The sequence below is a fragment of the Nocardioides sp. Soil796 genome (assembly GCF_001429525.1).
GTDB lineage: Bacteria > Actinomycetota > Actinomycetes > Propionibacteriales > Nocardioidaceae > Nocardioides.
In genome coordinates this window covers 60,705-115,924 of record NZ_LMSQ01000022.1, presented here as the reverse complement: position 1 = coordinate 115,924, position 55,220 = coordinate 60,705, and the positions used below count along the sequence as shown (strand labels likewise).

At 69.9% G+C, this 55,220-nt stretch carries 60 protein-coding genes and 1 pseudogene (2 of these 61 cut by a window edge); 41 read left to right on the top strand and 20 right to left on the bottom strand.

Translation table 11 applies throughout. From position 1 onward, the window contains the following. From ASH02_RS24425 to ASH02_RS24395, 7 genes are all read left to right on the top strand, one after another. Positions 1-80, top strand: partial view of an FAS1-like dehydratase domain-containing protein gene (locus tag ASH02_RS24425; RefSeq protein ID WP_056889733.1) — the 3' portion only. Its footprint begins 370 nt before the window's first position; the window shows 80 of its 450 coding nt (coding positions 371-450); its start codon lies off the left edge, out of view; its stop codon occupies positions 78-80. Continuing rightward, positions 77-499, top strand: a complete 423-nt coding sequence (locus tag ASH02_RS24420) for a MaoC/PaaZ C-terminal domain-containing protein (protein ID WP_200949816.1) — start codon at positions 77-79, stop codon at positions 497-499. Before ASH02_RS24425 ends, ASH02_RS24420 begins: the two co-directional genes overlap by 4 nt. Then, positions 496-1,110: a transferase hexapeptide repeat family protein gene (locus ASH02_RS24415; protein ID WP_056687069.1), complete on the top strand. Its 615-nt coding sequence runs from the start codon at positions 496-498 to the stop codon at positions 1,108-1,110. Before ASH02_RS24420 ends, ASH02_RS24415 begins: the two co-directional genes overlap by 4 nt. Positions 1,111-1,227: 117 nt before the next feature. Further along, a complete protein-coding gene (locus ASH02_RS24410; protein WP_057295643.1) occupies positions 1,228-2,880 on the top strand; it encodes a thiamine pyrophosphate-binding protein in 1,653 nt (550 codons plus the stop codon). Then, positions 2,877-4,283 carry an MFS transporter gene (locus ASH02_RS24405; RefSeq protein ID WP_057295642.1) on the top strand — a complete coding sequence of 469 codons (1,407 nt, stop codon included), beginning with the start codon at positions 2,877-2,879 and terminating at the stop codon, positions 4,281-4,283. Before ASH02_RS24410 ends, ASH02_RS24405 begins: the two co-directional genes overlap by 4 nt. Continuing rightward, positions 4,280-5,227 carry an alpha/beta hydrolase gene (locus ASH02_RS24400; RefSeq protein WP_057295641.1) on the top strand — a complete coding sequence of 316 codons (948 nt, stop codon included), beginning with the start codon at positions 4,280-4,282 and terminating at the stop codon, positions 5,225-5,227. The genes ASH02_RS24405 and ASH02_RS24400 overlap by 4 nt, the downstream gene beginning before the upstream one ends. Before the next feature lie 116 nt (positions 5,228-5,343). Further along, positions 5,344-5,937 (top strand): TetR/AcrR family transcriptional regulator, encoded by a 594-nt coding sequence (locus tag ASH02_RS24395; RefSeq protein WP_056687057.1) that lies wholly within the window; start codon positions 5,344-5,346, stop codon positions 5,935-5,937. Between the two features lies 1 nt (position 5,938). On the opposite strand, the gene ASH02_RS24390 is transcribed toward ASH02_RS24395, so the two are convergent. The 5 genes from ASH02_RS24390 to ASH02_RS27405 all read right to left on the bottom strand — a co-directional run bounded on the left by ASH02_RS24390 (position 5,939) and on the right by ASH02_RS27405 (position 9,243). Then, positions 5,939-7,129, bottom strand: a complete 1,191-nt coding sequence (locus ASH02_RS24390) for an alpha-hydroxy acid oxidase (protein ID WP_057295640.1) — start codon at positions 7,127-7,129, stop codon at positions 5,939-5,941. Further along, positions 7,126-8,106 (bottom strand): zinc-binding dehydrogenase, encoded by a 981-nt coding sequence (locus ASH02_RS24385; protein WP_200959238.1) that lies wholly within the window; start codon positions 8,104-8,106, stop codon positions 7,126-7,128. Before ASH02_RS24385 ends, ASH02_RS24390 begins: the two co-directional genes overlap by 4 nt. Beyond that, positions 8,106-8,438: a hypothetical protein gene (locus ASH02_RS24380; protein ID WP_200959237.1), complete on the bottom strand. Its 333-nt coding sequence runs from the start codon at positions 8,436-8,438 to the stop codon at positions 8,106-8,108. Before ASH02_RS24380 ends, ASH02_RS24385 begins: the two co-directional genes overlap by 1 nt. A 92-nt stretch (positions 8,439-8,530) precedes the next feature. Next, positions 8,531-8,848 carry a DUF202 domain-containing protein gene (locus tag ASH02_RS24375; RefSeq protein ID WP_056889728.1) on the bottom strand — a complete coding sequence of 106 codons (318 nt, stop codon included), beginning with the start codon at positions 8,846-8,848 and terminating at the stop codon, positions 8,531-8,533. After that, the gene (locus tag ASH02_RS27405) at positions 8,845-9,243 is read right to left on the bottom strand and encodes a YidH family protein (RefSeq protein ID WP_056687048.1); all 399 of its coding nucleotides are present in this window, start codon (positions 9,241-9,243) and stop codon (positions 8,845-8,847) included. The genes ASH02_RS24375 and ASH02_RS27405 overlap by 4 nt, the downstream gene beginning before the upstream one ends. A gap of 135 nt (positions 9,244-9,378) precedes the next feature. Between ASH02_RS27405 and ASH02_RS24365 the strand changes: the two genes are divergently transcribed. Then, positions 9,379-10,329: a formylglycine-generating enzyme family protein gene (locus ASH02_RS24365; RefSeq protein ID WP_235539114.1), complete on the top strand. Its 951-nt coding sequence runs from the start codon at positions 9,379-9,381 to the stop codon at positions 10,327-10,329. Between the two features lie 6 nt (positions 10,330-10,335). On the opposite strand, the gene ASH02_RS24360 is transcribed toward ASH02_RS24365, so the two are convergent. Then, positions 10,336-11,928 (bottom strand): FadD3 family acyl-CoA ligase, encoded by a 1,593-nt coding sequence (locus ASH02_RS24360; RefSeq protein ID WP_057295639.1) that lies wholly within the window; start codon positions 11,926-11,928, stop codon positions 10,336-10,338. 122 nt (positions 11,929-12,050) lie between these two features. Between ASH02_RS24360 and ASH02_RS24355 the strand changes: the two genes are divergently transcribed. Further along, a complete protein-coding gene (locus ASH02_RS24355; protein ID WP_056687041.1) occupies positions 12,051-12,677 on the top strand; it encodes a TetR/AcrR family transcriptional regulator in 627 nt (208 codons plus the stop codon). 38 nt (positions 12,678-12,715) lie between these two features. Here the strand turns inward: ASH02_RS24355 and ASH02_RS24350 are convergent, their stop codons facing one another. From ASH02_RS24350 to ASH02_RS24335, 4 genes are read right to left on the bottom strand one after another with little or no spacing between them, the layout of a single operon-like run. Beyond that, positions 12,716-13,813, bottom strand: a complete 1,098-nt coding sequence (locus ASH02_RS24350) for an acyl-CoA dehydrogenase family protein (protein WP_057295638.1) — start codon at positions 13,811-13,813, stop codon at positions 12,716-12,718. Between the two features lie 2 nt (positions 13,814-13,815). After that, on the bottom strand, positions 13,816-14,796 hold the full coding sequence (locus tag ASH02_RS24345) for an acyl-CoA dehydrogenase family protein (protein ID WP_057295637.1): 981 nt from the start codon (positions 14,794-14,796) through the stop codon (positions 13,816-13,818). A gap of 2 nt (positions 14,797-14,798) precedes the next feature. Then, positions 14,799-15,965 (bottom strand): acyl-CoA dehydrogenase family protein, encoded by a 1,167-nt coding sequence (locus ASH02_RS24340; RefSeq protein WP_057295636.1) that lies wholly within the window; start codon positions 15,963-15,965, stop codon positions 14,799-14,801. Beyond that, positions 15,962-16,843, bottom strand: coding sequence for an enoyl-CoA hydratase (locus tag ASH02_RS24335; protein WP_056687025.1), 882 nt, complete (start codon positions 16,841-16,843; stop codon positions 15,962-15,964). The genes ASH02_RS24340 and ASH02_RS24335 overlap by 4 nt, the downstream gene beginning before the upstream one ends. Positions 16,844-16,968: 125 nt before the next feature. Between ASH02_RS24335 and ASH02_RS24330 the strand changes: the two genes are divergently transcribed. From ASH02_RS24330 to ASH02_RS24290, 9 genes are all read left to right on the top strand, one after another. Continuing rightward, positions 16,969-18,150: an acyl-CoA dehydrogenase family protein gene (locus ASH02_RS24330; protein WP_056889723.1), complete on the top strand. Its 1,182-nt coding sequence runs from the start codon at positions 16,969-16,971 to the stop codon at positions 18,148-18,150. Then, complete coding sequence (locus tag ASH02_RS24325) at positions 18,147-18,944, top strand: SDR family oxidoreductase (RefSeq protein WP_056687017.1); 798 nt, start codon at positions 18,147-18,149, stop codon at positions 18,942-18,944. The genes ASH02_RS24330 and ASH02_RS24325 overlap by 4 nt, the downstream gene beginning before the upstream one ends. A gap of 42 nt (positions 18,945-18,986) precedes the next feature. Beyond that, positions 18,987-20,150, top strand: a complete 1,164-nt coding sequence (locus ASH02_RS24320; protein WP_057295635.1) for an acetyl-CoA C-acetyltransferase — start codon at positions 18,987-18,989, stop codon at positions 20,148-20,150. 204 nt (positions 20,151-20,354) lie between these two features. Continuing rightward, entirely contained in the window at positions 20,355-21,761 is a 1,407-nt protein-coding gene (locus ASH02_RS24315; protein ID WP_200959236.1) for an MFS transporter, read from the top strand. After that, positions 21,758-22,948 (top strand): CaiB/BaiF CoA transferase family protein, encoded by a 1,191-nt coding sequence (locus tag ASH02_RS24310; protein ID WP_057295634.1) that lies wholly within the window; start codon positions 21,758-21,760, stop codon positions 22,946-22,948. Before ASH02_RS24315 ends, ASH02_RS24310 begins: the two co-directional genes overlap by 4 nt. Before the next feature lie 23 nt (positions 22,949-22,971). Next, positions 22,972-24,165, top strand: coding sequence for an acyl-CoA dehydrogenase family protein (locus ASH02_RS24305; RefSeq protein ID WP_057295633.1), 1,194 nt, complete (start codon positions 22,972-22,974; stop codon positions 24,163-24,165). 50 nt (positions 24,166-24,215) lie between these two features. Then, positions 24,216-25,205, top strand: a complete 990-nt coding sequence (locus tag ASH02_RS24300; RefSeq protein ID WP_056889720.1) for a LysR family transcriptional regulator — start codon at positions 24,216-24,218, stop codon at positions 25,203-25,205. Next, positions 25,202-25,600: a YidH family protein gene (locus ASH02_RS24295; RefSeq protein WP_235539113.1), complete on the top strand. Its 399-nt coding sequence runs from the start codon at positions 25,202-25,204 to the stop codon at positions 25,598-25,600. Before ASH02_RS24300 ends, ASH02_RS24295 begins: the two co-directional genes overlap by 4 nt. Continuing rightward, positions 25,597-25,929, top strand: a complete 333-nt coding sequence (locus tag ASH02_RS24290; protein WP_056889718.1) for a DUF202 domain-containing protein — start codon at positions 25,597-25,599, stop codon at positions 25,927-25,929. Before ASH02_RS24295 ends, ASH02_RS24290 begins: the two co-directional genes overlap by 4 nt. Positions 25,930-25,938: 9 nt before the next feature. On the opposite strand, the gene ASH02_RS24285 is transcribed toward ASH02_RS24290, so the two are convergent. Next, positions 25,939-26,607 carry an HAD family hydrolase gene (locus ASH02_RS24285; RefSeq protein WP_056889717.1) on the bottom strand — a complete coding sequence of 223 codons (669 nt, stop codon included), beginning with the start codon at positions 26,605-26,607 and terminating at the stop codon, positions 25,939-25,941. A 70-nt stretch (positions 26,608-26,677) separates the two neighbouring features. On the opposite strand from ASH02_RS24285, the gene ASH02_RS24280 reads away from it, so the two are divergent. From ASH02_RS24280 to ASH02_RS24270, 3 genes are all read left to right on the top strand, one after another. Next, positions 26,678-27,343, top strand: coding sequence for a uridine kinase (locus ASH02_RS24280; RefSeq protein WP_235539112.1), 666 nt, complete (start codon positions 26,678-26,680; stop codon positions 27,341-27,343). Between the two features lie 65 nt (positions 27,344-27,408). Next, on the top strand, positions 27,409-27,876 hold the full coding sequence (locus ASH02_RS24275) for a Zn-ribbon domain-containing OB-fold protein (RefSeq protein WP_082564071.1): 468 nt from the start codon (positions 27,409-27,411) through the stop codon (positions 27,874-27,876). A gap of 187 nt (positions 27,877-28,063) precedes the next feature. Next, entirely contained in the window at positions 28,064-29,017 is a 954-nt protein-coding gene (locus ASH02_RS24270) for a lipid-transfer protein (RefSeq protein ID WP_235539121.1), read from the top strand. Positions 29,018-29,045: 28 nt separating this feature from the next. Here the strand turns inward: ASH02_RS24270 and ASH02_RS24265 are convergent, their stop codons facing one another. The 5 genes and pseudogenes from ASH02_RS24265 to ASH02_RS27180 form a co-directional block, all read right to left on the bottom strand. Continuing rightward, a complete protein-coding gene (locus ASH02_RS24265; protein ID WP_056687002.1) occupies positions 29,046-29,246 on the bottom strand; it encodes a hypothetical protein in 201 nt (66 codons plus the stop codon). A 92-nt stretch (positions 29,247-29,338) separates the two neighbouring features. Beyond that, complete coding sequence (locus ASH02_RS24260) at positions 29,339-29,719, bottom strand: RidA family protein (protein ID WP_056686999.1); 381 nt, start codon at positions 29,717-29,719, stop codon at positions 29,339-29,341. A gap of 228 nt (positions 29,720-29,947) precedes the next feature. Next, positions 29,948-30,640: an NADPH-dependent F420 reductase gene (locus ASH02_RS24255; RefSeq protein WP_057295631.1), complete on the bottom strand. Its 693-nt coding sequence runs from the start codon at positions 30,638-30,640 to the stop codon at positions 29,948-29,950. Between the two features lie 409 nt (positions 30,641-31,049). Continuing rightward, a partial coding sequence (locus tag ASH02_RS27625; RefSeq protein ID WP_442938430.1) for a DUF222 domain-containing protein occupies positions 31,050-31,773 on the bottom strand: 724 nt, incomplete at its 3' end. A 41-nt stretch (positions 31,774-31,814) separates the two neighbouring features. Then, a pseudogene (locus ASH02_RS27180) lies at positions 31,815-32,096 on the bottom strand (hypothetical protein); the annotation flags it as partial. Between the two features lie 352 nt (positions 32,097-32,448). On the opposite strand from ASH02_RS27180, the gene ASH02_RS24240 reads away from it, so the two are divergent. The 7 genes from ASH02_RS24240 (at position 32,449) to ASH02_RS24210 (ending at position 39,060) form a co-directional block, all read left to right on the top strand. Further along, complete coding sequence (locus ASH02_RS24240; protein ID WP_057295628.1) at positions 32,449-33,441, top strand: NADPH:quinone reductase; 993 nt, start codon at positions 32,449-32,451, stop codon at positions 33,439-33,441. A 121-nt stretch (positions 33,442-33,562) separates the two neighbouring features. Then, the gene (locus ASH02_RS24235) at positions 33,563-34,351 is read left to right on the top strand and encodes a TauD/TfdA dioxygenase family protein (protein ID WP_057295627.1); all 789 of its coding nucleotides are present in this window, start codon (positions 33,563-33,565) and stop codon (positions 34,349-34,351) included. Positions 34,352-34,385: 34 nt separating this feature from the next. Then, the gene (locus ASH02_RS24230) at positions 34,386-35,174 is read left to right on the top strand and encodes an ABC transporter ATP-binding protein (RefSeq protein WP_057295626.1); all 789 of its coding nucleotides are present in this window, start codon (positions 34,386-34,388) and stop codon (positions 35,172-35,174) included. Then, positions 35,171-36,046, top strand: a complete 876-nt coding sequence (locus ASH02_RS24225; protein WP_057295625.1) for an ABC transporter permease — start codon at positions 35,171-35,173, stop codon at positions 36,044-36,046. The genes ASH02_RS24230 and ASH02_RS24225 overlap by 4 nt, the downstream gene beginning before the upstream one ends. Beyond that, positions 36,046-37,053 (top strand): ABC transporter substrate-binding protein, encoded by a 1,008-nt coding sequence (locus ASH02_RS24220; RefSeq protein WP_057295624.1) that lies wholly within the window; start codon positions 36,046-36,048, stop codon positions 37,051-37,053. The genes ASH02_RS24225 and ASH02_RS24220 overlap by 1 nt, the downstream gene beginning before the upstream one ends. Before the next feature lie 59 nt (positions 37,054-37,112). After that, a complete protein-coding gene (locus ASH02_RS24215; protein ID WP_057295623.1) occupies positions 37,113-38,111 on the top strand; it encodes an ABC transporter substrate-binding protein in 999 nt (332 codons plus the stop codon). 160 nt (positions 38,112-38,271) lie between these two features. Continuing rightward, complete coding sequence (locus ASH02_RS24210; protein WP_057295741.1) at positions 38,272-39,060, top strand: GntR family transcriptional regulator; 789 nt, start codon at positions 38,272-38,274, stop codon at positions 39,058-39,060. Between the two features lie 78 nt (positions 39,061-39,138). On the opposite strand, the gene ASH02_RS24205 is transcribed toward ASH02_RS24210, so the two are convergent. The 4 genes from ASH02_RS24205 to ASH02_RS24190 are packed head-to-tail and all read right to left on the bottom strand — an operon-like array spanning position 39,139 to position 42,609. Continuing rightward, entirely contained in the window at positions 39,139-40,773 is a 1,635-nt protein-coding gene (locus tag ASH02_RS24205; RefSeq protein ID WP_057295622.1) for a long-chain-fatty-acid--CoA ligase, read from the bottom strand. Beyond that, positions 40,770-41,153, bottom strand: a complete 384-nt coding sequence (locus ASH02_RS24200; RefSeq protein WP_057295621.1) for a hypothetical protein — start codon at positions 41,151-41,153, stop codon at positions 40,770-40,772. Before ASH02_RS24200 ends, ASH02_RS24205 begins: the two co-directional genes overlap by 4 nt. Beyond that, positions 41,150-41,605: a hypothetical protein gene (locus ASH02_RS24195; RefSeq protein WP_057295620.1), complete on the bottom strand. Its 456-nt coding sequence runs from the start codon at positions 41,603-41,605 to the stop codon at positions 41,150-41,152. Before ASH02_RS24195 ends, ASH02_RS24200 begins: the two co-directional genes overlap by 4 nt. After that, positions 41,605-42,609 (bottom strand): zinc-binding dehydrogenase, encoded by a 1,005-nt coding sequence (locus ASH02_RS24190; RefSeq protein WP_057295619.1) that lies wholly within the window; start codon positions 42,607-42,609, stop codon positions 41,605-41,607. The genes ASH02_RS24195 and ASH02_RS24190 overlap by 1 nt, the downstream gene beginning before the upstream one ends. A 111-nt stretch (positions 42,610-42,720) precedes the next feature. On the opposite strand from ASH02_RS24190, the gene ASH02_RS24185 reads away from it, so the two are divergent. The 13 genes from ASH02_RS24185 to ASH02_RS24125 all read left to right on the top strand — a co-directional run. Continuing rightward, the gene (locus ASH02_RS24185; protein ID WP_082621008.1) at positions 42,721-43,656 is read left to right on the top strand and encodes an amidohydrolase family protein; all 936 of its coding nucleotides are present in this window, start codon (positions 42,721-42,723) and stop codon (positions 43,654-43,656) included. A 22-nt stretch (positions 43,657-43,678) separates the two neighbouring features. Further along, positions 43,679-44,686 (top strand): NADP-dependent oxidoreductase, encoded by a 1,008-nt coding sequence (locus ASH02_RS24180; protein ID WP_057295618.1) that lies wholly within the window; start codon positions 43,679-43,681, stop codon positions 44,684-44,686. 153 nt (positions 44,687-44,839) lie between these two features. Next, on the top strand, positions 44,840-46,057 hold the full coding sequence (locus ASH02_RS24175) for an acetyl-CoA C-acetyltransferase (protein WP_057295617.1): 1,218 nt from the start codon (positions 44,840-44,842) through the stop codon (positions 46,055-46,057). 15 nt (positions 46,058-46,072) lie between these two features. Next, complete coding sequence (locus ASH02_RS24170) at positions 46,073-46,828, top strand: SDR family oxidoreductase (protein WP_057295616.1); 756 nt, start codon at positions 46,073-46,075, stop codon at positions 46,826-46,828. An 8-nt stretch (positions 46,829-46,836) separates the two neighbouring features. Further along, positions 46,837-47,478 (top strand): HAD family hydrolase, encoded by a 642-nt coding sequence (locus tag ASH02_RS24165; RefSeq protein ID WP_200959235.1) that lies wholly within the window; start codon positions 46,837-46,839, stop codon positions 47,476-47,478. A gap of 27 nt (positions 47,479-47,505) precedes the next feature. Beyond that, entirely contained in the window at positions 47,506-48,261 is a 756-nt protein-coding gene (gene fabG / locus ASH02_RS24160; RefSeq protein WP_057295614.1) for a 3-oxoacyl-ACP reductase FabG, read from the top strand. Beyond that, complete coding sequence (locus ASH02_RS24155) at positions 48,258-48,734, top strand: MaoC family dehydratase (RefSeq protein ID WP_057295613.1); 477 nt, start codon at positions 48,258-48,260, stop codon at positions 48,732-48,734. The genes fabG and ASH02_RS24155 overlap by 4 nt, the downstream gene beginning before the upstream one ends. A 1-nt stretch (position 48,735) precedes the next feature. Next, on the top strand, positions 48,736-49,785 hold the full coding sequence (locus ASH02_RS24150; RefSeq protein ID WP_057295612.1) for a phosphotransferase family protein: 1,050 nt from the start codon (positions 48,736-48,738) through the stop codon (positions 49,783-49,785). Next, complete coding sequence (locus ASH02_RS24145) at positions 49,785-51,023, top strand: acyl-CoA dehydrogenase family protein (protein WP_057295611.1); 1,239 nt, start codon at positions 49,785-49,787, stop codon at positions 51,021-51,023. The genes ASH02_RS24150 and ASH02_RS24145 overlap by 1 nt, the downstream gene beginning before the upstream one ends. Then, positions 51,020-52,210: an acyl-CoA dehydrogenase family protein gene (locus ASH02_RS24140; protein WP_057295610.1), complete on the top strand. Its 1,191-nt coding sequence runs from the start codon at positions 51,020-51,022 to the stop codon at positions 52,208-52,210. Before ASH02_RS24145 ends, ASH02_RS24140 begins: the two co-directional genes overlap by 4 nt. Then, positions 52,210-53,310, top strand: coding sequence for an acyl-CoA dehydrogenase family protein (locus ASH02_RS24135; RefSeq protein WP_057295609.1), 1,101 nt, complete (start codon positions 52,210-52,212; stop codon positions 53,308-53,310). Before ASH02_RS24140 ends, ASH02_RS24135 begins: the two co-directional genes overlap by 1 nt. A 157-nt stretch (positions 53,311-53,467) precedes the next feature. After that, the gene (locus ASH02_RS24130; RefSeq protein WP_162262622.1) at positions 53,468-54,511 is read left to right on the top strand and encodes a YeiH family protein; all 1,044 of its coding nucleotides are present in this window, start codon (positions 53,468-53,470) and stop codon (positions 54,509-54,511) included. 45 nt (positions 54,512-54,556) lie between these two features. Beyond that, a protein-coding gene (locus ASH02_RS24125; protein ID WP_200959234.1) for a LysR family transcriptional regulator crosses the window boundary here: on the top strand, positions 54,557-55,220 show its 5' portion. 341 nt of this gene lie beyond the right edge of the window; 664 of the gene's 1,005 nt are visible here — the first part of the coding sequence; it begins with the start codon at positions 54,557-54,559; its stop codon lies off the right edge, out of view.

Here is a 55,220-nt window from a genome sequence, read left to right as displayed (position 1 = left end):
GCGACGAGTCCGGCGCGCTGGTCGCCCAGGCCAAGATGACCGGCGTCGAGACCGGTCGCGCACCCGAGGAGGACAAGTGAGTACGTCGATCGACAGCTCCACGCTGGTCGTGCCGGAGGCGCTGGTCTTCGGGCCGGTGACCCGCACCGACTTCGTGCGCTACCAGGGCGCCTCGGGCGACATGAACCCGATCCACCACGACGAGGAGTTCGCCAAGGCTGCCGGCTTCCCGGCCCCGTTCGCGGTCGGCATGTTCCAGGCCGGGTTGCTCGCCTCGTGGGCGACTGCCTGGCTGGGCGCGGAGAACGTGCGCTCCTACCGGGTGCGCTTCAAGGAGCAGGTCTGGCCCGGCGACGTGCTGACCTGCACCGGCGCCGTCACCAGGGAGTACGCCGAGGGCGACGAGCAGCGCGTCGACCTCGAGCTGACCTGCGCGCGTCAGACCGGTGGCGTCGCGATCACCGCGTGGGCCACGTTCGTCGTACCGGCCGCGTCATGACTGCCTACTCCATCGACGGGGTCAGCCCCGTGGTCCACGAGACCGCGTTCGTCCACCCGCAGGCCAGCCTGATCGGCGACGTCGTGATCGGGCCGGAGTGCTACATCGGCCCGTTCGCCAGCCTGCGTGGCGACTTCGGACGGATCGACGTGCGCGCCGGCTCCAACGTGCAGGACAGCTGCACGGTGCACGTCTTCCCCGGCCAGGACACGATCCTCGAGGAGGGCAGCCACATCGGGCACGGCGCCGTGCTGCACGGCTGCCACCTCGAGCCCGGCGTGCTGGTCGGCATGAACTCCGTGATCATGGACGGCACCCGGATCGGCCCCCGCTCCCTCGTCGCGGCGCACAGCTTCGTCCGCGCCGGTGGCGACTACGCCGCTGAGTCGCTGATCGCCGGCAGCCCGGCCAAGTTCATCCGGCGCCTCGACGAGGTGACCCTTGCCTGGAAGGCGAACGGCGCCGACGTCTATCGCGAGCTCGCCGCCCGCAGCCTGGCCAGCCTCCGGGAGGTCACCCCACTGCGTGAGGTCGAGCCGGACCGCAAGCGGGTCAGCACCGGCCGCGACACGTCGACCCCGCTGCACGAGATCCGCGCAGAAGGCGCCTAGGCACTGGGCATCGGCGCCGGTCCTGCTGGTCGGGACCGGAGGCCAACCGGAGCCCAGCTCGCAGCAGGCTGGGCACGGCGGCAGCCCGCCCGAATCCTGTGAGGACCGGTGAACCCAATGACCTGGAACGGAAGCGACGCGATCGCGGCCGCTCTCGACGCTCTCGACGTGGAGACCGTCTTCTTCGTGCCGAGTGCGCACAACCTGCCGATCCTCGACGCGATCGAGCGCCGCGGCATCCGAACCGTCGGCTGCCGTCACGAGCAGGGCGTCGCCCACGCGGCCGACGCCCATGCACGCACGACGGGCACCCTGGCCGTGGGTGTGGTCAGCGGTGGGCCAGGAACCGCCAACACCATGGGCGGGATGTATGAAGCGCACTTCGCGTCGTCGCCGGTGCTGCTGATCACCAGCCAGGTCGAGAGTGCCCACCTCGGCAGGGGACGCGGCTACGTCCACGAGGCCGAGAGCCAGGCGGAGATGCTGGCGACCGTCTGCCGCGAAGTGGTCACCGAGACCACCGCGGACGACCTTGCCGAGACGGTGCTGCGACTGGCCCGGCTGGCCTGCACCGGCCGCCCCCGGCCGGTCGCCCTCGAGGTGCCACTCGACCTCCAGACCGCCACCGTCACATCACTCGACGATGCCGCACTGATCGAGAGCGCACGTCGCCCGCTGCGGCGTACGGCGCCCGACGCCGCGAGCCTCGCAGCCGCCGCCCGACTGCTGGCCACCGCGGAGCGGCCGGTGATCTGGGCCGGCGGGGGAGTGATCCGCTCCGGTGCCGCCGACGAGCTGCTCGAGCTGGCCCGCCGCTGGCAGGCACCGGTGCTGACCAGTCGCGAGGGCCGCGGCGCGATCAGCGAGCTCGACGCGCTGAGCATCGGCTCCTACGCCACCCTGCCGTCGGTCAGGGACTTCCTCGCGGACTGCGACGTGATGCTTGCCGTGGGCACCCGGTTCCAGATGTATCCCACCGCGCAGTGGCAGCTGCCGATCCCACAGGCCCTGGTGCACCTCGACGTCGACCCCACGATCATCGGCCGCAGCTATCCCGCGGCGGTCAGCCTCGTCGCCGACGCGCGTCTCGGACTGACGGCCCTCACCGACCTGGTGGGCGAGCCCGACGAGGCCGTGGCCACCAGCCGCAGTGACCACCTCAAGGCCGGGCAGGAGGCCGCCGCCGTGGCACGCGACGTGGTGGTCGAGCAGGCCGGCCCCGACCACCTGCGGATCAGTGCCACGATCGCCCGGCACCGACCGACCGACGGCGTGCTGGTCTGCGACGCCACCGTGCCGGCCTACGTCTGGGGAGATCGGCTGGTGCCGATCGCCGCACCACGTACGTCGATCCGTTCCGCCGCGGCAGGCATCGGGCCCGGCATGGCGATGGCACTCGGCGCCGCCACGGCCTCCGACTCGCACACCGTGCTGCTCCAGGGCGACGGCGGCTTCATGCTCGGCATCGCGGAGCTGGCCAGTGCGGTGCAGGCGAAGTCACGCATCGTGGTGTGCCTCTTCGACGACGGCGGCTACGGAATGCTCCGCGACATCGACGCCCTCAGCGGTGGGGGATCCGGCAGCGGGTTCGACCTGGCGACACCCGACTTCTTCGCGGTCGCCACGGCCTTCGGCGCCAGGGCGGCGCGGGTGTCGAACCCGGACGAGTTCGAGGCGGAGTTCGTGGCCGCCCTCGACCACGACGGACCGACCCTGCTCCACGTCGACCTGCGCGCGCTGACACCCCTGCGTCGTACGTGGGGCACATGAGCGCCGCAGTCCCGACCGTGCGCGAGCGGGCCCTCGTGCCCACGCTCGTTCTCATCGCCTCCTCGACCGCCGTGGTGGCCAGTCTGGGTGCGCCTCTGGTGCCGATGATCGCCCGTGACGAAGGTGTCTCCCTCTCGAACGCGCAGTGGATCCTGACCGTCACCTTCCTCACCGGCGCGGTGACCTCGCCGATCATCGGGCGCCTCGGCGGCGGCCGCCACCGACGACCCGTGATCCTGGCCGGGCTGCTCGCCGTCTGTCTCGGCTCCGTGCTGGCCGCGCTGCCGCTGGGCTTCGGCGCCATGGTGTTCGGCCGGGTGCTCCAGGGAGTGGGACTGAGCCTGACCCCGTTGGCGATCGCGGTCGCCCGCGAGCTCGTCGCCGAGGAGAAGCAGCTGGCCACGCTGGCCACCCTGTCGATCACCACCGTGGCCGGCGCGGGCATGGGCTACCCGTTGGCCTCCTACATCGTCCAGGAGTACGGCGTCTCCGCGGCGTACTGGGTGGGAGCCGCCATGGCGGGCCTGACCCTGGCCGCGGCGGTGCTGGCGATCCCGGCCAATCGCGGCAGCGAGCCTCGCCCTCTCGACCTCGTCGGCGCGGTGCTGCTCGGCGGAGGCGCCGGAGGACTGCTGCTCGGTGTCAGCCAGGCCCACCACTGGTCCGGTCCGCTGACGATCGGCATCGCGCTCGCCTCCCTTGCCATGCTCGCCGCCTGGGTGCGCTGGACCCTCGCGCGCAGGGACCCGCTGGTCGACCTGCGCCTCGCCACCAGGCACGGTGTGCTCGGCGCCAACGTCACCGCGCTGCTGGCCGGATGCGGGATGTACATGCTGATCACGATGGTGGTCCTGATCGTGCAGGCGCCCACCGCGACCGGCTACGGCCTCGGACACTCGCTCACCGTCGCCGGCCTGATGCTGGTGCCGTTCTCCTTCGCAAACGTTCTGGGCAACCGCATCCTGCGCGCGCTGGACCGACGTGTCGCCCCCGACATGCTGCTGCCGATCGGCTCCTGCCTGTTCCTGGTGGCCACCCTCGTGCTGGCCGGATTCCGGGACACCCTGTGGGGCTGCGTGCTGGCCATGGTGATCGGCGGCCTGGGAGCCGGGGCGTCGTTCGCCGCCATGCCGCGACTGATCGTGCGCTTCACGCCTGCGGAGGAGACGGGCAGCGTGATGGCCTTCAACCAGATCCTGCGCTACCTCGGCTTCTCGGCCGGCAGCGCTCTGGTCCTGGCCGTCCTTCAGCTCTACGCCGGTCCCGACGGTGCACTGACCGCGACCGGCTTCACCGTGGCGGCACTCGCCGCCTCGGCGGTGTCGGGCGTGGCCGCGGTGCTCGGCTTCGTGCTGGCCCGGTCCGTGACCGACCCCGAACCCACCCTCCAGGAGGTGCGATGACCAACCCAGAGATCGACGACATGCTGGCCCTGCTCAACGCGGGCTTTCCCCGTGTCGAGGAGATGACCGGCGCACAGGCCCGCGCGGCCGTGGCGGCCAGGCGTCAACCCGTCACCAACCTCGACGACGTGGCCAGTGCCGACGACGTGTCCATCGAGGCCGCGCACGGCCAGATCCCGGCCCGCGTCTACCGGCCGCACGGCAACTCCGCCGACCGGCCGGTGGTGGTCTTCTTCCACGGTGGCGGCTTCGTGTTCTGTGACCTCGACACGCACGACGGTTTCTGTCGCGCGATGGCCAGGGGCACCGATGCCGTGGTCGTGTCCGTCGACTACCGGCTGGCGCCCGAGCATCGGGCCCCCGCGGCGGCCGAGGACGCGTTCGCCGCCACCCGGTGGGCGATCGAGCACGCAGCCGAGCTGGGCGGGGATCCGCACCGCGTGGTGGTGATGGGCGACAGTGCCGGCGGCAACCTCGCCGCAGCGGTCTGCCTGATGGCACGCGATGACGGCGGCCCGATGCCCGCCGCGCAGGTGCTGGTCTACCCGGTCATCGACCCGGCCTGCGACTCGGAGTCCGCGCAGCGCTACGCGACCGGATACTTCAACACCCTCGCCGCCACCCGTTGGTACTGGACCCAGTACCTGCCCGACGACGGTGTGCTTCCCGAGCCCACGGCGTACGTCGCACCGCTGACGGCCGCGACCCTGAGCGGGCTGCCGCCCGCGATCGTGGTGACCGCCGGCCTCGACCCGCTGTGCAGTGAGGGGGAGCAGTACGCCGCCGCACTGGCCGACGCCGGTGTCCCCGTCGTGCACCGCGGCTACGACGACCTCTTCCACGGGTTCCTCACCATCTTGTCGATGCGTGCCGCCGTAGGGCCGCGCGAACAGCTCTGGGGTGACCTGGCGGCGCTGCTGGACAGGACACGGGTCGCACCGTGACCGACGCCGGAGCCTGAGGCGTCGGCAAAGTCGTCCCTCGCCACGTCCCAAGAACACGCCGGATCGTGGGTACGCTACGACGCAGCCGAAATCACTAGCCAGACAAGGTCTCCCACGTGCCGCCCACTGATCGCAGGTCCAGGATCCTGGAATCGGCAGCCGCGCTGTTCGCCGACAAGGGCATCAACGCGAGCACCGTGCGCGACATCGCCGACGGCGTCGGCATCCTGTCCGGCAGCCTCTACCACCACTTCGACTCCAAGGACGCGATGGTCGAGGCCATCGTCGTCGAATACCTCGAGGCGCTCACCCAGCGCTATGCCGAGGTGGTGCTGCCGGAGCTGGACGCACGAGCCCGGCTGCACGCGCTGGTGCTGGCGTCGCTGCAGGTCGTCGACGAGCACGAGCACGCCAGCGAGATCTACCAGGCCAACCGCAAGTACTTCGAGACCAGCGACCGGTTCAAGTCCGTGCGCGACCTGGCCTCGGCCGTCCACCTGGCCTGGGCCGGGGTGATCGACTCGGGAGTGAAGAGCGGCGACTTCCGCTCCGACGTCAACCCGCGCGTCTTCCACCGCTTCCTGCGCGACGCCGTGTTCCTCGCTTCACGGTGGTACCACCGCAGCGAGGTCTACGGCATCGAGGAGCTCGCCGACGACACCGCGCGCATCTTCCTCGACGGCTTCACCGTCGCACCCACCGCTGGCTGAGTCAGACCACCATCGGCTGCACGTGTGAGCGGTCGAGGCTCGCCACGTCGGCCACCCCCATCAGGGTGAGCGTGCGCACGATCTCGTCCCGGAAGATCTCCAGCACGTGCTCCACGCCCTCCTGTCCGCGTGCGGCCAGGCCGTAGACGTAGGGCCGGCCGATCCCGACTGCAGTGGCACCCAGCGCGAGCGCCTTGACGACATCCGTTCCTCGTCGTACGCCGCCGTCCAGGAACACCGGCACGCGGCCGCCGACACGCTCCACCACGGCGGGCAGGGCGTCGAGGGCAGCAGGGGCGCCGTCGAGCTGGCGGCCGCCATGGTTGGAGACCAGCACGCCGTCGGCGCCGAGCTCGACGGCACGCTGGGCGTCGTCGGCCTCGAGGACTCCCTTGAGATAGACCGGCCCGTCCCACATGTCGCGGATGCGGGCGAAGTCGTCCCACACCAGGTCGGGTCGTAGCAGCGTCTGCTGCGCCCGGGCCGAGGCCACGGCCGCCTTGGTGCCGCGCTCGTCGACCAGCATCCGCGACGTGATGCGTTGGTGCCGCAGGAAGCCGTAGGCCCAGCGCGGGCGGACGGCGGCGCTGAGAGCGCGAGCCGGGGTCAGTGTGGGCGGAATCCCCATGCCACGCTTGCGTTCGGCCAGACGGTTGCCTGCCACGGGTACGTCGACGGTGACGAAGAGAGCGGCGTAGTCGGCATTGCGTGCCCGGTCGATGAACGCCTTCGAGAGCGGCTGGCCGGTGGTCTGGCTGGTCCAGGGGTAGAGCTGGAAGAAGTGGTTCTCGTCGGTCGCCTCGGCGACTTCTTCCACGGTCCAGCTCGACGCGGTGCTGATCACCGCCCGGGTGCCCGCCGCCTCTGCGGCCCGTGCGGCAGCGCGTTCGCCCTGCCAGTGCACGAGGCCGGTCATCCCGGTGGGGGAGAGGAACACCGGCAGCGAGAGGTCGGTGTCGCCGACCTTGGTCGCGAGGTTGGTGCCGGTGTGACCGGTCAGCACGCGCGAGCGCAGCGACCAACGGTCGAAGGCGTCCTGGTTGGCGCGCAGGGTCAGCCCGGACTCGGCGCCGCCGTCCACGAACGCCCACACCATGCCGGGCAGTGCCCGCCGGGCCCGCTCCCGGTAGTCCTCGACGGTGATCGGTCCGCCGCTGCGGGCGGACAGGGCGAAGCGGAGGCCGCCGCTCATGACGCCACCCTCAGGGTGACCTTGGCGGTCTCGGAGGTGGGGGCGGTGGCGAGCTCGAAGCCCTGCTGGACCCGGTCGACGTCGAACGTGTCGGTGACGAACATGTCCACGAGGGCGGGGTGCGCGGCCAGGTAGTCGCCGGCCTTCTCGAGCATGGCCCGACGTTGGAGGGTGGCCCCCGATCTCAGTGACAGGTTCTTGCGGAGCAACAACTGCATGTTGACGGGATAGTGGGCGTCATCGGGGATGCCGAAGTAGAAGATGTGGCCGCTCGGAGCTGCGGCCTCGAGGGCATGGTTCAGTGTGGACATGTTGTGCCCGATCGCCTCGATCACCACGTCTGGCCGGTCGGCGTCGCTCAGCTGACCGGCCCAACGGCTCGTGTGCAGGTGCGCCACCTCGTCCGCGCCCATGCGCAGGCCCAGGACGGTGCGGTCGAGGCGGTCCACGCCGACCACCGACCGAGCCCCCGCCGTACGCAACACGTGGTTGAACAGCAGGCCCATGGGTCCTTGCCCCAACACGGCGGCCCGGGAGCCTGCGACCTCCGGGAGCTGTTCGACGGCGAAGAGCACACAGGCCAGGGGCTGCAGCATCACGGCCCGCTCGGGGCTCAGCTGCGGGTCGAAGGAGAAGAGGTCGTCACCGAGGCTGATCGTGAACTCGGCAAGGGCATTGAGGCGAGATCCCCAGCCGACGACGTGGTCACCGACCCGGTGCCGCGGATCGCGAGTGGCGACCACCTCGCCCACCACTTCGTGCAGTGGCGAACCGGGCGGACTGCCGGCACCGGGCTCATCACGTTGCTTGAGGGTGAGCAGGCCGTTGAAGACGGGGAGGTCGCTGCCGCAGATCGCCCCGGCCAGGACTTTGAGGAGCACCTCGCCGCCGACCAGGTCGTCGGCCCCGGGGCGTGGCGTCTCCACCTCGACGAACTCCCTGGGGCGGACCAGCTGCTGGGCCCGCATCGTCGCCATCAGTGGCCGATGCCGTGGCCGGACGGACCACTGTCCGGGTCGGTGTTGACCGGCATCGGGTCGGAGGACTGGATCGGCAGGTCGCCGTTCGACACGGCCGCCCGGATCGAGTCGCCCAACCGCGCGCAGCCGCCGAAGAGCCGGCCGTCCTCGGTCCATCCCGTCGCGCTGCGTTCCTCGCAGACCCGCAGGCCGTCGGAGTGCCACTGGATGCTGGTCTGCTCCCAGCTGCTCTTGCGCACCTCGACGAGCGCGGAGCAGGATCGGCACGCCACCGGCCACATGGGGCCGTCCTCGAGTCTCACGTCGGGCCGGATCACTTGCTCGCTCATCGGGGCTCCTGTGTCGTGGGTGCGTGCCCCGCAAGTCTCTCCACGGCTGGTCGTGCTGCCGGGAATGTCCCGCTCAGCGAAACCGGGGCTCCTCACGACAGCAGGAGCACGGTCGTCTCGGTCAGGCACAGGAGGCAGGTCGCCACGGCAACGGTCAGCGGGGCCCGGCCCCCTCGGCGTCGACGGGCCGCCCGGGTGCCTCGGGTACGCCGGTAGCGGCCTCGGCTCTCGACGAACACCCACAGGCTGAGCAGGAAGGCCGGGCCGAGGACGGTGAAGGCGGCGCCCCCGAGATCGCCGTACGTCAGGCGGGCCAGGATCGCCGCGCACACCATGAGGCTCAGGGCGGTGCGTTGCCACGCCAGGGCGGTGCGTTCGTTGGCCAGCCCCGGGTCGGCCGCGACGCTCACGCGACCGACGCGATCACCACGACGGCCGCGCAGACCACCAGGCCGGTGAAGAGGGCGCCGAGCCCGAAGCCCGGCAGCGGCGCGGAACGGCGCATGGCCCGCTCCGCACGCGACCAGCGGATCCACGCGATCACGGCGCACAGTGCGCCGGTCACCGTCAGCAGGATCGCCAGCAGGTGCTGCGACTCTGCCCTCAGGGGCAGATCGACGGCGTCGATGGCGACGCCGGCGGCGAGCAGCGCCAGCGCCGTCCGGATCCAGGCCAGGAACGTGCGCTCGTTGGCGAAGCTGAACCGGTAGTCGGGTTCTGATCCTGCGCCGTACACGGACTCGGGCCAACGGCCGTCGGGACTCCGATTCCCTTGCGTGGTCTGCGCTACCGGGTCGCTGTCCATGGGTGCGGCCACTCCTGTGCTCGGTCGTCCGGGTCTCCGGCGAAGTCAACGCCGACGGCTCCCCGGCGCGTGGAAATGTCCCACTCAGCGAACCCGCTGCAGGGGCCGGTCGGTGCCGGGACCAGAATCGGCAGCGTGAACGAACCGTCACCCTGTTGCTCCCCGGGCCGTCCCGCCGACGGGCCCGCAGAGATCCGGCCCCCGGCGCACGCCGTCGCGCGACCGCGAAGCACGCGTGGCCAGGTGCGGATCCCGGCCGGTGACTTCGCGATGGGCGACCCCTTCGACGAGGGCTACGCCGGCGACGGCGAGACCCCCGTGCACCGGGTGCGCCTCGAGTCGTTCTGGATGGACGCGACCACGGTCACCAACGCCGCCTTCGCGGCCTTCTGCAAGGACACCGGCCACGTCACCGAGGCGGAGGAGCTGGGCGTCTCCGCGGTCTTCCACCTGGCCTTCCGGGGCGAGCGCTCCGACGTGCTCCAGCAGGTCGCCGAGGCGCCGTGGTGGCTGGCCGTCAAGGGTGCGTCGTGGCGGCAGCCGGGGGGACCCGGCTCGAGCATCCAGGACCGGCAGAACCACCCCGTCGTGCACGTGACGTGGAACGACGCGTCGGCGTACGCCGCCTGGGCAGGCAAGCGCCTCCCGACCGAGGCCGAGTGGGAGTACGCCGCACGAGGTGGACTCGACGGCGCCCGGTTCGCCTGGGGCGACGAGCTGACACCCAGAGGCCGCTGGCAGTGCAACATCTGGCAGGGCGACTTCCCGCGCAGCAACACCGAGGACGACGGCCACCTGGCCACCGCGCCGGTCAAGACCTACCGGCCCAACGGACACGGCCTGTGGCAGATGGCCGGCAACGTCTGGGAGTGGTGCGCCGACTGGTTCGACCCCGGCTACTACGAGGTCAGCCCGGCAGTGGACCCGCGAGGCCCCGACACCGGCGCGGCCAGGGTGATGCGCGGTGGCTCCTACCTGTGCCACGACTCCTACTGCCACCGCTACCGGGTCTCCGCCCGGTCGAGCAACACACCCGACTCGGCCAGCGGCAACATGGGCTTCCGCTGCGCCAACGACGACGCCTGACCAGGGTCAGGCGTCGTCGCGCAGGTCCCGCTTGAGGATCTTGCCGCTGGCGTTGCGCGGGAACTCCGCGACGGTGACGATCTCGCGGGGCACCTTGAAGTTGGCCAGGCGCGTCTTGCAGTACGCCGTCAGCGCGGCGACGTCGATCGTGGCGCCGGGCCGGGGCACGACGTACGCCCGGCCGACCGAGCCCATCCGCTCGTCGGGGATGCCGATGACGGCGCACTCCACGACATCGGGGTGGCTGGTCAGCACGCCCTCGATCTCGGCGGGATAGACGTTGAAGCCGCCGACGGTGAACATGTCCTTGATGCGGTCGGTGATCTTGAGGCAGCCGTGCTCGTCGAGGCGGCCCACGTCGCCGGTGTGCAACCAGCCGTCGGGGTCGATCGCCTCCGCCGTGGCTGCGTCGTCCTCGAAGTAGCCGAGCATGACGTTGTCGCCGCGCAGCAGGATCTCGCCGTCCGCGCCGACCGCCACGTCGTCACCCTCGGCGTCGACCGTGCGCACCTCGATGCCGGGGCAGGCCGGGCCGGTGGTCTCCGCGACGTGCAGGGGATCCTCGTTGGGCCGCGACTGGGTGGCGACCACGCACTCGGTCAGTCCGTAGGCCTGGGCCACCTGGTCGAAGCCGAGCACCTCGAGCATCTCCTTGAAGAGCGTCTCGGGCACCGAGGCGGCACCCGCGATGGAGAAGCGCAACGACGACAGGTCGAAGTCGGCCAGGCGTGGGTGGTTGATCAGGGTGAGGAAGATCGTCGGCGCACCGGGCAGCACGGTGATCCGCTCGCTCTCGATGAACGCCATCAGCTCCGGCGGGTCGAAGGTGCGCACCGGATAGATCGTCGTACCGGCGGTGAGGCAGGCCATGATGCCTGCCTTGTAGCCGAAGCTGTGGAAGAACGGGTTCACGATGGCATAGCGGTCGGCCTCCGTGAGGGAGGCGCCCGTGGCCCAGACGTCGGCCACCCCGATCGTCTGCCGGTGCGCGCTCATCACGCCCTTGGGCAGGCCGGTGGTGCCGGAGGTGTAGAGGATGTCGCAGACCGTCTCGGAGGTGACCGTGGCCTCGGCCTCGGCCAGTGCCTCGGGGGTGACGGACTCGGCACCGGCCAGGAACCGGTCCCAGCCGATGGTTCCCTCCTGACCGGTCGAGCCGAGGTCGACGACGGTGTGCAGGTGGGGGAGACCCGCGACGGGGCCCTCGCCCGACTCGGTGCCGTCCTCGACGGACTCGGTCAGCATCGTGAAGTAGTCGGCGCCGAGGAAGCCGTTGACCAGCACCAGGGCGCTGGCCCGGGCGCGCTCGAGCACCACCCGCGCCTCGCGGCCGCGGTAGCGGGTGTTGAGCGGCACCACCGAGGCGCCGATCACCTGCGCACCCAGCAGGGCGAGCACGAACTCGAGGCGGTTGGGCGCCCAGATCGCCACCCGGTCGCCCGGTCGTACGCCGGCCGCCAGGTAGGCCCGCGCCGTACGACGCGACTCGGCCGCGAGGTCGGCGTAGGTGAGCCGCTGGTCGCCGTCGACGACCGCAGGGGAGTCGCCGAAGCGCCGGGCGCTGTCGTCGATCAGTGCGGGCACGGTCAGATGAGACATGCCAACTCCTTACTGAACAAGTGCTTGTTAGGTATCCTAGTCACGGAACGTGGCCTCGAGGGCCGCAGGCAGGGCGCAGGAGCAGACTCCCGCACCGCCACCCCATGAGAAGGGATCTGTCGATGACGCCACGAGGCAACGAGAAGGCCGGCCGTGCCAACGGCAACGGCCAGGGCTCGGCCCGGCGTACGGAACTGCTCGCCCTGGCGGCCGAGCTCTTCGCCACACGCGGGTTCTCCCAGACGACCGTGCGCGACATCGCGGACGCTGCCGGCATCCTGTCCGGGAGCCTCTACCACCACTTCGACTCCAAGGAGTCGATGCTCAACGAGATCCTGCGCGAGTTCCTGACCGGCCTGCACGACACGTTCCGCACGATCGTCGACGAATCCGGCACCCCGCGCGAGACCCTGGACGAGCTGGTGCGGGCGAGCTTCGTCGCCATCGACGGGCAGCGCCACGCCGTCGCGCTCTACCAGAACGAGTCCAACCTGCTGATGACCCAGCCGGAGTTCGAGGTCGTCGCGAAGACGAGCCGCAAGATCGAGCGGGTCTGGCTGCAGGTGCTGGTGCAGGGGCGTGAGTCCGGAGACTTCCGTGCCGACCTCGAGAGCGGCGTCATCTACCGGTTCATCCGCGACGGAGTGTGGTCCGCGGTGAAGTGGTACAACCCCCGCGGCAAGCTGCGTCACGACAAGGTCGCCGAGCAGTACCTCGCGATGCTGCACGGCGGGCTGCTGGCCGGCTGAGCCCCGACCCGCCGGCTGCTCGACCGTGGACCGCATCGTCATGCCGGCAGCAGGCTGCGCCGGTGCTCGCGCGCGGAGCCGAAGAGCTCTCCGGTGGCGTGGGCGCGCTTGAAGAAGAGGTGCGCGTCGTGCTCCCAGGTGATCGCGATGCCACCGTGCAGCTGCACCATCTCGGCGGCGACTTCTGCGAACGCCTCGGAGCACCAGGCCTTGGCCAGGGCGGCCTGCCGCACGACGTCGGCGTCGCCCTGCGCAGCGGCCCACGCAGCCGACCAGGAGATCGACCGGGAGGTCTCCACGGCCACGAGCAGGTCGGCGACCCGGTGCTTGAGCGCCTGGAACGACCCGAGCGGCCGGCCGAACTGCTCGCGCTCCTTGAGGTGCGCGACGGTGCGGTCGAGGGCGCCCTGTGCGCCGCCCACCTGGAGCGCGGTCACGGCCACGGCCGCTTCCGCGCGCAGGGTGGCCAGCTCGTCGGTGAGCACGCCGCCGACCGGGGTCGCCGGTGCGCCGTCGAACGTGACGGTGTCGAGCTGCAGGGTCAGGTCGAGCGCGGGGGTGGCCGTGCGCTCGACTCCCGCTGAGAGGTCGGCCTCGAAGAGTCGCGGGCCGTCTTCGGTGGCTGCCACGACCAGGAGCAGGTCGGCTCCGTGCGCGTCGAGCACGAGGGTGGCCGCGCCGTCGAGGCGCCAGCTGTCGCCGTCCGCCGTCGCACGTACGTCGGAGCCGTCGGCACGCCACTGACCCGATGCGTCGGCCCAGGCGAGGGCGGCCACGTGGGTGCCCTCGGCGAGCGGCGGCAGCAGGCGCGCGCAGTCGTCGGGCGTGCCGGCCAGCAGCACGGCCCGGGTCGCCAGCACGCCCGACCCGAGCAGGGGAGTGGGCGTCAGCGTGCGGCCCAGCGTCTCGAGGACGACGTGGGTCTCGAAGGTGGAGAACCCGGCGCCGCCGTACTCCTCGGGGATCGCCAGCGCGGCCACGCCGATCTGGCCGCACAGGGTCTCCCAGAGTGCCTCGTCGAAGCCCCGGGCAGCCTGCGTCGCGGCGCGCAGGTCGACCTGGCCCGCGCGACGCTCCACGAGGGTGCGCACGGCACCGGCCAGCTCCTCCTGCTCCTCGCTCAGTCCGAAGTGCACGCTCAGCTCCTCATCAGGTGGTCGAGCACCCGGCCGCGGTGGTGGGACGTGCTGCCCCACGCGCCGGCCAGCGCACGGGCGCGCAGGATCCAGATGCTCAGGTCGTGTTCCATGGTGTAGCCGATCGCGCCGTGCACCTGCAGCGCCGTACGGGCCGCGAGGTGTGCGGCGTCTGTGGCGGCCACCTTCGCGGCCGACACGTCGCGCGTCGCGCCGTCGTCGCCGGACTCGAGGCCGCGGGCCGCGCCGTGCACCAGCGGGCGGGCGAAGTCGAGGGCCACGCGGACGTCGGCGAGGGCGTGCTTGATCGCCTGGTACTCACCGATGACGCGGCCGAACTGGCGGCGCTGACCGACGTACGTCACGGAGTCGCGCAGCAGCCTCTCGCCGGTGCCGACCAGGCTCGCCGAGCAGGCCAGGGTGGCCAGCTCGAGGCCACGCGCGACGGCGTCGACGGCCAGGATCTCGCGCGGACCGTCGGCCTCGACGGCGTGCAGCCGGCGCGACGGGTCCACCGAGGTGAGCTCGCGCGTCGACCGCGAGGGGGAGAGGGTGTCCGCGTCGAGGAGGAACGCGTGGGTGGCCGACCCGGCGTCGAGGGCGTACGGCGCCAACGGTGGCACGGCGATCGTGACCCGTGCCGAGCCCTCGGCCACGTCGGCCAGGACGTCGTGGTGCTTCGTGCCGGCCAGCAGCGAGGGGGCGAGGGCGACCGACTCGATCCAGGGACCGGGGACGCCGTGATGGCCCAGGCACTCGAAGGCGACCGCGAGGTCGAGGGGAGTGCCGTCGATGCCGCCGGCCTCCTCGGGCACGACGAGGGCAGTCACCCCGAGCTCGGCGAGCTTCTCCCACAGGCGCAGGCCGGCGGTGTCGTCGCCGGCGGCCCAGGCCCGGTTCGCGGCAGGGACGTCGGAGGCGGTGAGCAGGCCGGTCAGGGCATCGCCGAAGGAGCGCTGCTCCGCGGACATGGCGAATCGCATGGTCAGGACCTCTTCTCGCCCCGGGGCAGCCCGAGGATGCGTTCGGCAACGATGTTGCGCTGGATCTCGTTGGTGCCCGCGTAGATCGGACCGGAGAGGGAGAACAGGTAGTCGTCCATCCATCGTCCGCCGTTGGGGGCGGCCTCGCCGCGCAGCTCCTGGTCGGCGCCGAGCAGTGCGAGACCGGTCTCGTGGAGGTCGACGTCGAGGTCGGACCAGAACAGCTTGTTCACGCTGCCGGCCGCGCCCATGTCGCCACCGTCCTGGAGGCGGTCGACGGTGCCCCATGTGTAGAACTGGTAGGCCCGGGCGCCGATCCACGCGTCGACGACGTCGTCGCGCAGCGTGGGGGTCTCGTCGCCCCGCTCGCGCCACAGGTCGAGCAGTCGGTCGGCGGCGGCCATGAAGCGGCCCGGCGCGCGCAGGGAGAGCCCGCGCTCGTTGCCGGCGGTGCTCATCGCCACGCGCCAGCCGTCGCCGGCCCCGCCCAGCACGTCGGCGTCGGGCACGAACACGTCGTCGAAGAAGATCTCCGCGAAGCCCGGGTCGCCGTCCAGCTGGGGGATCGGCCGCACGGTGATGCCGTCGGCGGTCAGTGGGAAGAGGAAGTAGGTCAGGCCGCGGTGCCGCTCGGCGGCCGGGTCGCTGCGGAAGAGACCGAAGCCACGGTCGGCGTACGGCGCACGCGAGCTCCACGTCTTCTGTCCGTTGAGCACCCAGCCGCCACGGGCCTCGTCGCGGGTGGCGGTGCTGCGGATGCCGGCCAGGTCGCTGCCGGCCTCGGGCTCGGACCAGGCCTGGGCCCAGACATCGGAGCCGTCGGCCATCGCGGGCAGGAAGCGCTGCTGCTGCTCGGGGGTGCCGTGCTCGAAGATGATCGGGGCGAGGAGCGAGATGCCGTTCTGCGTGATGCGGGTCGGGGCTCCGGAGAGGTAGTACTCCTCCTCGAAGATCACCCACTCGGTCAGCGAGACCTCGCGGCCGCCGTACTGCTCGGGCCAGGCGACGACCGACCAGCGACCGGAGGCAAGCTTCTTCTCCCACTCGCGGTGTGCCGCGGCGCCGTCGGCGGTGTCCATCGAGGGCAGCCGGCCGGGCGAGTGCTCGGCCAGCCAGGCGCGGGCCTCGGCGCGGAAGGCCTCTTCGTGCTCGGTGAAGTCGAGGCTCATCGGGTGACCGCTCCGTTCTTGTTCGCGGTGGCCATCGCACGGCCGTCGAGGTCGGCCAGCGGGTCGCCGCCCACCTCGACGTTGTGCGCGTGGGCCGCGTGGTGGAGGCCGAAGACGGAGTCGATGCCGGCGCGCAGCCCCTGCAGGTCCTCGGCCTGGTTCACGGCCTTCTTGGTCAGCGCGAGTCCCAGACGGGGCATCGTGGCGATCCTCTCTGCAATCTCCATGACGGTGCGCTCGAGGTCGGCGCGGGGAACCACACGGTTGACCATGCCGAGCTCCTGGGCGCGCTGCGCGGGGAAGCGGTCGCCGGTGAAGAGGAGCTCCTTGGCGGCCCGCGGGTTCATCACCCACGGGTGCGCGAAGTACTCGACGCCGGGGATGCCCATGCGCACCACCGGGTCTGCGAACCAGGCGTCGTCGGAGGCGACGATGAAGTCGCACGACCAGGCCAGCATCAGGCCGCCGGCGATGCAGGCGCCCTGGACCATCGCGATCATCGGCTTGGGGATCTCGCGCCAGCGCCGGCACATGCCCAGGTAGACCTCGGACTCGCGGGCGAAGCGGGACTCGACGCCCTGCTTGTCGACGTGGTCCCAGTGGATGACCGCCTGGCGGGTGAAGCTCTGGTCGATGTCGCGGCCGGGTGTGCCGATGTCGTGACCGCCGCAGAAGTGCTTGCCGTTGCCGGCCAGCACGATCACCTTCACCTCGTCGTCGTCGACCGCGCGGACGAACGCCGCGTCGAGTGCGTAGGTCATCTCGGAGTTCTGCGCGTTGGCGTAGTCGGGGCGGTTCAGCGTCACCACGGCCACCGGTCCGCGCCGTTCGTAGGTGACCACCGAGGTGCTCGCGGCGGTCGGCTCGTCGTGGGGCATCTCTCTCCTCAGTGTCACCTCAGCGGTGGGGAACTGGGACGACACTACCAAACAAGTGCTTGGTTAGGTAAGGTGAGTCCCAGTGGTGGCCGGCCGCCATTCCTGCACCAAGAAGGAGACCTGACGTGGACCTGACCTACTCCGCCGCGGACGAAGAGTTCCGCGACGAGGTGCGCCAGTGGCTCGCCGACAACCTCGTCGGTGACTTCGCCGCGATCAAGGGCCGTGGTGGCTCGGGCCGCGAGCACGAGTCGTACGACGAGCGTGTGGCCTGGAACCAGCATCTCGCCAAGGCGGGCTGGACCTGCCTGGGTTGGCCGAAGGAACACGGCGGCCGCGACCTCAGCCTCTTCCAGCAGGTGATCTTCCACGAGGAGTACGCCCGCGCCGACGCGCCTGCCGGCGTGAACCACCTCGGCGAGGAGCTGCTCGGCCCGACCCTGATCGCCCTCGGCACGGACGAGCAGCGCGACCGCTTCCTGCCCGGCATCGTCAACGCCACCGAGCTGTGGTGCCAGGGCTACTCCGAGCCCGGCGCCGGCTCGGACCTGGCCGGCGTGCGCACCCGGGCCCGCCTCGAGGGCGACGAGTGGGTCATCGACGGCCAGAAGATCTGGACGTCGCTCGCGCACAACTCCGACTGGTGCTTCGTCATCGCCCGCACCGAGCCGGGATCCGAGCGCCACGCAGGGCTCTCCTACCTGCTGGTGCCCCTCGACCAGCCCGGCGTACGCGTCGAGCCGATCCTGCAGCTGACCGGCACCTCGGAGTTCAACGAGGTCTTCTTCGACGGCGCCCGCACCAGCGCCGACCTGGTCGTCGGCGCTCCCGGTGACGGGTGGCGGGTCGCGATGGCCACGCTCGGCTTCGAGCGCGGGGTCTCCACGATCGCGCAGCAGATCGGCTTCGCCCGCGAGCTCGAGGGCGTCGAGGAGGTCGCCCGGGCCAACGGCACGTGGGACGACCCGGTCATCGCCGACAAGATCGCCCGCGCCCGCCTTGGCCTCGAGGTGATCCGCACCCACGCACTGCGCACGCTCAGCTCCTACGACTCCGGCTCGCAGGGCCCGGAGGCCTCGGTCTCCAAGCTGCTGTGGGCCCGGTGGCACCGTGACCTCGGCGAGCTCGCCATGGAGGTGCACGGCGCCCGGGGGCTGACCGTCGCCGAGCCGCCGTACGAGCTCGACCAGCACCAGAGCCTCTACCTCTTCAGTCGTGCCGACACCATCTATGGCGGCTCCGACGAGATCCAGCGCAACATCATCGCCGAGCGTGTGCTCGGCCTACCTAAGGAGCCACGGGGATGACCCGTCCCGAACAGCCTGCCCCCACCTACGTCCCGGGCCACGACCTGCTCGCCGACCGCACCGTGGTCGTCACCGCGGCCGCGGGAGCCGGCATCGGTGCGGCCGTCGTCCGCAAGTGCCTCGAGGAGGGCGCCAAGGCCGTCGTGCTCGGCGACACCCACGAGCGCCGCCTCAAGGAAGCCGTCGACTCGCTGGGGGAGGAGTTCGGCGCCGACCGGGTCACCTCCGTGGTCTGCGACGTCACCAATGACGACGACGTCACCGCGCTGCTCGACGCGGCAGAGGCCTTCGGCGGCGTCGACGTGATGATCAACAACGCCGGCCTCGGCGGCACCGCCTCGATCCTCGAGATGACCGACGACCAGTGGAGCAAGGTCCTCGACGTGACCCTCACCGGCACGTTCCGCTGCGTTCGTGCGGCGTCCAACCGCATGGTCGCCGCCGGCAAGCGCGGCGTGATCATCAACAACGCCTCGGTGATCGGCTGGCGCGCCCAGGACGGCCAGGCGCACTACGCCGCGGCCAAGGCCGGCGTGATGGCACTGACCCGCTGCGCCGCCATCGACGTCGCCGAGCACGGCATCCGCATCAACGCGGTCTCGCCGAGCCTGGCCATGCACCCGTTCCTGGCCAAGGTCACCTCCGACGAGCTGCTCGCCGAGCTCAAGGGCAAGGAGGCCTTCGGTCGCGCCGCGGAGCCGTGGGAGATCGCCAACGTGATGGTCTTCCTGGCCAGCGACTACTCGTCGTACATGACCGGCGAGGTCGTCTCCGTCAGCAGCCAGCACGCCTGATCCGCTCCACCCACTCTGAGAAACCAACACCGGAGGAACACCGTGGCCGAGGCCTACATCATCGACGCCGTCCGCACACCGGTCGGCAAGCGCGGCGGCGCCCTGGCCGAGATGCACTCGGCCGACCTCGGCGCCCACTCCCTGGCCGCCCTCATGCGGCGTACCGGTGTCGACCCGGGTGCCGTCGACGACGTGATCATGGGCTGTTGCGACACGATCGGCTCGCAGGCCGGCGACGTCGCGCGCACGGCGTGGCTGGTGGCCGGGCTGCCCGACCACGTGCCGGGCGTGACCATCGACCGGCAGTGCGGCTCGTCGCAGCAGGCGGTGCACTTCGCCGCCCAGGGAGTCATGTCGGGCACCCAGGACCTCGTCGTGGCTGGTGGCCTGCAGAACATGAGCGCGATCCCGATCTCGGCGGCCATGATCGTGGCCGACCAATATGGCTTCACCACCCCCTTCGCCCAGTCGCCCGGCTGGCTCGCGCGGTACGGCGACGTCGAGGTCTCGCAGTTCAACTCGGCCGAGATGATCGCCGAGAAGTGGGACATCTCGCGGGAGCAGATGGAGGAGTTCGCCCTCTCGTCGCACGTGCGCGCGAAGGCGGCCATCTCCGAGGGGCGGTTCGTCAACGAGATCGAGCCCGTCACGCTGGCCGACGGTTCCTTCTTCGACACCGACCAGTGCCCCCGTGACACCTCGCTGGAGAAGATGGCCGGGCTGCAGCCGTTGCAGCCGGGTGGGCGCATCACGGCGGGCGTGGCCTCGCAGATCTGCGACGCGTCGTCGGCCCTGCTGATCGCCTCGGAACGGGCGGTCAAGGACCATGGGCTCACACCCCGGGCCCGCATCCACCACCTGTCCGTGCGTGGTGACGACCCGGTCTGGATGCTCACCGGTCCCATCACGGCGACCGAGCACGCGCTGAGGAAGGCCGGCATGTCGATCGACGACATCGACCTCTTCGAGTGCAACGAGGCGTTCGCGTCTGTCGTCCTCGCCTGGTCCAAGGAGACCGGTGCGCCGCTGGAGAAGGTGAACGTCAACGGCGGCGGCATCGCCCTCGGCCACCCGATCGGCGCCACCGGCACCCGCCTGATGAGCACGCTGCTCAACGAGCTCGAGCGCACCGGCGGCCGCTACGGCCTGCAGGTGATGTGCGAGGGCGGCGGCCAGGCCAACGTCACCATCATCGAGCGCCTCTGACACACGCCTCGAACCTGCCCCGCGGAGGAGTCCTGGACTCTTCCGCGGGGCATTCCTGCGTGGGATCGTCGATCAGGTCGCCGTACGACGGCCGCGCCGCAGGCCTCTGACCTGCACCTATAGGCGCAGCCGAACGGAGTGACCTCGAAGATCCCGTTGATCGCCCTGCCCGTCCGCAGGTCTCATGTGAGGACACCGCTTGTGATGCCAGTCACCCACCGACTGCGCATCGCGACATCCCACATCGAGAAGGTCGTCATGGTGACAGTCGAAGCAATCCGCTCCACGTCGGAGCGCAAGCCCCCGCTCGACAAGCGAGCCTGGGGAATCGTGATCTTCATGTTCCTCTTCTTCACGTTGAACTTCGCCGACAAGGCCGCCGTCGGCCTGGCCAGCACGCAGATCCGTGAAGACCTCGGGCTCTCCGCCGGCCAGTACGGCCTGCTCTCCAGTGCGTTCTTCTGGATGTTCGCCCTCGGCGCCGTCGTGCTCTCCGCGGCGCTGCGCAAGATCTCCTACACCTGGGGCGCCGGCCTGCTGATGGCCTCCTGGGTGCTGTGCATGCTCCCGCTGACCGTGCAGACCTCGTTCGGCGTGCTGCTCGCGGCCCGCGTCGCCCTCGGCTTCTTCGAAGGCCCGGCCCACGCGCTGTGCCAGTCGATCGTCGCCGACCGCTTCGCCCCCGAGAAGCGCGCGACAGCCGGCGCCATCGTCAACGCCGGCTCCTCGGTCGGTCCGCTGGTCGCCGCCCCGACGCTCACCTGGGTGATCCTGACCTGGCACTGGCACGGCGCGTTCGTCGTCCTGGTCGCGGTCGGCACGCTGTGGATCATCGGCTGGGCGTGGTTCTCCGAGCGCCTCCCGTTCCGCAAGGGCGCCGAGGCGACCAGCACCGTCGCCAAGGCAGAGAAGAAGATCGACCCCAACGGCCACATCGTGGTCCCGTTCCACCGCCTGCTCACCCTGCGCAGCTTCTGGGGCCTGGTGATGCTCTCGTTCGCCGGCTACCTGATCTCCTCGCTCAAGGTCGCGTGGCTGCCGGCGTACATGCACGAGGGCCTGGGCTACTCCTCGAGCTCGGTCGGCACCCTGGTCACCATTCCCTACGCCGTCGCGGTCGTCTTCCTGCTCTCGGCGGGCATGCTGTCGGGCCGCCTGCTGCGACGCGGCTACTCCTCCCGGGTGGCCCGCGGCTACCTGACCACCGCCTACCTCGTCTTCGGCGGCCTGTCGATGGTCGTCTTCACCCAGCTCGAGCGTGGACCGATCCAGCTGGTGCTGGTGATCTGCGGCTTCGCCGTGAACAGCGTCGCCTTCTCGGTCGCCTTCGCCGGCGCCTCCGACTTCCTGCCGGCCCACCAGCGCGTCGGGTTCTTCGGCTGCATCATCGCCGCCTACAGCGTCGCCGGCATCGTCGCGCCGTACGTGCTCGGCGTCATCGTCGACCACGCCGCGACGCCCGCCGAGGGCTACGCCACCGGCTTCATGTACGTCGGGATCGCGGTCTGCGTCTTCGGCATCATCGGCGGCCTCATGCTCAACCCCGAGCGCGCCCGCCGCACGCTCGAGAAGCTCACCCTGGAGTACGCCGCCAAGGAGGACGCGCGATGACCACCCACGGCCCCCTCACCGGAATCCGGGTGCTCGACCTCGGCCAGTACATCGCCGGCCCCAGCGCGGGACAGACCCTGTCCGACCTCGGTGCCGACGTGATCAAGATCGAGAGCGTCGCCGGCGACCAGGTCCGCGGCATCGGTGACTTCGGCGAATCCATGCTCCGCGCGTTCAACCGCGACAAGCGCAGCGTCTCGCTCGACCTCACCACCGAGGCCGGCAAGCAGATCCTGCACCGGCTGCTGGCGCACACCGACGTGCTGGTGCAGAACTTCCGGGTCGGCTCCGCCGAGCGCCTCGGGCTGGGCGCGACCGAGCTGATGGAGCTCTACCGGGGCCTCATCTACGCCAGTGTCAGCGGCTACGGCACCCGTGGTCCGTCGAAGTCGCGACCCGGCCTCGACATCGCGGCCCAGGCCGAGTTCGGCATGATGCACACGACCGGCGAGGCCGACGGAGAGCCGCAGCGCATGGGCTTCCACGCCGTCGACACGGCCGCCGCCAACGCGTTGGTCACCGGCATCCTCGCCGCTCTCTTCACACGTACGTCGACCGGCCGCGGCACCCACGTCGAGACCTCGCTGCTCGAGGCGGCGCTGTCGGTCCAGGCAGCCAGCTGGGGGCAGTACACGGTGACCGGCGAAGCCCCCGAGCGCTGCGGCAACGGCCAGGCGCTGGCCGCTCCGGCGGCGGACGCGGTCTCCACCGCCGACGGCACGATCGTGCTCTCTGCCTACACGGCGTCGAAGTTCGTCGCTCTGTGCAACGTGATCGGCCGCCCCGAGATGGCCCAGGACCCCCGCTTCGCCGACAACCCGGCCCGGGTTGCCAACCGGCCGGCGCTGATGGCTGCGCTGGCCGAGGCGCTCTCGACCAAGACCCGTGAAGAGGCCGTCGAGCTGCTGATGTCGGTCGGCATCGTGGCCGGCGCCGTCCGCTCCTACGACGAGATCGCCGAGGACAAGGACGTCATCGAGTCCGAGGTGCTGGTGCACGTCTCCGCGCGTGACGGCGCGTCCTACACCAGCCCCGGCCTGCCGTTCACGCTCGACGGCAAGCGCCGTACCGCCTCCGAGGCTGCGCCCGAGCTGGGCCAGCACACTGCCGAGGTGCTCGCCGGCCTCGGCTACTCCGACCACGAGATCGACGTGTTCACCGCATCGCGCGTCGTCACCACCCACTGATCCACGAGTTAGGAACATCGACCATGATCGCCCCCGAAATCCACGACCTCGACTTCGACGGCTACCGCAAGCTGATCGCCGAGTTCACCCAGGACGAGCTGATCCCGGCCGAGAACGAGATGGTCGCCGCCGGTGCCGTGCCGGAGCGCCTCATCCAGCGGATGGGCGAGCTCGGACTCTTCGGCATCACCATCCCGAGGGAGTACGGCGGGCTCGGCTGGAGCATGGAGCAGCAGGTGCTGCTGACCTTCGAGTTCACCCGGGCGTCGTGCGTCTATCGGTCGAGGTTCTCGACCGTCATCGGCCTGTGCTCACAGGGGATCCTCGACCACGCAACCGACGAGCAACGCCAAGAGCTGCTGCCGAGGATGGCCGCCGGCGAGCTGGTCACCGCCTTCGCACTGACCGAGGAGGGCGCCGGCTCCGACGCCGCCAACCTGACCACCACCGCGGAGCGCCGAGGCGACGTCTACGTGCTCAACGGCAGCAAGCGGTACATCACCAACGCCGCCTGGGCCGACGCGTTCGTCGTCTTCGCCCGCACCGACCCGAACCAGCCCGGGGCGAACGGCGTCTCCGCGTTCATCGTCGACGCCGCGACGCCCGGCGTCACCACCGCACTCCCCGAGATCATGAACGGCCACGCGGAGGCTCCGGTCGGCGAGATCCACTTCGAGGACGTCGAGGTGCCGGCCGCCAACCTGCTCGGCGGTGTCGAGGGCACCGGCCTGACCATGGCGCTCCGCGGCATCAACCACGCACGCATGCACGTCGCCGCAACCTGCGTAGGCCAGGCGACCCGGATCCTCGAGGAGACCACCGCCCACGTCAACGGTCGTGAGCAGTTCGGCTCGGCGCTGTCCGAGCTGGGTGCCGTCCAGGCCACCCTCGGGGAGAGCTTCGCCGAGATGGAGGCCGGCCGGGCGCTCGTGATCGAGAGTGCGCGCAGCTTCGACACCGGCGTCATCCCTCGGCACCGAATCGCGGCCGCCAAGCTCTACGGCTCCGAGATGGCCAGCCGAGTGGCCGACCGCTGCGTCCAGTTGCTGGGCGGCGAGGGCATCGTGGGTCCCCACCCGGTGCCGCGGATGTGGCGCGACGTGCGGGCCCTGCGCATCTACGAAGGCTCCTCGCCGATCCACGAGCGCAACCTCGGCCGCGCGATGGTCAAGCAGGTGTCAGCTGACGGGACGCTTCCCAACACGTTCCGCGCGTGACCTGAGACGATCAGGTTGCCAGCGATGAGGCCCACGGTGAGGACGTGAAGATGGACATCCGTCAGCTCGAGTACTTCCTCGCCGTGGTCGAGTGCGACGGGGTCAACAAGGCTGCGACGCACCTCAACGTCGCCCAGGCCTCGATCTCGCAGAGCATCCGGCAGCTTGAGCGCGAGCTGAAGCTGACCCTCTTCCACCGCACTGGTCGGAACCTCGTGCTCAACTCGGCGGGGCAGCTGCTGGTGGAGCCGGCCCGCCGGGTGCTCGCCGATCTCCTGGCCGCGCAGGACATCATGCGTGAGGCGCGTGAGCTGCAGGTCGGGTCGATCTCGATCGGCACGATGCCCGAGATGTCGAGTGAGGCGGTCGCGGCCTGGAGTGCGTCGTTCACCAGGCTGCACCCCGAGATCCGCATCGAGCTCTCCGAGTTCGACAGTGCCGCCGAGCTCTGCGACGAGGTGCTGGTCGGGCACTGCGAGATCGGGTTCACCACGTTCCCCGTGCCGACCGACACCCTCGAGCGCATCGACCTCGGCGTGCAGCGACTGCTGCTGGTGATGCCGCCCGGCACACAGCCGGCTCGCACACCGATCCCGATCCGCGACCTCGCCAAGGTGCCGCTCGTGGCCAGCAGCGCCGCCGCCCGGGAGAACGACATCGTCGCCACCATCCTGCGCAACGAGTCGATCTCACCGCGCATCACGGCCCACGTGCCCAACCGGCACGCCCAGATGACGCTGGTCCTCAACGGCGCGGCCAGCGCGTTCCTGCCCCTGCGCATGGCGACCGCCGCGCACCGACTCGGTGCGGCGGTCTTCGAGACCGAGCCGGCAATCACCACCGCGTTCGGCATCGTGCACCGCAGCAGCGCCCTCAATCCGGCGGCGCAGAGCTTCATCGTGCAGAGCCATGCCGACCTCGTGCAGTGGCGCGCGGGCATTGCCGCTCACCAGCGCGACGGGCTCTCCCTCCTCGATGCATCGCTGCTCGCCGACGACGAACTGCGCCAGGCACGCATGAAAGAACAGGTACCTGAATGACCGCCTCCTCCGTCCATGACGACATGCTCGACGTCCCCGACACGCGCCGGCCGGCCGCGGTGTACGCCGAGGGTCGTGAGCCAGACCCGCGGTTCTCCCTGGCCAATGAGCGCACGTTCCTGGCCTGGATCCGGACGACGCTCGCGCTGCTGGCGGGTGCTGCCGCCGTACATGCCCTCGACCTGGGTGTGCCTGAGGCGGTCGCGCGGACGACGGCCGCCCTGTTGGCGTTGGCTGGTTTCGGGTGTGCCGTGCATGCCTGGCTCGGCTGGGCCCGCACCGAGAAGGCGCTGCGGCGCGGTCACCCGTTGCCGTCGAACTCGATGGGCATCGTCCTCGCGATCGCCGTGGCGGCGGTGTCGATCGTGATGGTCGTCGTGGGCCTGGTCGGGTGAGCACCCGTGCGCCCGGGCTCCAGCAGGAGCGCACCCTGCTGGCCTGGCGCCGGAGTGGACTCTCGTTGTTCGTCGCTGCGCTGGTGATCAGCAGGATCGCGCTGGTCGAGTCGGCGCCGGTGCTGTTCGTCGGGGGAGCGGCCGGTGCGGTGCTGGCCCTGTGGGTCGCGGCCTCTGCGCTGCGCCGGGGCCGGTGGAGCGTGCGCTCGAAGGCCGAGCCGGAGTTCGTCCTGCTGTTGCGCGACGGGATGCTTCCGTTGGCGGTCTCGGTGGTGGCCGGGGGACTGTGCCTTGTCGTGCTCGCGCTCTGTGCCGGCGTCGCCCCCTGACCCACGACACTAGGCGTCTGGCGTTGCGGCTCGACGCAATGCCTGCACCAGGGCGGCCATGTCGTCGATCACGACGTCGGCCTCGGCCAGCAGGCGCGCGGGCGTGAGCCCGGCGTACCCCACGACGGGCATGCCGGCGGCGCGAGCTGCGGCGACTCCCGACGGGCTGTCCTCCACCACTACGCATTCGCGAGGCGCCGCACCCATTTCGCGTGCGGCCAGCAGGAACAGGTCGGGAGCCGGCTTGCCGTGCGTGACGTCCTGGCTGCTGAAGATGCGGCCGGCAAAGGTGTCGAGCAGCCCCGTGCGGCCGAGGCTGAACCGGATCGCGTCATGGGTGCCCGACGAGGCGATGCAGGTCGGATGGCCGGCGGCGGTGATCCGGCCGAGCGCATCCACGAAACCTGGCACCGGCTGGAGGCGCTCGGCGAAGGCCTCTCGGTAGGTTCGGCGGCGCGCGTCGAGCCACCCGCCGGGCAGTGGGCGGCCGATGTGGCGCGCCACGTTCGCGGCCACGTCCGCGGTTGATCGACCCAGGTGCTGCTCGTGGATCTCGGCCAGCGTGATCGGCCAGCCGAGGTCGGAGATCATCGCCAGGTCGACCTCCTGCACGAGGCGTTCGGTGTCGACGACCACGCCGTCGCAGTCGAGGATCACCAGGGCGGGAGCATCGGTCACACGGGCGAAACTATCGAATGCCCCGCAATGCCTCCGGCATCCGTCACGGCCGGTTCGGCATGCTGTGGGGGTGACTGATCGTGACGCCGTCCTTGACCGGCTCGCCGACCGGCTGGCTTCCGCCCGCACCGACCACCCGCTCCGTGTGGGCATCGACGGACGCTGTGGCTCGGGCAAGACGACTCTCGCCCACGAGCTGACCGACCGGTTGACGGCCCGAGGTGTGCCGGCGGTGCACCTCGACTCCGACGGCTTCCACCACGTGCGCGCCGTACGCCGACGCCCGTCCGACGACCAGGCGCGGGTCTACTACGAGAGCGCCTACGACTTCGACTCGTTGGCACAGCGGGTGCTGCGTCCACTCGGTCCCGGCGGCTCGCTGACCTACGCCACCAAGGTGCACGACCTCGAGACGGACGAGGTGTTCGACGACCGGGTCGCCACCGCTGAACCGGACGCAGTGCTGGTCGCAGCGTGCACCTTCCTCCAGCGTGGTGAGCTCCGTGAGCTCTGGGACGAGGTGATCTACCTCGACACGACGCGGGAGGCGGCCATGCTGCGTGGCGTCGGGCGCGACTCGTCGGCCCTCGGGGGCGAGGAACAGGCCAGGGCGGCGTACGACGCCCGCTACATGGCGGCCTGCGACATCTACGTGGCCGAGGAGCGTCCGGTCGAGCGCGCCAGCATCGTCGTTGCGTACGACGATCCGGCCGCTCCCGTCGTCACGCGGATGTAGGCTGCGCGCTACCGATCAGCGGGACTCCCCTCGCCCCGAGCGGCATGGTGCACCAAGGTGGTGCCATGACCGCCACCCCCGTGATCGACGGCTGGTTCACCACTGGTGAGGCAGCCGCCCTGCTCGGCACGCGTTGTACGTCGTGCGCCACCGTCTACTTCCCTCGCGAGACCGGCTTCTGCCGCAACCCCGCGTGCTCGGGCGAGGAGTTCGAGACCTACGAGTTCTCGCGCACGGGAACGGTGTGGTCCTACACCGATGCGCAGTACCAGCCGCCGCCGCCGTACATCCCGGCCAGTGAGTCGCACGAGCCGTTCGCGATCGCCGCTGTCCAGCTCCCCGAGGGCCTGGTCGTGCTGGGCCAGGTCGCCACCGGCTTCGGTGTCACCGACCTGCAGGTCGGAGCTCAGGTCGAGCTCGTCGTCGAGACGTTGTACGTCGACGAGTCCGGAGAGCGCACCATCTGGCGCTGGCGTCCCGCCTCGTCGGTCGAGTCCACAGGGACCGTAGAGAACATGGGAGCCCGGGCATGAAGCGCGATGTCGTGGTGGCCGGTGTCGGCATGCACCCGTGGGGGAAGTGGGGTCGTTCGTTCGTGTCGTACGGCGTCCACGCTGCCCGTGTTGCGTTGGCCGATGCGGGAGTCGACTGGAGTGACGTCGGCCTGATCGTCGGCNGGGTGCGACGTTCGCGCAGGCGTTGGGCTGGAACGGTGCGAAGGTGGCCACCTCCTACGCCGCGTGCGCGACCGGTGCGCAGGCGTTGGACACGGCCCGCGCGCAGATCCTGGCCGGCCAGGTCGAGGTGGCGCTCGTGGTGGGTGCCGACACGACGCCGAAGGGGTTCCTGGCACCGAATGCGGGGGAGCGGTGGGACGACCCGGACTGGTTGCGGTTCCGGTTGCTGGGGATGACGAACCCGGCGTACTTCGCGCTCTACGCCCGACGCCGGATGGACCTGTACGGCGCCACGGCGGCCGACTTCGCGGCCGTCAAGGTCAAGAACTCGCGACACGGGCTGGCCAACCCGAATGCCCGCTATCGCAAGGAGGTCAGTGCCGACGACGTCCTCAACTCGGCCGTGGTCTGCGATCCCTTGCACCTGCTCGACATCTGCGCCACCAGCGACGGTGGCGCGGCCGTCGTACTGACCTCGGTGGAGTACGCCCGCAAGCACGGGCTCACCGACCCGGTCACGGTCAAGGCGATCTCGACGGTGACGCCGAGGTTCCCGCAGACCACGATCGACATGCCCCTGATGTCCACAGACGCCGGGTCCAGTGACGAGCGGACCTTCAAGGAGTCGATCGCCGACGCGGCGTACGCCGAAGCCGACCTTGGCCCGGAGGACGTCGATGTGGCGGAGGTCTACGACCTGTCGACCGCTCTCGAGCTGGACTGGATGGAGGACCTCGGCCTGTGCAAGCGCGGTGAGGCCGAGCACCTGTTGCGGGCCGGGGACACCACGATCGGTGGCCGCATCCCGGTGAACCCCTCGGGTGGGTTGGCCTGCTTCGGTGAGGCGGTGCCGGCGCAGGCGTTGGCCCAGGTCTGTGAGCTCACCTGGCAGCTGCGTGGGCAGGCCGAGGGTCGTCAGGTGGAGGGTGCCCGGGTCGGGATCACCGCCAACCAGGGCCTGTTCGGCCACGGGTCCTCGGTCATCCTCGCGCGCTGACCCGTTTGGGCGGCGGACGGCCAGTTGCTCAGCGGTCCTCGGGCGTCTCGGCGTCGGCGATCGAGTCGTCGGTCTGGTCCGGCCGATTGACCTGCTCCTCAGGGTCGAGGTCGACGCGCTCGGAGATGTCTGCCGTCTCCATGTGTTCCTCGGCCGGCACGTCTTCCGGCTCGATGTGCCGGTTCTTGTCGGACGGTGCAGGCCCGGGTTCGTTCGGTGAGTTGGTCATGACCAGCGGTACCCAACTCGACCGGCGCCATGAGAGCGACTGGACCGTTGTCGAGAACCGGGAAAGATTGGACTTGGACCGCCAGCGCGCGCTCAGGCCAGGAATGCGGTCATTCGGATCGAGACGAGCAGGCCCGGTATCTCTGCCCCTAGCTTGGCCGCGTAGCGGGCAGGTGGCTCAGACGGGAACCACCGGGCGTACTCCTCGTTCATGCCGGCGAAGTCGCTCGGGTCGGCGAGGAGGACGCCTATCTCGACGACGTCATCGAGCGTCGCACCGGCTTGTCGCAGAATGGCTTCGCAGTTCGCCAATGCCTGCCTGGTCTGGGCCTGGATGTCGTCGCCCGCCATGCGGCCGGTGCTCACATCGATGCCGGTGGTTCCTGAGATGAACACCTGGGATCCGGCCCGGACTCCTTGGCTGAAAAGTGGTGAGCTGGGCGCGTTCGACGTCGTGACGATCTGTCGGGGCATCTCGGACCTCCGGCCCGATCGTCCCACCGTCAGGAGTTGAGGGGAAGGCCCCCCGCGCCTCGGTACGCCAGACATCGACTTGAACCACGTGTCGACCGTTCCGGCTCAGAAGGTCCACCACACGCACGGCATCCTGGTCGCCAGCACCGAGATCGTGCCCTCGTGCTGCGCACGCAGTGAAGCTCCCGGGCCATTCGGGGTTCGATCAGTCCAACCAACGTCGCCCGATCACATGTCGCGGTACCGCCGCGCCGCGCCGAGGGCGGTCTGCAGCACATCGGCCGGGGTGGGACGGGCAGACCAGTCGGGGTAGGTCGTTCCCGGCTCGACGTACGGCATCACGTAGGCCGCGGTGTCGCGCTGGTAGCGCCATCCCTCGGCGAGCGACCCGACGTCGAGCGCGTCGTACCCGACTGCGTCGAGGAACTGCCGAACCGCCTGCTTGGCCGTGTCGTCATCGCCCGCGATCGTGAGGGTCGATCGTTCGGGATTGCCCGCGGGTCGCGGGAGTGCAGCGAGGTGGTCAACGTAGATGTTGTTGAAGCCCTTGACCACGTGGGAGCCGGCCAAGTGCGCCTGCAGCAGTTCGCTCGTCGTCGTCGACTCGGCATCGAGCACCGCGATGTGCCCGTCCCGGTCGGGGTAGTAGTTGTTGGTGTCGATCACGACCTTGCCGCGCAGGGACTCTGCAGGAACCTGTCTGTAGTTCTTCAGCGGCACCGACACCACCGCGATGTCTGCCGCCTCGGCCGCATCTGCAGCGGTTGCGGCTCGCGCCCGAGGACCGAGCGAGTCGACAAGGTCAGTCAACGTCTCCGGTCCGCGGCTGTTGCTCAGCACGACGTCGTATCCCGCGGCCACCGCCAATCTCGCCACGGTGCTACCGATGTTTCCACTGCCGATGAGTCCGATCGTTGTCATGCTGACTCAAGCGAGGTGGCGGCCCCGGCATTCCGCGTCGTCCGGATTCTCGGCATGACCGCGCGGTCCGAAGGCGCTGATCATGAGGCGGCCAGGGTCTCGAGACACGAGCCATTCCGTAGCCAACTTCTCGCGTCACAGGCCCATCAGCCCGTCATGACCTCAAGAGATTGTCCATGGCGACGATCCGAGAATCTTCGCTGCATCTCGACAACCGTTCAGGCGGCGTCGTCGATGAGCTCGTACTCGGAGAGGAGGTCGCTCGGGTCTTGTGGTTCGACCACGGCCAGGTGGCGTGGCGGGTCGGCCCAGCCGGGCAGTGGTGGTGCGGTGGAGACGTAGGTGTGACCGGTCGGTGCGGTGGTGGTGACCTGATGTCGCCCGTCGGGTGGATGGGCACCGGACGCGNCCGTCTGCCCGCCGTTGGCGATGCCGGTGGCGTGGTCGATGTGGCGGATGGGTGCGTCGCAGAACAGGGTGCGGCAGATGCCGCCGTCCCGGGTCCGGATGAGGCGCGCGAGTCCGTGGGGGACGATCCGGGCACGCGAGTCCATCGCGGTGAGACCGCCGTGGGGTGAGGCGTAGACCTTGCGCAACCAGGTCTGGATTTCGTGTTCGAGTGCGGTGGCGACCAGGTGGCGGGCCAGGTCGGCGGGGATGGTGCCGTGCCCGTCGAGGTGCGCGGGGTCGTGACTGGTGCCGAGGAGCGTCTGGTCGGAGACGACGAGGTTGATCATCACCGGCACCGCCGGGGCCTCGGTCTTGCCGGTGACACGTTCGACGAGGGTGTCGGCCATGATCTGTGCCCGGGAGCGTTCGTCGCCACCGGCGATCAGGGTGTCGGCGGCCTTCTTCAACGCCGCGTACACCTGCACGCCTTGTCCGACCGGGAGGTGGCCGGTGAGGTAGGTCATCGTGTCCGGTGCCGGGCGGATGGTGAACCGGCGGTCCTTCTCCGCCTTCGCCCGCCGGTGCGCGACCGAGGCGGGGTCGAGCTTCGCGGCGAGCTTGCGGGCCTGGTCACCGACCTGTTTCTCCGACAACTTCGCGACGGCCTCGAGGTCACCGGCGATCTCCTTGTCGACCTTCGCGCGGTCGTCGACCTCCAGGCAGGCGGTTTCCTTGGCCAGCAGGGTGGCGGCCCATTCGGTGATCCGTCCGGCCCGGAACGCCNCCGGGTGTGCGGCAACTCTGCCCGAAGGAGCTTGGCGAGGCCGAGGTGTCGTTTCCCGCGGTACGGCGACTCCCGGCGAGCGAGGGCGAGCTGCTCGGGGATGCCGCGACCCTGGCGGCGCTTCCCGACCCCGGAGGCGGCGGCCTTGGCGCGCATCGACTCGTCGAAGTCGACCGACAGCTCGGCCTGGGCTGCGGCGATGGCCGACTTGAGGGTTTCCAGGGCCCCGATCACGTCGATGCGGGCGTCGTCGTCGCCCACCGCCTCCGAGATGCTCTGCAAGGCTGAGGTCCACGCAGTCACTGTCGAGGCGTCCAGCACCACTCCAGGGGCCGTGGTGGGCTCCTGGGGCGGGGTGACTTCGGACGNCATGTGTTCGAGTCTATCGAGTTTCGTCAACCCTGGCAAGGGATTCTCGACATCTGTGGACAACGAAGGCGGCGTCGCCTCGCGTGAGCGTGTCACCATGTGATCGCGCTGATCCGATTCGCGCGCCGTACGCCCCGACGGTCATCTCGGACTGCCGATTGCCACCACGCGCTCGACATCTATTCTTGTCGACACAATGGATGGCGGGTCCTCGGCCACGACATGTGCACGCCGGATGCGCCACTGACAGAACGGTGGTGTGGCCATGCGGGCTGCTTGGTATTCCCGAGGCGGCTCGGCCGCCGACGTGTTCAGGCTGGGGGAGCGGCCGGCCCCGGAGCCCGGTCCCGGCGAGGTGCGGGTGCGGTTGGCCGCGTCCGGCGTCAATCCCTCCGACGTGAAGACCCGTGCGCGCTGGCAACCGCCCGAGGGCGGCGGGCTCGTCGTGCCGCACGGCGACGGGGCCGGCGTCATCGACCGGGTCGGCGACGGAGTCTCCGCGGAACGCATCGGCGAACGCGTCTGGATCTGGAACGGCGCGTGGCGGCGCACCAGTGGCACTGCCGCCGAGTTCATCGCCCTCCCCGAGGCGCAGGCGCCGAGGCTGCCCGACGCCATCCCGTTCGAGGCCGGGGCCTGTCTGGGCGTCCCTGCGCTGACCGCCGCTCACGCGGTCACGCTGCTCGGTGATCCGGTGGGCAGGACCGTGCTCGTCACCGGAGCGGCCTCGTCGGTCGGCTTCTATGCCGCCCAGTTCGCACATCGCGCCGGGGCGCGGGTGATCGGCACCGTCGGCTCGCGGCGCAAGGCCGAGCTCCTGGCCCGCTCCGGCATCACCCATGCCATCGACTACAAGCAGGCCGACGTCGCCGCGCGCGTCCTGGAGCTCACCGACGGCCGTGGGGTCGACGCGGTCATCGACCTGGACTTCTCGAGTACGGCGGCACTGGTCAGTCGTGGCGCGCTGGCCCGGCACGGCACCTTCGTCTGTTACGGATCCAACCCGGGCCAGCCCACCGCCTTTGACTTCCGGGCCTTCCTCCAAGGCTCCGTCGACGTTCGCTTCTTCCTCGTCTACGACCTGCTCCCCGAGCAACGGGCTCGCGCACTCGCCCTGGTCGGGGAGGCGCTCGAGGTTGGTTCCCTGCGCCACGACGTCGGCAGCACCTTCCCGCTGGCAGACATCGTGGCGGCCCATGAGCTGGTCGAAAGTGGCACGGCCAGCGGACAGGTCGTGGTCCTTCTGCCCGGGTTCTGAGATCTCCGAAATTTGTTCAGATTCTTGTCGACATCAATCGGTGGAGTTGTTATCGTGATGCGCAACACACAGTCAGTCGTGCACCTCCGACTGGCCCGAACGTCACCAAGGAGCAGAAGCCGTGGACCTGAAAATCACCCCCCTCACCGGATCGGTCGGCGCACGCGTCGAGGGCGTATCGCTCGATTCGCTGAGTGATGAGGAGTTCGCCGCGATCCGCGAGGGCTTCCTGAAGCACCAGATGCTGGTCTTCCGCGGACAGCACGCGAAGCCGGCCACCCAGATCGAGTTCGGCCGTCGTTTCGGCAAGCCGGTCGTCACCGCGATGCTCGACCCGCTCGAGGGACACCCCGAGCTCGTGCAGATCACCAAGGTCGACAAGGAGACCACCGCGACCGAGGCGTGGCACTACGACGCCCCGTTCGTCGAGGTGCCTGCAAAGATCTCGATCCTCTCGGCGGTCACCGTCCCCAACGGCGGCGACACGATGTGGTCGAACCAGTACGCCGCCTACGAGCGTCTCTCCGACGGTCTCCGCGCCACGCTCGACACGTTGAAGGTCCGGTTCCGTGGCATCCGCCTGGCCCGCATGATGAAGCACACCGGCGAGATCCCCATGGCCGTGCACCCGCTCGTGCGCACCCACCCCGAGACCGGCCGCAAGGCGCTCTACCTGGGCCACCGGGAGAACGCCTGCATCGACGGCTGGACCCAGGAGGAGAGCAACCAGCTCCTCGAGTGGCTCTACGCCCAGTCGGTGGTGCCGGACAACATCTACCGCCACCAGTGGGCAGTCGGCGACCTCGTGATGTGGGACAACCGCTGCACCATGCACTACGCCGTCCACGACTACGACGAGCAGCCCCGTGCCCTGAACCGCATGACTCTCGAGGGCGAAGTTCCGGCCTGACCTCCCGGTCAGCCGGTCACGAAAGGACTCTGAGATGACCAGCCAGATCAACTTCAGCGGTGTGTCACACCGCTACGGCAAGGGCGTGCTCGCCACCGAGGACGTCAATCTCGACATCGCGGCGGGGGAGTTCGTTGCCCTCATCGGCCCGTCAGGGTGCGGCAAGACCACACTGCTCAACATGGTGGCGGGACTCGTCTCGCCGTCCGACGGTGCGGTCAGCCTCAACGGCGAGATCGTCTCCAAGGTGCCGGAGAACCTCGGCTACATGATGGCCCGCGACGCGTTGCTCCCGTGGCGTACGGCGCTCGGCAACGTCGAGTTCTCCCTGGAGGGCACCTCGATTTCCCGCAAGGAGCACGCCGACCGGGCGCGCACCGTGCTGGGCCAGGTCGGTCTCGGCGGCTTCGAGGGCCACTACCCGGCGCAGCTCTCCCAGGGCATGCGCCAGCGCGTGGCCATCGCCCGGACACTGGTCACCTCTCCGTCCCTGATCCTCATGGATGAGCCGTTCGCGGCGCTCGACGCCCAGACTCGCGTGCTCATCCATGAGGAGTTCCTCAACCTGTGGGAGCAGGCCCAGGCCACGGTCATCATGGTCACCCACGACCTGACCGAGGCGATCCTGCTCGCCGACCGGGTGGTCATCATGAGCGCGCGTCCCGGCCGCATCAAGGACGACATCCGCGTCCCGCTGTCCCGTCCTCGCGACGTCGAGGCCATGCAGACGTCTCCGGAGTTCCAGGAGATCTACAGCCAGTTGTGGGGTTCGCTCCGCGAGGAGTTCCACGCCGGCGCCCTCATTCCGGAAGGTGCGAAATGAGCACCATGGAGAAGGAACGCACCGTGACCACTGCAGGAACCACTGCCGTCCGCCAGGCGCAGCTGCGCAGGAGCACCCGCAAGGGCGGCCTCAAGAACCGGCGCGGCTGGAACCCCTGGGCCCTGCTCGCCACGCGCACCGCCTTCGGCCTACTCCTGCTCGGGATCTGGGAGTACGTCGTCAAGGCCGAGATGGTCGACCCGGCCTTCCTGCCGCCGCCGACCGAGGTCTACAAGTGGATCGTCCAGGCAGCCCAGGACGGCATCATCTACACGAACCTCGTCGCCACCGCGATCGCCATGGTCCTGTCGTTCGTGATCGGCTCGTCCGCCGGCATCCTGGCCGGCACGTTCTTCGGCCGCTTCGAGCGGGTGGCCGCGGTCGTCTCGCCGTTCCTGCTCTTCCTCAACGCCCTGCCGCGCGTGGCGCTGGCGCCGCTGTTCATCCTCTACCTCGGCATCACCGTGTGGTCCAAGGTCGCGGTGGGCGCCAGCATCGTCTTCTTCGTGCTGCTGCTCAACACCCTGGCCGGCATGCGCTCCGTCGACGCCGACCACACCAAGCTGGCCCGGTTGAACCGCATGTCGGGCAGCAAGATCTTCTGGAAGATCACCCTGCCCAGCGCCGTACCCGCGATCTTCGCCGGCCTCAAGCTGGCCGCGGTCTACTCCCTGCTCGGTGTCGTGGTGAGCGAGATGGTCGCCTCGACCGACGGTCTCGGCCAGCTGATCATCTACAACACCAACACGTTCCAGCTGCCGGGCGTCTACGGCACGCTGTTCATCCTCGCCACCCTCGCAATGGCACTCACCTCCCTGATGAACGTCATCGAGTCTCGGCTGTTGTCCTGGCAGCAGCACGGGGAGCGATGATGGGTGCCGGCCTCAGGAAAAGAGTTGTCGCACTCGCGGCGGCCGTCCTCCTCGTTCCCGCCCTGGCGTCGTGCTCGGGCGACGACGACTCGGTGAAGATCGGCTACATCGCCGGCGCGACGGTGCCCATCATGGACGTCGTCGCCGAGGAGAAGGGCTTCTTCGAGGCGCGCGACGTCGACGTGGAGAAGGTCACCGCGGCCAACGGGCCGAGCCTGGTGAACCTCGCGGTGGCCGGCGGCCTGGACGTCACGTGGGCACCGACCAGCAACGTGCTGGCCGCGAGCTCGCAGGTCGAGGTGGTCAGCGGCGCCCTGCGCAGCTACGCCTTCGAGATGATCCAGCGCAACGGCTACGACGACGCGGCGTTCGACAAGGCGTACCCGGAGAACCTCAAGGAGCTCTCCGGTGCCCGGATCGGTGTCTCGGCAACGGGCAGCTACGGCCAGGTCATTGCGGAGCAGATGCTCCGTGAGGCCGGGGTCGATCCGGGCGACGTCACGTTCGTCGGCGTGGGGGTCGAGGGCACCTCGCTCGGTGCGCTGAAGTCGAAGCAGATCGACCTTCTGATGGCCGGACCCGTCACCACGGCGAAGGCCGAGGTCGATGACATCGCGACGTCGCTGGTCGGCACCCGCGACATCCCGCGGCTGGCGCAGCTTCCCGAGGACATGTACGTCGTCAAGAAGGGCGCCGACGACAAGACGCGGGACAAGGCGTCGCGTTACCTGGCTGCCATCCAGGACGCCATCACGTGGTCCAACGATCCCGCGAACGCGAAGGAGCTGGGCGAGATCCTGGCCAAGCACTTCGAGCTCGAGGGCGACCTGGCGGCGCTGGTCGCCGAGCAGTGGGCGCCCACCGGGGGAGACCTGATCAACGAGTTCCGGCTCTCGATCGACCCCAAGGGCTACGAGGCCATCAACAAGATGCTGGTCGACAACGGCCTGCTGAAGGCGCCTGTCGCCTACGACGACCTGGTCCGCCAGATCGAACCCAAGGTGTGAACAGCCCGCAAACCCCTCCACGGTCGCTACCCGAGCGACCGCTGACAAAGGACACCACCATGAAGCAGAAGTTGATCGCCGCCTGTGCGGCAGTCCTGACCGTTGCCACACTGTCGGCATGTTCAGGGTCGGGCGGTGAGGACACGGTGCGCATCGGATACATCGCGGGGGCCACGGCATCGATTCCCGACATCATCGCCGAAGAGAAGGGCTTCTTCGCTGACCACGATGTCGAGGTCAAGATGGTCAACACGAACAACGGCCCCAGCCTGGTGACGCTCTTGCTCTCGGGTGGCGTCGACGTCACGTGGGCGCCCACCAGCGTCGCCCTCGCGGCGACCGACAAGGTGTCCGTGGCGGCGGGCAACGTGCGCAACTACGGCTTCGAGTTCCTGCAGCGCAAGGGGTACGACGACGAGTCCGCGGCCAAGGGCTACCCGGAGAACGTGGCCAGCCTGAAGGGCGCCAAGATCGGCGTCTCCGCGACGGGCAGCTACGCCCAGGAGATCGCCACGCACATCCTCAAGGAAGCCGGCGTGGACGAGGACGACGTGACGTTCATCGGTGTCGGTGTCGAGGGCACGGCCCTGGGTGCGCTGAAGTCCAAGCAGATCGACGTGCTGATGGCGGGCACCATCACCTCAGCCAAGGGTGAGACAGAGGGCATCGGGACCACGCTGGTCTCCACGCTCGACGTCCCCGAGCTGGCGGGGTTGCCGGAGTCGATCTACGCCGTGAAGCGCGACGCCGACGACAAGACGCTGGACAAGGCCGGGCGCTACCTGGCGGCGATCAAGGACGCGATGGACTGGGCCCACGACCCGGCCAACGCCGACGAGCTCGGCGACATCCTGGTGAAGTCCTTCAAGCTCGAGGGCGACGCGGCCGACCTGGTCCGCAAGGAGTGGCCGGCCACCGGAGACGACCTGATCGGGGAGTACCGCCTCGACTTCGACGAGAAGGGCTACGACACGTTGGTCGACATCCTCGTCGACGGCGGGCTGCTCAAGAAGCCCGTGTCGTACGACGACGCGGTCAACCTCATCGCAGCGAAGTAGGTTCGAAAGGCCGGCTCGAAGGAGCAGGCACGTGCGACACGGGCAATGGGCATCACGGAGCGATCCGTGGTGCCCATACTCGTTGGTGAGGTAGGATGTAGTCGACAAGAAACATTAATTCAGGGCGACCGTCGGTCTGCCTCGATCAGGAGTGATCATCATGGCTCGTCACCGGACACAGGACCTGCCCGACCTGTCGACCCTGTTGATGCCGCGCAACGCCTGGACCATCGCGGTCGAGCAGGCCGTGCTGCGTCGCCAGCGTGAGGCCCAGGTCGCCGCGCCCCTCCCCGAACAGATCGCCGCGAAGCTCGCCGGACTGATCGTGCTCGACCACGTGCACACCGGCCAGCGGCTCCTCGAGCAGGACATCAGCACCGCCCTCAAGGTGAGCCGCGCGCCCGTCCGTGAGGCGTTGCGCATCCTCGAGCGCGACCGCCTGGTCGAGTTCCAGGCCAGGCGCGGCGCGACGGTCCCGGTGCCGACGCCCAAGGACCTCTCCGACGTCTTCGAGGTGCGCTCCACGCTCTACGGCATGATCCTGCGCCACGAGATGGAGGAGCAGCCCGAGGCCCTGCGCGCCCTCTTCGACCTGCACATCCCGAAGATCATCGCGGCCGCCGACGAGAGCATCGACGCCTATGCCGTGGCGTCGTTCGTGCTCAACAGCGAAGTCGCTGCGATCTCCGACAACCAGATCCTGGCCGACCTGCTCCAGTCGGTCTCCCTGCAGACGTTGCGCTACGTGCGCCTGGGCCTGGGCAGCAAGCCCAACTACATCAAGGACAACCTCAAGGGCTGGCGCCAGCTCCACAAGGCGATCATCGCCGGCGACGTGGAGAAGGCCGTGGTCCTGGCCCAGAAGCGCATCTCCACCGTGCACGCTTCCGCCGCCACCGCGGTCAAGGAGCTGGCCGCGTCCGAGGGTGACGAGGAGAAGGCCAGCTGAGCCCTCGAGTCATCGCCACACACGAGGAAGGACCGCACCCCCGTGGGGATGCGGTCCTTCTTCGTTGCGGAGGGTGGGTCAGGCTCCCGCGGCGACCAGCAGGTCGGCATACTCCTCACGCAGCGAGGTCTTCACGATCTTGCCGGTGGCGCCGATCGGAATCTCGTCGACGAACACGATCCGGTCCGGCATCCACCACGAGGGAATCTCCCCGACCAGGTGCTTGCGCAGCCCGTCCTCGTCCAGCGAGACACCCGGGGCGCGGGTCACCACGAGCACGGGACGCTCGTCCCACTTCGGGTGGGGGACGCCGATGCAGGCCGCGAGGTCGATGTCGGGGTGGCTCATCGCCAGGCCCTCGATCTGCACGCTGCTGATCCACTCGCCGCCGGACTTGATGACGTCCTTGCTGCGGTCGGTGATCATCATGAATCCGTCGGCGTCGATCGAGGCGATGTCGCCGGTGGGGAACCAGCCGTCGACCAGGGGCTCCAGATCGCGGCGGTTGTAGTACTCCGCCAGCACCCAGTGGCCGCGCGCCATCAGGTGACCCGACGTGACGCCGTCCCAGGGCTGCTCGACACCCTCGTCGTCGACGATCTTGAGGTCGATGCCGAAGACGACCCGGCCCTGGCGCAGCTGCACGGCTTCGCGGTCGGCGGGGTCGAGGTCGGCGTGGTGCGCCTTGAGCACGCCGGCGGTGCCGAACGGGCTGGTCTCGGTCATGCCCCAGCCGTGGACGACCTCGAGGCCGTGGACGTCGCGCAGCTCCCGCAGCATCGCCGGGGGACAGGCGGCACCGCCGACGACTGCGCGACGCAGCGTAGAGGGGCTGGTGCCGAGCTTGCGCAGGTGCTCGAGCTGGCCGGCCCACACGGTCGGCACGCTCGCCGAGAACGTGACGCCCTCGGCCTCCTGCAGCTCGTGCAGGGCCGGTCCGCTCAGGTCGGGGCCGGGGAGGACGAGCTTGGCGCCGACGATCGCGGCGGCGTACGGCATGCCCCACGCGTTGACGTGGAACATCGGCACGATCGGCAGCACGACCTCCCGGGCCGAGAAGCCCATCGCGTCGGGCATCGCGACCGCGTAGCAGTGCAGCAGCGTCGAGCGGTGGCTGTAGAGCGCGCCCTTGGGGTTGCCGGTGGTGCCCGACGTGTAGCAGAGGGCGGCGGCCCGGTGCTCGTCGAAGTCGGGCCAGTCGTACGTCGAGGAGGCGGCGGCGACCAACGGCTCGTAGGCGACCAGGCCGGGGATCGCGGCGGCCTCGGGGGAGTCCGGCACGCTGTCGGCCAGCAGCACGAAGTGGCGCACGGTCGTGAGCGAGGAGGCAATCTGCGCGACCAGCGGCAGGAACGACGCCTCGAAGAACAGTGCGCCGTCGGCGGCGTCGTCGATGATCCAGGCGATCTGGTCGGGGTGCAGGCGCGGGTTCACCGTGTGCAGCACCCGGCCGGAGCCGGAGGCCGCGAAGTAGAGCTCGAGGTGCCGGTAGCCGTTCCAGGCAAGGGTGGCGACGCGGGCACCCGCGTCGAGGTCGAGGTCGTCGAGCGTGTTCGCCAGCTGGCGGGCGCGGACGGCCATGTCGGCGTACGTGTAGCGGTGGATGTCGCCCTCGACGCGCGCCGAGACGATCTCCTGGCGGGCGTGGTGGCGCTCCGCATGGCGCAGGATCGACGAGACGAGGAGCTGCTGCTCCATCATGAGTCCGTTCACGGTGCATCTCCAAGGTGGTGGTGGGCGGTGGCGAGGGCCGCGATCCTGTCCAGGAGGGCAACGGCCTCGTCGGCGGCGGCTCCGGCGTCCGGTACGTCGCCGCGGACGTACAGGGGACGGAGGTCCTCGATGCGGGTGAGCGCCGCGATCATCTCGGGCTCGACGATCGAGTAGGTCCGCACGGCGTGCACCAGGGACATGGAGATGTGCACCATGTCCTGGTCCGGGGTGGAGACGCCGTGGTGGTGCAGTGCGTGGTTGACCCAGTGGGTGCCGGCCAGCATGGCGGCCTCGATCCGGATCTCCGGGTCCTTGGAGCCGAGCAGGGCCAGGGTGTTCGTGATCCGCTCGGCGAGCCGACGGTGCTCCGCCGGCTTCACGAGGCCACCTCGACGCGCCGGTCCTCGAGCAGCCCGAGCACCTCGCGGAACCGGGTCTCGACCTCCGCCACGATGGCCGGAGTGGGGCGGGTGGTGCCCCGCAGGCACGGGTCGCGGTACTTCTCGATCGCGTGCATGGCCTCCTCGATCGCGAGGATGTCCGCCGGCAGCGGACCGGGGACGGCCGGCCAGCCGACGTGGCTGACGTCGCCCGGCTCGCGCAGCTCGCGTCGGTACTCGCCGTTGTCCTGCTTCACGAGGTGCACCCCGGGCACGGTCGAGAACACCGGGTCGTCGGGCGTGATGCCGGCCAGGTGCAGGCACGCGTTGTAGACGTTGGTGCCCGCGGTGAGGGTGGCCCAGTACCAGAGCTCGAAGTGCTCGATCGGGTCGAGCTTCTCGCGCAGCCCGGCAATCCGGTCGATCTTGTCGAGGTGGGAGGCGATCCGCATCAGGACCTGCCGGAGGCCTGGTCGAGAGCCGCGTCGTCGACGGTGAGCACGATCTTGCCGAAGTGCTTGTCCTCCGACATGTAGGCGTGGGCGGCCATGATCTCGGCGAGTGGGTAGGTGCTGTCGATCACGGGGACGATCAGGCCCTCGGCGAACGGCTTGGCGAGGTCGGAGACCGAAGCCTGGAAGCAGGCAACGCGCTGCTCCTCGGACCGGGTCTGGAACGTGACGCCGATCAGCTGGAGGCGCTTGCGCCACAGCGTGGTCAGGTCGATCGTCGAGGTGGCCGAGCCGAGGCGTCCGATGTTGACCAGTCGGCCCTCGATCGCCATGGAGTCGAGGTTGGCCTCGAAGACCGTGCCGCCGACCGAGTCGATCACGACGTCGGCACCGCGGTTGTCGGTCGCGGCCATCACGGCCTCGACCTGGTCGGTGGTGGAGGTGTCGATGACGACGTCGACACCGAGCTCGAGGAGCTTTGCGGTCTTGGCCGAGGAGCGGGTGGTGGCGATGATCGTTCCGGCGCCGAGCACGCGGGCGATCTGGATCGCCGCGATGCCGATGCCGGACGAGGCGGCGTTGACCAGGACGGTCTCGCCGGGAGCCATGCGCCCGTTGGTGATCAGCGCGTCGTGCGCAGTCATGTAGACGTTGGGGAACGCGGCCGCGGAGACCCACGACACGCCTGCGGGAACCTCGGCGAGCGTGTGCTGCGAGCTCACGACGTACTCCGCCTGGCCGCCGTTGCCGTGGCCCATCACCCGGTCGCCGGGCTGCCACTGCGTGACGCCGGCGCCGACGCTCTCGACCATGCCGGCGAACTCGACGCCGATGGGGAGGTGGTCCCCGGAGGTGAATCGGCTGGCCTGGAGCACCTCGCCGCGGTTGACCGACGAGGCCATGACGCGGACGAGCACCTGTGAGTCTCCCGGCTGGGGGGTGGCCACCTCGAGAACCTCGACCAGACCGCCTGTGGCGCTGGGGACGATGCGTGCTGCCTTCATGTCGTGAGCTCCTTTCTAAGAATTAGTGTCGACAATAACAGAAAAAGTGGTTATGGTGCTACTCCGAGGGCCTGAGTTTCCGGGCCCCATTCCTAGTTCTCAGGAGCAGACATGAGCCAGACCCAGGCAGCCGAACGGCTCGAGCGAGTGCGCGGCAAGATCATCGACTTCCGGCTCCGTCCGCCGACGGGCCCGTACCGCAACTTCTTCACCCCGACGGTCGTCGGCGCGGTCAACCGCATCCTCGACATGCCGACCCCGCGTTCCTACACGATCAGCACGGACCCGTTCCCGAACGCCGAGGAGCGCGCCATCGCCGCGGTCATCGACGAGATGGACTCGGTCGGCGTGCGTCTCGGTGTCATGAACGGTCGCCACTCGGTCAACCGTCCCGTCCCCGTGCACATCGAGGACGCCGACCTCTCCGAGCTGAGCGCCCGCACCGACAACCGGATCCTCGGCATGGCCGGCATCGACTTCGACAAGACCAACGAGGAGATCATCGAAGGCCTCGACATCGCAGTGAAGGAACACGGCCTGATCGGCGTCTGCATGGAGCCCGGCCTGGCCCGGACCCCGATGTACGCCGACGACGAGCGCCTCTTCCCGCTCTACGAGAAGATCGCCGACCTCAACATCCCGCTGCTGTTCATGTCCGGTCCGCTGGCCGGTCCCGACATCAGCCACACCGACCCGGTCCGTTTCGACCGCGTGGCCAAGCGCCACCCGTCGATGCCCGTCATCCTCGGCCACGGCTGCTTCCCCTACGCGACCGAGGCCGTGGCCCTGGCCTTCAAGAGCGAGGCCACCGGCATCCACAACGTCTTCGTCTCGCCGGACGTCTACATGTTCGCCCCGGGCGGCGACGTCTTCCGTCAGGGTGCCAACTGGATCCCGAACCGCTTCGTCTACGCCTCGGCGTACTCGTTCGCCGGTGTCGCCGAGTCGGTGCACCTGAGCGCCCAGCTCGACCTGACCGACGACGCGTTCGACGCGTACATGTACCGCAACGCCGAGGCGCTCCTGCGCCCCGCGCTGAACCGCTGATCAGCAGAAGGAGACCGCTGAGATGACGCTCACGAACACGCAGGTCAAGATGCGGCGCCACCCCGCCGGCATGGTGACCGAGGACGACTTCACCGTCGAAACCGTCGAGGCCCCCGTCCCCGGGCCGGGCGAGGCGCTGGTGAAGGTGCAGTACCTGTCGCTGGACCCCTACATGCGTCCGATGATGGACCCGCTGCGCTCCTACGTGCCGCACCTCAACCCGGGTGACCTCATGCCCGGCGCGACCGTCGGCGAGATCATCGAGAGCAACGAGCCCTCGCTGCCCGTCGGCACCATCGTGGCCGGGATGCAGGGATGGCAGAGCTACGGGATCGTCTCGAAGGACACCTGCCGCGTCGTCGACCCGGCCAACGGCCCGACCTCGGCCGCGCTGCACGTCCTGGGCATGACCGGCGCCACCGCGCACTACGGCCTGCTCGAGAAGGCGAACCCGCAGGCCGGCGAGACCGTGGTCGTCACGGCTGCCTCCGGTGCCGTCGGCTCCGTCGTCGGCCAGCTGGCCAAGATTCGCGGCGCCCGCGTCATCGGCATCGCCGGTGGACCCGAGAAGTGCGCCTACGTCAAGGACGAGCTCGGCTTCGACGAGTGCCTCGACCACAAGGCCGACGACTTCCTCGAGAAGCTCGAGGCGGCGACGCCGGACTTCGTCGACGTCCTGTTCGAGAACGTCGGCGGCCCGATCTTCGACGCCGTACTGGCCCGCATCGCCGACCACGCGCGCATCGCGCTGTGCGGCAACATCAGCCAGTACAACGTCGACGAACCGTACGGCGTCAAGGGCATGCGCTACCTGCTCGTGCACCGCGTGCAGGTCTACGCCTTCGTGATCGCGGATCACCGCGACTACTGGCCCACCGCGATCGGCGAGATCAGTCAGTGGGTCCGCGAGGGCAAGGTGAAGTACCAGGAGGACATCGAGTCCGGCCTGCACAACGCTCCCAAGGCGTTCATCTCCATGCTCACCGGCTCCAACTTCGGCAAGCAGCTCGTCGCCGTCGAGTCCAACTGACCCGACCGCACTGCTGCCGTACGGCGAGTGGTCGTGCACGGGGGAGACCCCTTCGTGCACGACCACCCGTGGGCTGCCCGGCCGACGCACCGGACCCGCTCTAGATCCACACGTTCCCCCCAACTTTCCGAGCCCACGAGAGGCCCCGTCCCCATGGCTGAAGCAGTAATCGTCTCCACCGCCCGGTCCCCGATCGGCCGTGCCTTCAAGGGCTCGTTGCGCGACATGCGTCCCGATGACCTCACGCTGCAGATGGTGGAGGCCGCCCTGGCGAAGGTCCCCGAGCTGGACCGCCGCGACATCGTCGACCTGATCCTCGGCTGCGGCCTGCCCGGTGGCCACTCCGGCCACAACATGGGCCGCGTCGTCTCCATCCTGGCCGGCATGGACCACCTGCCCGGCACCACCGTGACCCGCTACTGCGCCTCGAGCGTGCAGTCCACGCGGATGGCGTTCCACGCGATCAAGGCCGGCGAGGGCGACGTCTTCATCTCCGCCGGCGTCGAGAGCGTCAGCCAGGGTGCCGCGGGCACCTCCGACAGCATTCCGGGCACCTACAACCCGCTCTTCGCGTCTGCCCAGAAGCACAGCGAGGAGCTCGCTGCCGGTGGCGGCACCTGGGTCGACCCGCGCAAGGACGGCCTGCTTCCCGACGCCTACCTCGGCATGGGCCAGACCGCGGAGAACGTCGCCCAGTTCACCGGCATCACGCGCGCCGAGCAGGACGCCTTCGCCGTACGCAGCCAGAACCGTGCCGAGGCGGCCATCGCCCGTGGGTTCTGGGCCACCGACATCACCCCGGTCACGTTGCCCGACGGCACCGTGGTCAGTGCGGACGACGGCCCGCGCGCCGGCACCACGCTGGAGAAGGTCGCCTCGATGCAGCCGGTCTTCCGTCCCGACGGCACCGTCACCGCCGCCAACTGCTGCGCCCTCAACGACGGCGCCGCCGCACTGGTCATCATGAGCGACACCAAGGCCCGCGACCTGGGCCTGACCCCGCTGGCCCGCATCGTCTCCACCGCCGTGACCGGCCTGTCGCCCGAGATCATGGGCCTCGGCCCGGTCGACGCCAGCCGCGAGGCCCTGGGCCGCGCCGGCCTCGGCATCAACGACATCGACCTCGTCGAGATCAACGAGGCGTTCGCCGTGCAGGTCATCGGCTCGGCCCGTGAACTCGGCATCGACGAGGACAAGCTCAACGTCAACGGCGGCGCGATCGCCGTGGGCCACCCCTTCGGCATGACCGGCGCGCGGATCACCAGCACGCTGATCAACGGACTGCGCGAGCGGGACCTGCAGTTCGGCCTCGAGACCATGTGCGTCGGGGGTGGCCAGGGCATGGCCATGGTCCTCGAACGCCTCAGCTGACAAGGAGACCGGACAATGAACCGCTTCGCGAACAAGGTCGCCATCGTCACCGGCGCCAGCCGCGGCATCGGGCTGGCCATCGCCCAGCGACTGGTCGACGAGGGCGCCAAGGTCGTCATCACCGCCCGGAGGAAGGAAGCCCTCGACGAGGCCGTCGCCGAGCTCGGCGGCCCCGAGCACGCGATCGCCGTGGCCGGAGCTGCCGACGACGTCGAGCACCAGGCCGAGGCCGTGCGCCAGGCCGTCGAGACCTTCGGAAGCCTCGACCTGCTGGTCAACAACACCGGCATCAACCCGGTCTACGGCCCGCTCGTCGAGCTGGACCCCGAGGCGGCCCGCAAGATCACCGACGTCAACTGCATCGGTGCCCTGTCGTGGATCCAGCAGGCCCACAAGGCCTGGATGGGGGAGCACGGCGGCGCGGTCGTCAACGTCAGCTCGATCGCCGGCCTACTGCCGGCGACCGGCATCGGCTTCTACGGTGCGTCCAAGGCGATGCTGATCCACCTCACCAAGCAGCTCGCGACCGAGCTGGGCCCCGACATCCGCATCAACGGTGTCGCCCCGGCCGTCGTGAAGACGAAGTTCGCCACCGCCCTCTACGAGGGTCGTGAGGACGAGGTCGCGGCGCCGTACCCGCTGAAGCGCCTTGGTGAACCCGACGACATCGCCGGCGCGGTCGCCTACCTGCTCTCCGCCGACGCGGCCTGGGTCACCGGCCAGACCCTCGTGGTCGACGGCGGCATCACGATCACGGCGACCGTCGAATGAGCCCGGCTGTGCGCGGAGTCCTCTTCGACTACGGCGGCGTCCTGACGACGCACGTCGGTGAGTCGATGGACGCCTGGCAGGCCCGGGACCGCGTGCAGCCCGAGTCCTTCGGACGGGTCCTGAAGAAGTGGCTCTCGCGTGACGCCGCGGCCGGCAACCCGATCCACCAGCTGGAGTCCGGCGCGATCACCGGCGACGAGTTCAGCAGGCTGCTGGCCGCGGAGCTGGTGGACGTCGACGGCCAGGAGCTGGAGCCCGAGGGAATGCTGGACCGGATGTTCGCCGGCATCCGTCAGGCCCCGGAGATGTACGCCCTGGTGCGGGGCCTGAAGTCGGCCGGCCTCAAGGTGGGCCTGCTCTCCAACAGCTGGGCCAACACCTACCCCCGGTCCGAGATCGACGAGCTCTTCGACCCCGTCGTGATCTCCGGCGAGGTCGGGCTGCGCAAGCCCGACCGGGCCATCTACGAGCTGGCCCTCGCGCAGATGGGCCTGGCCGCGCACGAGGTGGTGTTCATCGACGACGGCATTCCCAACGTCGAGGGCGCCGAGCGTGCCGGACTGATCGCCCTGCGGCACGTCGATGCCGCCACCACCCGGGCCGGGCTCGCCGAGCTCGTGCCCGACCTCTCAACCGCCGGCGCTCGCTGAGCGCCCAACACCCCAGGAGTGGAAGACATGACAGCACAGCGGATTGCCATCGTGACCGGAGCAGCCCGGGGGATCGGCGCCGGCGTGGCGGAGCGCCTCGCGAAGGACAACGTCGCCGTCGCAGTGATCGACCTCGACGAGGCGGCCTGCAAGCCCGTCGTCGAGCGGATCGAGGCTGCCGGGGGCCGGGCCATCGCCATCGGGGCCGACGTGGCCGACGAGACCGCGGTCGAGAACGCCGTGGAGCGGGTCGTCGAGGAGCTCGGTGCCCCCACCGTGCTGGTGAACAACGCGGGCATCATCCGCGACAACCTGCTCTTCAAGATGACCGTCAGCGACTGGGACGCCGTGATGGGCGTGCACCTGCGCGGCGCCTTCCTGCTCTCCAGGGCCTGCCAGAAGCACATGGTCGACGCCGGCTTCGGCCGGATCATCAACCTCTCCAGCACCTCCGCGCTGGGCAACCGCGGCCAGGCCAACTACTCGGCCGCCAAGGCCGGCGTCCAGGGCTTCACCAAGACCCTGGCCCTCGAGCTCGGCCGGTTCGGCATCACCGCCAACGCGATCGCGCCCGGCTTCATCGAGACCGAGATGACCCACGCCACCGCCGAGCGGATGGGCCTGGACTTCGAGGAGTTCAAGGCCTACGGCGTCAAGGACATCCCCGTCGGCCGGGTCGGCCTGCCCGCCGACATCGCCGCGGCCGTGGCGTTCTTCGCCAGTGAGGAGGCCGGGTTCGTCTCCGGCCAGGTGCTGTACGTCGCCGGTGGGCCGAAGGCATGACTGGTTCAGTGGCTGCCGGCCCGAGGGTCTTCAACGGCCTGGACGAGCTCGAGGCTGCGGTCGGCAGCCAGCTCGGGCACAGCGAGTGGCACGTGGTCACCCAGGAGCAGATCGACCTGTTCGCCCGGGCGACCGGTGACAACCAGTGGATCCACACCGACCCGGCCCGCGCGGCCGAAGGGCCGTTCGGCACCACGATCGCGCACGGCTACCTGACCCTGTCGCTGGTGCCCAGCTTCGCGTGGCAGATCTACGAGGTCCGTGACATCACCATGGGCGTCAACTACGGGAGCAACAAGGTCCGCTTCCCGGCCGTGGTGCCGGTGAACAGCCGGGTTCGCGGATCGGCCGAGCTGGTCTCGGTCGAGCGCGATGGCAACCGGGCCACCGTGACCGTGCGGATGACCGTGGAGCGCGACGGCGGTGACCGCCCGGTCTGCGTCGCCGAGACCGTCTCCGTGCTGGTGGGCTGACATGACCACGCAGAAGACGGAAGCCCCGAAGACCGACCTGCCCGGCCTCGACCTCGCCCGGTTCGCGGCCCACTACGAGTCGGTCCGGCCCGGCGAGCTCGGCCCCGACCTCACCGCCACGCTGATCGCGGGCGGCAAGTCGAACCTGACCTACCGGCTCACCGACGGCACGCGGCGCCTCGTCGTACGCCGACCCCCGCTGGGCCACGTGCTCTCGACCGCCCACGACATGTCCCGCGAGTTCACGGTGATGTCGGCGCTGGCCGGCACCGACGTGCCCGTGCCCGGCGTGCACCTGCTGTGCGAGGACCCCGACGTCCTGGGCGCCTCGTTCTACGTGATGGACGAGATCGCCGGACACACCTACCGCGATGCCGAGCAGCTCGTCGAGGTCGGTCCCGAGCGCACCGAGAAGATCGCGCTCGAGCTGGTCGACACCCTGGCTCGGCTGCACGCGGTCGACCCGACCGAGGTCGGGCTGGAGTCCTTCGGTCGCCCGGCAGGGTTCCTGCCTCGCCAGGTGCGCCGCTGGACCACCCAGCTCGAGGCCTCGCACCACCGTCCGCTGGCCGGTGCCACCGAGCTCGCCGAGAATCTGGCGGCGTCGATCCCCGACGAGATCGCCCCCACGATCGTGCACGGCGACTTCCGGCTCGACAACGCGCTGGTCGGTGACGACGACTCGATCCTCGCGGTCCTCGACTGGGAGATGGCGACCCTCGGTGACCCACTCACCGACGTCGCCCTGATGCTGACCTACCAGCGCGTGGCCGGGCTGCCCGGTGGCGACCGGATCATGTCGGCGACCAACGCCCCCGGCCACCCGGACGTCGCCGCACTCACCGAGCGCTACGCCGCCACGAGCGGCCGCGACGTCTCGGCGCTGTCGTGGTACGTCGCACTCGCGCACTTCAAGCTGGCGGTGATCCTCGAGGGGATCGACCACCGCTTCGCCCAGGGCCAGACCGTGGGCGAGGGCTTCGACAGGGTCGGCGATCTCGTCGAGCCACTGCTGGCGGCCGGACTGGCCGCCTGGAAGGAACTGAGCTGATGAACTTCGAATTCGACGAGAAGACGCTGGAGCTGCAGGCGCGGCTCCAGGCCTTCCTCGAGGAGCACGTCGTACCCGCCGAGGCGGTCTTCGACCAGCAGCTCGCCGAGCTGCACGACCCGTGGGCGTGGACCCAGGCCCCGGTCGTCCGGGACCTGCAGAAGCGGGCCCGGGACGCCGGTCTGTGGAACGTCTTCCTGCCCGGCAAGCACGGCTCCGGCCTGACCAACCTGCAGTACGCACCGCTGGCCGAGCTGACCGGCCGCTACTGGCGGCTGGCGCCGGCCGCGCTCAACTGCGCGGCCCCCGACACCGGCAACATGGAGGTGCTCGCGCAGTACGGCACCCCGGCCCAGCAGGAGCGTTGGCTGAAGCCGCTGCTGAACGGCGAGATCCGGTCGGCGTTCGCGATGACCGAGCCGGCCGTGGCGTCGTCCGACGCGACGAACATCGCCACCAGCATCGTGCGCGACGGCGACGAGTACGTCATCAACGGACGCAAGTGGTGGATCACCGGGGCGATGAACCCCGACTGCGAGATCCTCATCGTGATGGGCAAGACCGACCCGTCCGCCGAGCGGCACCGCCAGCAGTCGATGATCCTGGTCCCGAGGGACACCCCGGGCCTCGAGATCCGTCGCGGCATGCACGTGCTCGGGTACGACGACCACGACCACGGCGGCCACGCTGAGCTGGTCTTCGACGACGTGCGCGTCCCGGCATGGAACCTCCTCCTCGGAGAGGGCGACGGTTTCGCGATCGCCCAGGGCCGGCTCGGCCCCGGCCGCATCCACCACTGCATGCGCTCCATCGGTGTCGCCGAGCGCGCCGTCGAGCTGATGTGTGCCCGCGCCGACGAGCGGGTCGCCTTCGGTGGCCCGATCTCCAACCAGGGCGTCGTGAAGTCGTGGATCGCCGACAGCCGGATCAAGATCGAGCAGCTCCGCCTGCTCGTGCTGCGCACCGCGTGGCTGATGGACACCGTCGGCAACAAGGCGGCCCACGCCGACATCCAGGCGATCAAGGTCGAGACGCCGCGCACCGTCGAGTGGATCCTCGACAAGGCGATCCAGGTGCACGGTGCCGCGGGCCTCTCGCAGGACTTCCCGCTGGCCCAGGCGATCGCCTCGATCCGCACCCTGCGCTTCGCCGACGGCCCCGACGAGGTCCACGCCGCAGCACTCGCCCGTGGCGAGCTGAAGCGCCAGGCCGCACGACGCAAGGAGGCACAGGCATGAGCACCGTCGAGAAGGACCCGCACGGCCTGAACGAGCGCATCGACTCGCTGCTCGCGAGGTACCCGGCACGACGTACGCCGCCGCTGACGTTCCTCCGTGCGCAGTTCGACGCCGGCCTGGCCTGGGTGCACTACCCCGAAGGCCTCGGTGGACTCGGCCTGCCGCGCAGCCTGCAGCTCGAGGTGAACCGCCGTCTCTCTGCCGCCGGTGCCCCCGAGAGCCAGGCCCCCAAGGTCGGCATCGGCGTGGGCATGGCCGCGCCGACGATCCTCGCCCTCGGCACCGAGGAGCAGCAGAAGCGCTTCCTCCGGCCACTGTGGACCGGGGAAGAGGTCTGGTGCCAGCTGTTCAGCGAGCCCGACGCGGGCTCCGACCTGGCCAACGTGCGCACCAAGGCCGTCCGCGATGGCGACGAGTGGATCGTGAGCGGCCAGAAGGTCTGGACCTCCAGCGCCCACGAGGCCGACTTCGCGATCCTCCTCGCCCGCACCGACCCCGAGCTGCCCAAGCACCGCGGCATGACCTTCCTTCTGCTCGACATGTCCGACCCCGGCGTCGAGGTGCGGCCGCTGCGCCAGATCACCGGCGAGGCCGAGTTCAACGAGGTCTTCCTGACCGATGCCGTCGTGCCGGACAACCGTCGCGTCGGCGAGGTCGGCGAGGGCTGGCGGGTCGCCAACTCCACGCTGACCAACGAGCGAGTGGCGATCGGCGGCGCCGACACCGAGCGCGAGTCGGGGATGATCAGCCGGGTCGCCGCGACCTGGCGTGCCGACCCCGGCGTACGCCAACCCGGACTGCACGACCGGCTCATGAAGGGCTGGGTCGACGCGGAGGTCTTCCGCCTCACCGGCCAGCGGCTCCGCCAGAAGCTGGCCGTCGGCGCACCGGGACCGGAGAGCGCGGCGATGAAGCTGGCCTTCGCCACCAACGCCCAGGCGATCAGCGGGCTCGAGGTCGAGGTCGAGGGGGAGCGCGGCCTGCGGTACTCCGACTGGACCATGACCCGGCCGCAGGTGGTCGAGTTCACCGGCCGCGACGCGGGCTACCGCTACCTGCGCGCGAAGGGCAACTCGATCGAGGGCGGCACCTCCGAGGTGCTGCGCAACATCGTCGCCGAGAGGGTGCTCGGGCTCCCCGCCGAGCACCGCGTCGACAAGGACATCCCCTGGAAGGACGTGCCCTGATGAGCGAGACCAATCTCCTGTACACCGATGTCGAGGACTCGGTGCGCGAGGCCGTCCGTGATGCGTTGGGTGACCACGTCACTCCGGACGCCGTCTCCGCGATGTACGACGGGAACGACGAGGTCGCCCTGAAGACCTGGGAGGTCCTGGGCCGTGAGCTCGGCCTCGCGGGACTGCTGGTCCCCGAGTCGCAGGGTGGTGCCGGCGGCAGCGCACGCGACGCGGCCGTCGTCCTCGAGGAGCTCGGTCGGTACGCCGCCCCGGGTCCGTTCCTGACCAGCGCCGTGATCGCGGCGACCGTCCTGGTCGCCTGCCGCGACAAGGCCTCGGTCGAGGGCCTGGCCTCCGGCGAGCACGCCGCGGCCGTGGCGGTGCCGTTCTCGACCATGCCGGGCCTCCCGTTCTCGCCCACGTTCAAGGCGACCGGCAAGCTGGTCTCCGGCGCGGCGACGACGGTCGCCGGCGCGATCGAGGCCGACCTCCTGGTCATCCCGGTCGAGGGCGCCGCGGGGGTCGAGCTCTGGGCCGTGCAGGCTTCGGACGCCGAGGTCACGCCGTTCTCGTCGCTCGACATGAGCCGTCAGCTGGCCGACGTCGTGGTCGTCGAGGCGCTGGGCGTGCTCCTCGCCGGGCCGGACCGGGCCGCGGAGCTGCTGGACCACGCCCTGTTGCTGGGTGCGGCCCTGCTCGCCTCCGAGCAGGTCGGGATCGCGCAGTGGTGCCTCGACGAGACCGTGGCCTACCTCAAGATCCGTCGCCAGTTCGGCCGCGTGGTCGGTGGCTTCCAGGGGATCAAGCACCGCCTGGCCGACCTGTTCTGCGAGGTCGAGGGCGCCCGGGCCGCGGCACGCTACGCCGCGGCCTGCGCCGACACGGGGGAGGACCTCGCCGTCGCCGCGTCGGTGGCCCAGGCCTACTGCTCCGACGTCGCCGTGCGTGCGGCCGAGGAGTGCGTCCAGCTCCACGGCGGCATCGGCATGACGTGGGAGCACCCCGCACACCTGCACCTGAAGCGGGCCAAGGCCGACCAGGTCGCGCTGGGCACGCCCGGCCATCACCGGCACCGCCTCGGGGAGCTGGTGGACCTTCCGGCCAGGTGACCTCTCGTCCCTGATCGGATCGGCCGTCGTCTGTGGCCAGCAAGAGCGCGTACCTGCTGTGGCGGGTGCGCGCCCTTCGCATTTCCCCGCGTCGTACGACGTGGAAATGTTCCCCGAAACCCTTGCATTTATTATTGTCGACATCAATAATCAAAGGGTGGCCTTGACAATGAAGAACCCCGCGCTGACCGACTGTCCGCCCTCACGGAAGACACCTCGACCCGAGCTCCTGCCAGGCCTGTTGATCACGGCGGGGGGAGTGGCCGTCGCGATGGGCCTCTACCGCCTGATGCCCGAGATCAGCGCGCTGACCTGGTCAGTGCTGCTCGGCGCGATCTTGGCCAACGTCGGCCGGATTCCCGACCGCGCCAAGCCGGGCCTCAAGATCGCCACCAAGAAGGTGCTGCGCCTCGGCGTCGTACTGCTCGGCTTCTCGCTGCCGGCCGCCGCCATCCTCGGCCTGGGCCTCCCGATCATCGTCCTCACCGCCGCGACGCTGGTGACCACGCTGGTGGCGACCACCTGGCTCGGCCAGAAGATGGGCATGGGTCGGCCGCGGAGCCTCCTGATCGGGACCGGCTTCGCCATCTGCGGAGCCTCCGCGATCGCGGCGATGGAGCAGAACGCCGAGGCGGACGAGGAAGACGTCACCACGGCCCTCGCCATGGTGACCATGTGCGGCACTGCCGTGATGCTGCTGATCCCGCTCCTGGCGAAGCCGCTCGGCCTCAGTGAGGTCCAGTTCGGTGCCTGGGCCGGCGCCAGCGTCCACGACGTGGGCCAGGTCGTCGGTGCCGCCAGCGCCATCGGGGGAGCGGCCGTCGGCGTTGCCGTCGTCGTCAAGCTGACCCGCGTGCTGATGCTCGCTCCGGTCGTCGCGACCGTGAGCGTCATGCGTCGCCGTCAGCTCAAGCGCGAGGGTGTGGAGACCGAGCAGGCCCTGCCCCCGATCGTGCCGCTCTTCGTGATCGGCTTCCTCGTCTGCGTCGCCTTCCGGACGACGGGACTCATCCCCGAGGGATGGCTCCCCGGCATCACCCTGGTCCAGACCATCGCCCTCAGTGCCGCCCTGTTCGGCATGGGCACGGCGGTCAACTTCCGCCAACTGGTCCGTCACGCCGGACCCGCCCTCCTGCTCGGCGTCATCGCCACCGTGCTCATCGGCGCGCTGTCCCTCTGCGGAGTCCTCTTCCTCCTCTGAGCCCGTCTCCCCGTGAGATCAGTCGCTCAGTGGAAGGATGCAGGAATGGACCTCCGCCAACTGGAGTACTTCCTCGCCGTGGTCGAGCACGGCGGGCTCAACCGGGCCGCGCGAGCGCTCCACGTCGCCCAGCCGTCGTTGTCGCAGTCGGTGCGCAAGCTCGAGAAGGACCTCGGCACGGAGCTGTTCCACCGGGTCGGCCGCGGGCTGGTGCTCGCGCCCGCCGGCAACGAGCTGATCGGCCGGGCCCGCGCCATCCTGCGTGAGGTCGAGGCCGCACGGATCGCCGTGCGCGACGTGTCCGCCGTACGCGGCGGGACGATCGAGATCGCAGCCCAGTCCGACCTCTCCGCCGACCCGCTCTCCGTGTGGGTGGCCAAGTTCCGCGCCGACCACCCCGCCGTGCGCTTCCGCATCGAGGAGCGCGAGGACGCCGGCGACGTGGCCGCCCTGGTCCGCTCCGGCGCCTGCGAGCTCGGCGTCGTCTCGACGCCGATGCCCCGCAGCGACCTGGCCGGAGAGGTGCTCGTCGAACAGCGCCTGGTGCTTGTCTGCCCGCCCGGCACGGAGGACCGGTGGACCTCTCCGGTCCCGTTCTCCGCGCTCGACGGAGCCGCCTTCGTCATGGGTGAGAAGGGCACCGCGGCCCGCGACTTCCTCGAGCGTGAGCTCCGGGCGCACGGAGCCGAGCCCGACGTCGTCGTCGAGG

Coding starts and splice junctions, on each gene's coding strand:
- ASH02_RS24220 (WP_057295624.1), top strand. CDS start 36,046: ATGGGTGCCGGCCTCAGGAAAAGAGTTGTCGCACTCGCGGCGGCCGTC.
- ASH02_RS24335 (WP_056687025.1), bottom strand. CDS start 16,843: ATGCCCCACGACGAGCCGACCGCCGCGAGCACCTCGGTGGTCACCTAC.
- ASH02_RS24260 (WP_056686999.1), bottom strand. CDS start 29,719: ATGCCCCGACAGATCGTCACGACGTCGAACGCGCCCAGCTCACCACTT.
- ASH02_RS24390 (WP_057295640.1), bottom strand. CDS start 7,129: ATGAGCGGCGGCCTCCGCTTCGCCCTGTCCGCCCGCAGCGGCGGACCG.
- fabG (WP_057295614.1), top strand. CDS start 47,506: ATGACAGCACAGCGGATTGCCATCGTGACCGGAGCAGCCCGGGGGATC.
- ASH02_RS24135 (WP_057295609.1), top strand. CDS start 52,210: ATGAGCGAGACCAATCTCCTGTACACCGATGTCGAGGACTCGGTGCGC.
- ASH02_RS24295 (WP_235539113.1), top strand. CDS start 25,202: ATGACCGCCTCCTCCGTCCATGACGACATGCTCGACGTCCCCGACACG.
- ASH02_RS24360 (WP_057295639.1), bottom strand. CDS start 11,928: ATGTCTCATCTGACCGTGCCCGCACTGATCGACGACAGCGCCCGGCGC.
- ASH02_RS24225 (WP_057295625.1), top strand. CDS start 35,171: ATGAGCACCATGGAGAAGGAACGCACCGTGACCACTGCAGGAACCACT.
- ASH02_RS24305 (WP_057295633.1), top strand. CDS start 22,972: ATGATCGCCCCCGAAATCCACGACCTCGACTTCGACGGCTACCGCAAG.
- ASH02_RS24275 (WP_082564071.1), top strand. CDS start 27,409: ATGACCGCCACCCCCGTGATCGACGGCTGGTTCACCACTGGTGAGGCA.
- ASH02_RS24255 (WP_057295631.1), bottom strand. CDS start 30,640: ATGACAACGATCGGACTCATCGGCAGTGGAAACATCGGTAGCACCGTG.
- ASH02_RS24405 (WP_057295642.1), top strand. CDS start 2,877: ATGAGCGCCGCAGTCCCGACCGTGCGCGAGCGGGCCCTCGTGCCCACG.
- ASH02_RS24185 (WP_082621008.1), top strand. CDS start 42,721: ATGAGCCAGACCCAGGCAGCCGAACGGCTCGAGCGAGTGCGCGGCAAG.
- ASH02_RS24355 (WP_056687041.1), top strand. CDS start 12,051: ATGACGCCACGAGGCAACGAGAAGGCCGGCCGTGCCAACGGCAACGGC.
- ASH02_RS27405 (WP_056687048.1), bottom strand. CDS start 9,243: ATGGACAGCGACCCGGTAGCGCAGACCACGCAAGGGAATCGGAGTCCC.
- ASH02_RS24385 (WP_200959238.1), bottom strand. CDS start 8,106: ATGGCGACGATGCGGGCCCAGCAGCTGGTCCGCCCCAGGGAGTTCGTC.
- ASH02_RS24240 (WP_057295628.1), top strand. CDS start 32,449: ATGCGGGCTGCTTGGTATTCCCGAGGCGGCTCGGCCGCCGACGTGTTC.
- ASH02_RS24400 (WP_057295641.1), top strand. CDS start 4,280: ATGACCAACCCAGAGATCGACGACATGCTGGCCCTGCTCAACGCGGGC.
- ASH02_RS24190 (WP_057295619.1), bottom strand. CDS start 42,609: ATGAAGGCAGCACGCATCGTCCCCAGCGCCACAGGCGGTCTGGTCGAG.
- ASH02_RS24180 (WP_057295618.1), top strand. CDS start 43,679: ATGACGCTCACGAACACGCAGGTCAAGATGCGGCGCCACCCCGCCGGC.
- ASH02_RS24145 (WP_057295611.1), top strand. CDS start 49,785: ATGAACTTCGAATTCGACGAGAAGACGCTGGAGCTGCAGGCGCGGCTC.
- ASH02_RS24310 (WP_057295634.1), top strand. CDS start 21,758: ATGACCACCCACGGCCCCCTCACCGGAATCCGGGTGCTCGACCTCGGC.
- ASH02_RS24325 (WP_056687017.1), top strand. CDS start 18,147: ATGACCCGTCCCGAACAGCCTGCCCCCACCTACGTCCCGGGCCACGAC.
- ASH02_RS24155 (WP_057295613.1), top strand. CDS start 48,258: ATGACTGGTTCAGTGGCTGCCGGCCCGAGGGTCTTCAACGGCCTGGAC.
- ASH02_RS24300 (WP_056889720.1), top strand. CDS start 24,216: ATGGACATCCGTCAGCTCGAGTACTTCCTCGCCGTGGTCGAGTGCGAC.
- ASH02_RS24340 (WP_057295636.1), bottom strand. CDS start 15,965: ATGAGCCTCGACTTCACCGAGCACGAAGAGGCCTTCCGCGCCGAGGCC.
- ASH02_RS24195 (WP_057295620.1), bottom strand. CDS start 41,605: ATGCGGATCGCCTCCCACCTCGACAAGATCGACCGGATTGCCGGGCTG.
- ASH02_RS24265 (WP_056687002.1), bottom strand. CDS start 29,246: ATGACCAACTCACCGAACGAACCCGGGCCTGCACCGTCCGACAAGAAC.
- ASH02_RS24150 (WP_057295612.1), top strand. CDS start 48,736: ATGACCACGCAGAAGACGGAAGCCCCGAAGACCGACCTGCCCGGCCTC.
- ASH02_RS24210 (WP_057295741.1), top strand. CDS start 38,272: ATGGCTCGTCACCGGACACAGGACCTGCCCGACCTGTCGACCCTGTTG.
- ASH02_RS24230 (WP_057295626.1), top strand. CDS start 34,386: ATGACCAGCCAGATCAACTTCAGCGGTGTGTCACACCGCTACGGCAAG.
- ASH02_RS24175 (WP_057295617.1), top strand. CDS start 44,840: ATGGCTGAAGCAGTAATCGTCTCCACCGCCCGGTCCCCGATCGGCCGT.
- ASH02_RS24170 (WP_057295616.1), top strand. CDS start 46,073: ATGAACCGCTTCGCGAACAAGGTCGCCATCGTCACCGGCGCCAGCCGC.
- ASH02_RS24215 (WP_057295623.1), top strand. CDS start 37,113: ATGAAGCAGAAGTTGATCGCCGCCTGTGCGGCAGTCCTGACCGTTGCC.
- ASH02_RS24410 (WP_057295643.1), top strand. CDS start 1,228: ATGACCTGGAACGGAAGCGACGCGATCGCGGCCGCTCTCGACGCTCTC.
- ASH02_RS24140 (WP_057295610.1), top strand. CDS start 51,020: ATGAGCACCGTCGAGAAGGACCCGCACGGCCTGAACGAGCGCATCGAC.
- ASH02_RS24345 (WP_057295637.1), bottom strand. CDS start 14,796: ATGCGATTCGCCATGTCCGCGGAGCAGCGCTCCTTCGGCGATGCCCTG.
- ASH02_RS24315 (WP_200959236.1), top strand. CDS start 20,355: ATGCCAGTCACCCACCGACTGCGCATCGCGACATCCCACATCGAGAAG.
- ASH02_RS24415 (WP_056687069.1), top strand. CDS start 496: ATGACTGCCTACTCCATCGACGGGGTCAGCCCCGTGGTCCACGAGACC.
- ASH02_RS24380 (WP_200959237.1), bottom strand. CDS start 8,438: ATGAGCGAGCAAGTGATCCGGCCCGACGTGAGACTCGAGGACGGCCCC.